The sequence below is a fragment of the Rhodoferax sp. GW821-FHT09E07 genome, from assembly GCF_059416145.1.
Genome location: NZ_JBWKOP010000009.1, coordinates 111,043 through 165,403, shown reverse-complemented (window position 1 = coordinate 165,403; position 54,361 = coordinate 111,043). Strand labels below are relative to the sequence as shown.

58 protein-coding genes (2 of these 58 running past the window's edge) are annotated in these 54,361 nt (G+C 64.5%); 31 read left to right on the top strand and 27 right to left on the bottom strand.

The window, feature by feature from the left end; translation table 11 throughout:
- The 8 genes in view from AC07OE_RS18635 to trpE are tightly spaced (at most 10 nt apart) and all read right to left on the bottom strand, a layout consistent with a single transcriptional unit that may run on beyond the window.
- A protein-coding gene (locus tag AC07OE_RS18635) for a uracil-DNA glycosylase (RefSeq protein WP_495072073.1) crosses the window boundary here: on the bottom strand, positions 1–416 show its 5' portion. 283 nt of this gene lie to the left of the window's left edge; the window shows 416 of its 699 coding nt (coding positions 1–416); its start codon is at positions 414–416; the stop codon falls past the left edge of the window.
- Between the two features lie 3 nt (positions 417–419).
- Complete coding sequence (gene trpC / locus AC07OE_RS18630; RefSeq protein ID WP_495072072.1) at positions 420–1,211, bottom strand: indole-3-glycerol phosphate synthase TrpC; 792 nt, start codon at positions 1,209–1,211, stop codon at positions 420–422.
- 8 nt (positions 1,212–1,219) lie between these two features.
- Complete coding sequence (gene trpD, locus AC07OE_RS18625; RefSeq protein ID WP_495072071.1) at positions 1,220–2,263, bottom strand: anthranilate phosphoribosyltransferase; 1,044 nt, start codon at positions 2,261–2,263, stop codon at positions 1,220–1,222.
- A gap of 10 nt (positions 2,264–2,273) precedes the next feature.
- Entirely contained in the window at positions 2,274–2,933 is a 660-nt protein-coding gene (locus AC07OE_RS18620; protein WP_495072070.1) for a LysE family translocator, read from the bottom strand.
- Positions 2,934–2,943: 10 nt separating this feature from the next.
- Entirely contained in the window at positions 2,944–3,990 is a 1,047-nt protein-coding gene (gene ltaE, locus AC07OE_RS18615) for a low-specificity L-threonine aldolase (protein WP_495072069.1), read from the bottom strand.
- An 8-nt stretch (positions 3,991–3,998) separates the two neighbouring features.
- Positions 3,999–4,574 (bottom strand): anthranilate synthase component II, encoded by a 576-nt coding sequence (locus AC07OE_RS18610; RefSeq protein WP_495072068.1) that lies wholly within the window; start codon positions 4,572–4,574, stop codon positions 3,999–4,001.
- Entirely contained in the window at positions 4,571–4,891 is a 321-nt protein-coding gene (locus tag AC07OE_RS18605; protein WP_495072067.1) for a chorismate mutase, read from the bottom strand. The genes AC07OE_RS18610 and AC07OE_RS18605 overlap by 4 nt, the downstream gene beginning before the upstream one ends.
- Positions 4,888–6,405, bottom strand: coding sequence for an anthranilate synthase component I (trpE, locus tag AC07OE_RS18600; RefSeq protein WP_495072066.1), 1,518 nt, complete (start codon positions 6,403–6,405; stop codon positions 4,888–4,890). The genes AC07OE_RS18605 and trpE overlap by 4 nt, the downstream gene beginning before the upstream one ends.
- A 396-nt stretch (positions 6,406–6,801) precedes the next feature.
- On the opposite strand from trpE, the gene AC07OE_RS18595 reads away from it, so the two are divergent.
- The 3 genes from AC07OE_RS18595 (at position 6,802) to AC07OE_RS18585 (ending at position 10,673) form a co-directional block, all read left to right on the top strand.
- Positions 6,802–7,386: a chalcone isomerase family protein gene (locus AC07OE_RS18595; protein ID WP_495072065.1), complete on the top strand. Its 585-nt coding sequence runs from the start codon at positions 6,802–6,804 to the stop codon at positions 7,384–7,386.
- A gap of 174 nt (positions 7,387–7,560) precedes the next feature.
- Positions 7,561–9,117, top strand: coding sequence for a methyl-accepting chemotaxis protein (locus AC07OE_RS18590; RefSeq protein ID WP_495072064.1), 1,557 nt, complete (start codon positions 7,561–7,563; stop codon positions 9,115–9,117).
- Positions 9,118–9,140: 23 nt separating this feature from the next.
- Positions 9,141–10,673, top strand: coding sequence for a methyl-accepting chemotaxis protein (locus AC07OE_RS18585; protein WP_495072063.1), 1,533 nt, complete (start codon positions 9,141–9,143; stop codon positions 10,671–10,673).
- Between the two features lie 10 nt (positions 10,674–10,683).
- Here the strand turns inward: AC07OE_RS18585 and gph are convergent, their stop codons facing one another.
- Genes gph through rpe form a run of 3 tightly spaced genes read right to left on the bottom strand, consistent with a single transcriptional unit; the run spans position 10,684 to position 14,897 of the window.
- Positions 10,684–11,394, bottom strand: a complete 711-nt coding sequence (gene gph, locus AC07OE_RS18580) for a phosphoglycolate phosphatase (RefSeq protein WP_495072062.1) — start codon at positions 11,392–11,394, stop codon at positions 10,684–10,686.
- Positions 11,395–11,402: 8 nt separating this feature from the next.
- Positions 11,403–14,192 (bottom strand): putative bifunctional diguanylate cyclase/phosphodiesterase, encoded by a 2,790-nt coding sequence (locus tag AC07OE_RS18575; protein WP_495072061.1) that lies wholly within the window; start codon positions 14,190–14,192, stop codon positions 11,403–11,405.
- 27 nt (positions 14,193–14,219) lie between these two features.
- Positions 14,220–14,897: a ribulose-phosphate 3-epimerase gene (gene rpe, locus AC07OE_RS18570; RefSeq protein WP_495072060.1), complete on the bottom strand. Its 678-nt coding sequence runs from the start codon at positions 14,895–14,897 to the stop codon at positions 14,220–14,222.
- Positions 14,898–14,955: 58 nt separating this feature from the next.
- Between rpe and apaG the strand changes: the two genes are divergently transcribed.
- The 4 genes from apaG to AC07OE_RS18550 are packed head-to-tail and all read left to right on the top strand — an operon-like array spanning position 14,956 to position 19,169.
- Complete coding sequence (apaG, locus tag AC07OE_RS18565) at positions 14,956–15,348, top strand: Co2+/Mg2+ efflux facilitator ApaG/CorD (protein ID WP_477890412.1); 393 nt, start codon at positions 14,956–14,958, stop codon at positions 15,346–15,348.
- On the top strand, positions 15,348–17,345 hold the full coding sequence (gene tlpB, locus AC07OE_RS18560; protein WP_495072059.1) for a transporter-like protein TlpB: 1,998 nt from the start codon (positions 15,348–15,350) through the stop codon (positions 17,343–17,345). The genes apaG and tlpB overlap by 1 nt, the downstream gene beginning before the upstream one ends.
- Positions 17,346–17,372: 27 nt before the next feature.
- Positions 17,373–18,386 carry a thiamine-phosphate kinase gene (gene thiL, locus AC07OE_RS18555; RefSeq protein WP_495072078.1) on the top strand — a complete coding sequence of 338 codons (1,014 nt, stop codon included), beginning with the start codon at positions 17,373–17,375 and terminating at the stop codon, positions 18,384–18,386.
- Positions 18,387–18,389: 3 nt separating this feature from the next.
- Positions 18,390–19,169, top strand: coding sequence for a Crp/Fnr family transcriptional regulator (locus tag AC07OE_RS18550; protein ID WP_495072058.1), 780 nt, complete (start codon positions 18,390–18,392; stop codon positions 19,167–19,169).
- 15 nt (positions 19,170–19,184) lie between these two features.
- On the opposite strand, the gene AC07OE_RS18545 is transcribed toward AC07OE_RS18550, so the two are convergent.
- Positions 19,185–20,006 (bottom strand): EAL domain-containing protein, encoded by an 822-nt coding sequence (locus AC07OE_RS18545; RefSeq protein WP_495072057.1) that lies wholly within the window; start codon positions 20,004–20,006, stop codon positions 19,185–19,187.
- 110 nt (positions 20,007–20,116) lie between these two features.
- Here AC07OE_RS18545 and AC07OE_RS18540 point away from each other — a divergent pair, with 110 nt between their 5' ends.
- The 6 genes from AC07OE_RS18540 to AC07OE_RS18515 are packed head-to-tail and all read left to right on the top strand — an operon-like array spanning position 20,117 to position 22,888.
- Positions 20,117–20,362, top strand: coding sequence for an HNH endonuclease (locus tag AC07OE_RS18540; protein WP_495072056.1), 246 nt, complete (start codon positions 20,117–20,119; stop codon positions 20,360–20,362).
- A gap of 48 nt (positions 20,363–20,410) precedes the next feature.
- Complete coding sequence (locus tag AC07OE_RS18535; protein WP_495072055.1) at positions 20,411–20,752, top strand: ArsR/SmtB family transcription factor; 342 nt, start codon at positions 20,411–20,413, stop codon at positions 20,750–20,752.
- A complete protein-coding gene (locus AC07OE_RS18530) occupies positions 20,749–21,252 on the top strand; it encodes an SRPBCC family protein (protein ID WP_495072054.1) in 504 nt (167 codons plus the stop codon). The genes AC07OE_RS18535 and AC07OE_RS18530 overlap by 4 nt, the downstream gene beginning before the upstream one ends.
- 21 nt (positions 21,253–21,273) lie before the next feature.
- Complete coding sequence (locus tag AC07OE_RS18525) at positions 21,274–21,933, top strand: glutathione S-transferase family protein (RefSeq protein ID WP_495072053.1); 660 nt, start codon at positions 21,274–21,276, stop codon at positions 21,931–21,933.
- A gap of 48 nt (positions 21,934–21,981) precedes the next feature.
- A complete protein-coding gene (locus tag AC07OE_RS18520; RefSeq protein WP_495072052.1) occupies positions 21,982–22,419 on the top strand; it encodes a VOC family protein in 438 nt (145 codons plus the stop codon).
- A 4-nt stretch (positions 22,420–22,423) separates the two neighbouring features.
- Positions 22,424–22,888 (top strand): SRPBCC domain-containing protein, encoded by a 465-nt coding sequence (locus tag AC07OE_RS18515; RefSeq protein WP_495072051.1) that lies wholly within the window; start codon positions 22,424–22,426, stop codon positions 22,886–22,888.
- A gap of 3 nt (positions 22,889–22,891) precedes the next feature.
- On the opposite strand, the gene AC07OE_RS18510 is transcribed toward AC07OE_RS18515, so the two are convergent.
- From AC07OE_RS18510 to AC07OE_RS18485, 6 genes are all read right to left on the bottom strand, one after another.
- Positions 22,892–24,094, bottom strand: coding sequence for an ABC transporter permease (locus AC07OE_RS18510; protein ID WP_495072050.1), 1,203 nt, complete (start codon positions 24,092–24,094; stop codon positions 22,892–22,894).
- Positions 24,084–24,854: an ABC transporter ATP-binding protein gene (locus tag AC07OE_RS18505; protein ID WP_495072049.1), complete on the bottom strand. Its 771-nt coding sequence runs from the start codon at positions 24,852–24,854 to the stop codon at positions 24,084–24,086. The genes AC07OE_RS18510 and AC07OE_RS18505 overlap by 11 nt, the downstream gene beginning before the upstream one ends.
- Positions 24,851–26,188, bottom strand: a complete 1,338-nt coding sequence (locus AC07OE_RS18500; protein ID WP_495072048.1) for an efflux RND transporter periplasmic adaptor subunit — start codon at positions 26,186–26,188, stop codon at positions 24,851–24,853. Before AC07OE_RS18500 ends, AC07OE_RS18505 begins: the two co-directional genes overlap by 4 nt.
- Before the next feature lie 55 nt (positions 26,189–26,243).
- On the bottom strand, positions 26,244–27,644 hold the full coding sequence (locus tag AC07OE_RS18495) for an efflux transporter outer membrane subunit (RefSeq protein ID WP_495072047.1): 1,401 nt from the start codon (positions 27,642–27,644) through the stop codon (positions 26,244–26,246).
- Between the two features lie 109 nt (positions 27,645–27,753).
- The gene (locus AC07OE_RS18490; RefSeq protein WP_495072046.1) at positions 27,754–28,650 is read right to left on the bottom strand and encodes an EAL domain-containing protein; all 897 of its coding nucleotides are present in this window, start codon (positions 28,648–28,650) and stop codon (positions 27,754–27,756) included.
- A 103-nt stretch (positions 28,651–28,753) separates the two neighbouring features.
- Positions 28,754–29,476 (bottom strand): helix-turn-helix transcriptional regulator, encoded by a 723-nt coding sequence (locus AC07OE_RS18485; RefSeq protein WP_495072045.1) that lies wholly within the window; start codon positions 29,474–29,476, stop codon positions 28,754–28,756.
- A gap of 104 nt (positions 29,477–29,580) precedes the next feature.
- Between AC07OE_RS18485 and AC07OE_RS18480 the strand changes: the two genes are divergently transcribed.
- Positions 29,581–29,982 carry a DUF2177 family protein gene (locus AC07OE_RS18480; RefSeq protein WP_495072044.1) on the top strand — a complete coding sequence of 134 codons (402 nt, stop codon included), beginning with the start codon at positions 29,581–29,583 and terminating at the stop codon, positions 29,980–29,982.
- 40 nt (positions 29,983–30,022) lie between these two features.
- Here AC07OE_RS18480 and AC07OE_RS18475 read toward each other — a convergent pair whose 3' ends face one another.
- On the bottom strand, positions 30,023–30,475 hold the full coding sequence (locus tag AC07OE_RS18475) for an EVE domain-containing protein (protein WP_495072043.1): 453 nt from the start codon (positions 30,473–30,475) through the stop codon (positions 30,023–30,025).
- Positions 30,476–30,478: 3 nt separating this feature from the next.
- Complete coding sequence (locus AC07OE_RS18470) at positions 30,479–30,856, bottom strand: VOC family protein (RefSeq protein ID WP_495072042.1); 378 nt, start codon at positions 30,854–30,856, stop codon at positions 30,479–30,481.
- Positions 30,857–31,017: 161 nt separating this feature from the next.
- On the opposite strand from AC07OE_RS18470, the gene AC07OE_RS18465 reads away from it, so the two are divergent.
- Complete coding sequence (locus tag AC07OE_RS18465; protein WP_495072041.1) at positions 31,018–31,434, top strand: PilZ domain-containing protein; 417 nt, start codon at positions 31,018–31,020, stop codon at positions 31,432–31,434.
- A 7-nt stretch (positions 31,435–31,441) separates the two neighbouring features.
- Here AC07OE_RS18465 and AC07OE_RS18460 read toward each other — a convergent pair whose 3' ends face one another.
- A complete protein-coding gene (locus tag AC07OE_RS18460) occupies positions 31,442–32,332 on the bottom strand; it encodes a sterol desaturase family protein (RefSeq protein WP_495072040.1) in 891 nt (296 codons plus the stop codon).
- Between the two features lie 111 nt (positions 32,333–32,443).
- Here AC07OE_RS18460 and AC07OE_RS18455 point away from each other — a divergent pair, with 111 nt between their 5' ends.
- On the top strand, positions 32,444–33,346 hold the full coding sequence (locus tag AC07OE_RS18455; protein WP_495072039.1) for a LysR family transcriptional regulator: 903 nt from the start codon (positions 32,444–32,446) through the stop codon (positions 33,344–33,346).
- Here the strand turns inward: AC07OE_RS18455 and AC07OE_RS18450 are convergent.
- Both AC07OE_RS18450 and AC07OE_RS18445 read right to left on the bottom strand, forming a co-directional pair.
- Complete coding sequence (locus tag AC07OE_RS18450) at positions 33,309–33,743, bottom strand: tautomerase family protein (RefSeq protein ID WP_495072038.1); 435 nt, start codon at positions 33,741–33,743, stop codon at positions 33,309–33,311. The two genes, AC07OE_RS18455 and AC07OE_RS18450, sit on opposite strands and share 38 nt — an antisense overlap.
- Before the next feature lie 2 nt (positions 33,744–33,745).
- Positions 33,746–33,982 (bottom strand): hypothetical protein, encoded by a 237-nt coding sequence (locus AC07OE_RS18445; protein WP_495072037.1) that lies wholly within the window; start codon positions 33,980–33,982, stop codon positions 33,746–33,748.
- A 127-nt stretch (positions 33,983–34,109) separates the two neighbouring features.
- Here AC07OE_RS18445 and AC07OE_RS18440 point away from each other — a divergent pair, with 127 nt between their 5' ends.
- From AC07OE_RS18440 to AC07OE_RS18405, 8 genes are all read left to right on the top strand, one after another.
- Positions 34,110–35,021, top strand: coding sequence for a LysR family transcriptional regulator (locus AC07OE_RS18440; RefSeq protein ID WP_495072036.1), 912 nt, complete (start codon positions 34,110–34,112; stop codon positions 35,019–35,021).
- A 76-nt stretch (positions 35,022–35,097) separates the two neighbouring features.
- Positions 35,098–35,871 (top strand): GntR family transcriptional regulator, encoded by a 774-nt coding sequence (locus tag AC07OE_RS18435; protein ID WP_495072035.1) that lies wholly within the window; start codon positions 35,098–35,100, stop codon positions 35,869–35,871.
- Positions 35,868–36,665: a transporter substrate-binding domain-containing protein gene (locus AC07OE_RS18430; protein ID WP_495072034.1), complete on the top strand. Its 798-nt coding sequence runs from the start codon at positions 35,868–35,870 to the stop codon at positions 36,663–36,665. Before AC07OE_RS18435 ends, AC07OE_RS18430 begins: the two co-directional genes overlap by 4 nt.
- Positions 36,666–36,694: 29 nt before the next feature.
- Positions 36,695–37,378 carry an amino acid ABC transporter permease gene (locus tag AC07OE_RS18425; RefSeq protein WP_495072033.1) on the top strand — a complete coding sequence of 228 codons (684 nt, stop codon included), beginning with the start codon at positions 36,695–36,697 and terminating at the stop codon, positions 37,376–37,378.
- A 3-nt stretch (positions 37,379–37,381) separates the two neighbouring features.
- The gene (locus tag AC07OE_RS18420) at positions 37,382–38,032 is read left to right on the top strand and encodes an amino acid ABC transporter permease (protein ID WP_495072032.1); all 651 of its coding nucleotides are present in this window, start codon (positions 37,382–37,384) and stop codon (positions 38,030–38,032) included.
- Positions 38,019–38,753 (top strand): amino acid ABC transporter ATP-binding protein, encoded by a 735-nt coding sequence (locus tag AC07OE_RS18415; RefSeq protein ID WP_495072031.1) that lies wholly within the window; start codon positions 38,019–38,021, stop codon positions 38,751–38,753. The genes AC07OE_RS18420 and AC07OE_RS18415 overlap by 14 nt, the downstream gene beginning before the upstream one ends.
- Positions 38,754–38,800: 47 nt before the next feature.
- Positions 38,801–39,382 (top strand): phosphatidylglycerophosphatase A family protein, encoded by a 582-nt coding sequence (locus AC07OE_RS18410; RefSeq protein ID WP_495072030.1) that lies wholly within the window; start codon positions 38,801–38,803, stop codon positions 39,380–39,382.
- A gap of 32 nt (positions 39,383–39,414) precedes the next feature.
- Positions 39,415–39,885: a CinA family protein gene (locus AC07OE_RS18405; protein ID WP_495072029.1), complete on the top strand. Its 471-nt coding sequence runs from the start codon at positions 39,415–39,417 to the stop codon at positions 39,883–39,885.
- Between the two features lie 7 nt (positions 39,886–39,892).
- On the opposite strand, the gene AC07OE_RS18400 is transcribed toward AC07OE_RS18405, so the two are convergent.
- The gene (locus AC07OE_RS18400) at positions 39,893–40,900 is read right to left on the bottom strand and encodes a sugar nucleotide-binding protein (protein ID WP_495072028.1); all 1,008 of its coding nucleotides are present in this window, start codon (positions 40,898–40,900) and stop codon (positions 39,893–39,895) included.
- 107 nt (positions 40,901–41,007) lie between these two features.
- Here AC07OE_RS18400 and AC07OE_RS18395 point away from each other — a divergent pair, with 107 nt between their 5' ends.
- Positions 41,008–41,901, top strand: coding sequence for a LysR family transcriptional regulator (locus AC07OE_RS18395; RefSeq protein ID WP_495072027.1), 894 nt, complete (start codon positions 41,008–41,010; stop codon positions 41,899–41,901).
- On the opposite strand, the gene AC07OE_RS18390 is transcribed toward AC07OE_RS18395, so the two are convergent.
- Complete coding sequence (locus AC07OE_RS18390; protein ID WP_495072026.1) at positions 41,898–43,499, bottom strand: methyl-accepting chemotaxis protein; 1,602 nt, start codon at positions 43,497–43,499, stop codon at positions 41,898–41,900. The genes AC07OE_RS18395 and AC07OE_RS18390 overlap by 4 nt on opposite strands.
- Positions 43,500–43,716: 217 nt before the next feature.
- Between AC07OE_RS18390 and AC07OE_RS18385 the strand changes: the two genes are divergently transcribed.
- Positions 43,717–44,631 carry an alpha/beta fold hydrolase gene (locus AC07OE_RS18385; protein ID WP_495072025.1) on the top strand — a complete coding sequence of 305 codons (915 nt, stop codon included), beginning with the start codon at positions 43,717–43,719 and terminating at the stop codon, positions 44,629–44,631.
- A gap of 141 nt (positions 44,632–44,772) precedes the next feature.
- Positions 44,773–45,378: an outer membrane beta-barrel protein gene (locus AC07OE_RS18380; protein ID WP_495072024.1), complete on the top strand. Its 606-nt coding sequence runs from the start codon at positions 44,773–44,775 to the stop codon at positions 45,376–45,378.
- Positions 45,379–45,451: 73 nt separating this feature from the next.
- On the opposite strand, the gene AC07OE_RS18375 is transcribed toward AC07OE_RS18380, so the two are convergent.
- Positions 45,452–46,267 (bottom strand): UPF0149 family protein, encoded by an 816-nt coding sequence (locus AC07OE_RS18375; RefSeq protein WP_495072023.1) that lies wholly within the window; start codon positions 46,265–46,267, stop codon positions 45,452–45,454.
- 55 nt (positions 46,268–46,322) lie between these two features.
- Between AC07OE_RS18375 and AC07OE_RS18370 the strand changes: the two genes are divergently transcribed.
- From AC07OE_RS18370 to AC07OE_RS18360, 3 genes are all read left to right on the top strand, one after another.
- On the top strand, positions 46,323–47,951 hold the full coding sequence (locus AC07OE_RS18370; protein ID WP_495072022.1) for an FMN-binding glutamate synthase family protein: 1,629 nt from the start codon (positions 46,323–46,325) through the stop codon (positions 47,949–47,951).
- Between the two features lie 71 nt (positions 47,952–48,022).
- The gene (locus tag AC07OE_RS18365; RefSeq protein ID WP_495072021.1) at positions 48,023–49,603 is read left to right on the top strand and encodes a methyl-accepting chemotaxis protein; all 1,581 of its coding nucleotides are present in this window, start codon (positions 48,023–48,025) and stop codon (positions 49,601–49,603) included.
- 7 nt (positions 49,604–49,610) lie between these two features.
- The gene (locus AC07OE_RS18360; protein ID WP_495072020.1) at positions 49,611–52,424 is read left to right on the top strand and encodes a sensor histidine kinase; all 2,814 of its coding nucleotides are present in this window, start codon (positions 49,611–49,613) and stop codon (positions 52,422–52,424) included.
- Positions 52,425–52,485: 61 nt separating this feature from the next.
- Here AC07OE_RS18360 and AC07OE_RS18355 read toward each other — a convergent pair whose 3' ends face one another.
- Positions 52,486–53,409, bottom strand: a complete 924-nt coding sequence (locus tag AC07OE_RS18355) for a LysR family transcriptional regulator (protein WP_495072019.1) — start codon at positions 53,407–53,409, stop codon at positions 52,486–52,488.
- Positions 53,410–53,505: 96 nt separating this feature from the next.
- Here AC07OE_RS18355 and AC07OE_RS18350 point away from each other — a divergent pair, with 96 nt between their 5' ends.
- Positions 53,506–54,361, top strand: the 5' portion of a protein-coding gene (locus tag AC07OE_RS18350) for an MFS transporter (protein WP_495072018.1). It continues 371 nt past the right edge of the window; 856 of the gene's 1,227 nt are visible here — the first part of the coding sequence; its start codon is at positions 53,506–53,508; its stop codon lies beyond the right edge, outside the window.

Genomic DNA, 54,361 nt, shown 5'->3' with positions numbered 1-54,361 from the left:
AGGCAGGTGTTGAGCAGCAGCACGCCTTTTTGCGCCCACTTCACCAGGCTGCCGCCGGGTTGCGGGAAAGCGGGTGGTGGCGTGCCCAGATCGCGCTGCAGCTCCTTGAAGATATTGCGCAGTGACGGGGGGGACGCCACGCCCGGCGCCACGGAGAAGGCCAACCCTTCGGCCTGGCCGCGCCCATGGTACGGGTCTTGGCCCAGGATGACCACGCGCACGGATTCGGGCGGCGTGAGCTCTAGCGCACGCAACGGCTGGGGCGGAAACACCACCGCGCCAGCCTCCAGCCGCTGCTGCAGGAACTGCAGCAGGCCCTGCCCCGCCTCGGCGGCGAAAAAGCGGTCGGTCAGTGCCTGCCAGCCCGGCGCCACGGGCCACGCGGCGGGATCGGCACTCTGCAACTGGTCTGCCATGGCTCAACCGCCAAACAGGGCGTCCAGTGCCTCGCCCGGCTCAGGCGCGCGCATGAAGGCCTCGCCCACGAGGAAGGCATTGACGCCCGCCGCACCCATGCGCAAGACATCCTCACGGGTGTGGATTCCGCTTTCGGTCACCAGCAGGCGGTCTGCCGGCACCAGGGCTTTGAGGGCCAGCGTGGTGTCCAGCGAGACCTCGAAGGTCTTGAGGTTGCGGTTGTTGATGCCAATCAGCGGCGTCTTGAGCTTGAGAGCGCGCTCCAACTCGGGCTGGTCGTGCACTTCCACCAGAACCGCCATGTCCAGGCCGCGGGCGATGGCTTCAAACTCACGCATCTGGGAATCGTCCACGCAGGCGGCGATGAGCAGGATGGCATCGGCGCCCATGGCGCGCGATTCGTAGATTTGGTAGGCATCGACCATGAAATCCTTGCGCAGCACCGGCAGTTGGCAACTGGCCCGGGCCTGCTTCAGGTAGTCGATTTCGCCCTGGAAAAACTGCACATCAGTAAGCACTGACAAGCAGGCGGCACCATATTCGGCGTAGCTTTGCGCAATGTCGGCGGGAATGAAGTCGGCCCGCAACACGCCCTTGGACGGGCTGGCTTTCTTGACCTCGGCAATGACCGCTGGCTTGCCGGCCGCCACCTTGGCGCGCAGCGCGCCCACAAAATCACGCGTCAGCACGCGCGATTCGGCGTCGGCGCGCACCACTTCCAGCGATTTGCGCTTGCGGGCCGCCGCCACCTCCTGGTGTTTGACGGCTACGATTTTGTCCAGAATGTCGCTCATAAGGTTTCCTAGTGGGCCAGGCGGGCAGAGAGTGCCACCAAGGCATCGAGCTTGGCTTTCGCCGCTCCTGATTCGATAGCTGCTCGGGCAAGCGCGATGCCGACCTCCATGGTTTTGGCCACATTGGCCGCGTACAGCGCCACACCGGCATTGAGGATCACGATGTCCTTGGCCGGGCCGGCCTGGTTGTTCAACACTCCCAGCAGCATGGCGCGCGAGTCTTCGGCGGTTTCCACCTTGAGGGCACGGTTGCTGGCCATGACCATGCCAAAGTCCTCGGGGTGGATCTCGTACTCGCGAATCTCACCGTCCTTGAGCTCACCCACCATGGTGCCGGCGCCCAGGCTCACCTCGTCCATGCCATCGCGGCCATAAACCACGATGGCGTGCTCGGCGCCCAGGCGCTGCAGCGCGCGCACCTGGATGCCCACCAGATCGGCATGGAACACACCCATGAGGATGTTGGGCGCGCCGGCCGGGTTGGTCAGCGGACCCAGGATGTTGAAGATGGTGCGCACGCCCATCTCCTTGCGCACCGGTGCCACGTTTTTCATGGCGGGGTGGTGGTTGGGCGCGAACATGAAGCCAATGCCCTGCTCGGCAATGCACTGGGCGATCTGCTCGGGCTTGAGGTTGATGTTCAGGCCCAAAGCCTCCAGCACATCGGCGCTGCCGCTCTTGCTGCTGACGCTGCGCCCGCCGTGCTTGCTGACCTTGGCACCCGCGGCGGCGGCCACGAACATGCTGCAGGTGGAGATATTGAAGGTGTGCGAGCCATCACCGCCGGTCCCTACGATGTCCACCAAATGGGTTTTGTCGGCCACTTCCACCTTGGTGGAAAACTCGCGCATCACCTGCGCGGCGGCGGTGATCTCGCCGATGGTCTCTTTTTTGACGCGCAGCCCCGTGATCAGGGCGGCCATCATGACGGGCGACATCTCGCCGGACATGATCTGGCGCATCAGGTGCAGCATCTCGTCGTGAAAAATCTCGCGGTGCTCGATGGTGCGTTGCAGGGCTTCCTGCGGGGTGATTTTGGCAGTCTGGGTCATGTCCATGTCCTTAAGCCTTGGGCGCTGCGGTCAGCGCCAGTTTGATTCCGAATCCTACAAACATCGCGCCGGCCACACGGTCCAGCCAATGCATGCTCTTTTGCACCACACCGGCACGGCGGGCCAGCCAGGCGGCCGCCACGGCCCAGCCCAGGTTCACCCACAGGGCATTGAAGTTAAACAGCAGACCCAGCAGCAAAAAGGCCAGCGGCTTGTTCTCCACGCCCGGGGCGATGAACTGCGGCACAAAGGCCAGGAAGAACAGCGCCACCTTGGGGTTGAGCGCATTGGTCCAGAAACCGCGCAGGAAGATGGTTTTGAAGCCATTTTGATCTGTAGCCCCCGTGGAATCTGCGCCAGCAGCTCCCAATTGCATAGCAGATCCACCCGTGGCCAGCAGCAGGCGCAGCCCCACATAGACCAGGTAGGCGGCGCCCGCCCACTTGAGAATGGTGAACGCCGTGGCCGACGCAGCCATCAGCGCGCTCACGCCCACGGCGGCCGCAAAGATGTGCACAAAGCAGCCCGCCGTGATGCCCAGCGCGGCCACCATGCCGGCGCGCGCGCCGCGGCGCAGTGCGTGGGTGACGATGTAGAGCACGTCCGGCCCGGGTGTGAGGTTGAGCAGCACGCCGGCCGCCATGAAGAGCAAGAGTTGGTCGATTGCCATGCCCTGCCCCCTAGGCCGCGTTGGCGAAAAACTGGCGGATGCTGGCAATGGCGTGGTCCACACCGGCCGCATCCACATCCAGATGCGTCACAAAGCGCAGGCGGTACAGACCGTTGCCGCGCACGCCATGGGCAGCCAGGTGGGCCAGCAGGTCGTTGGCACGCGCACGCGCCGCGCCCTCCAGGTCCACAAACACGATGTTGGTCTGCGGTGCCTCTACCACCAGGCCGTCGATACCCGCCAGCCCATCGGCCAGGCGGCGCGCCAACGCGTGGTCATCCGCCAGGCGGCGCACATGGTGGTCCAGCGCGTAGCTGGCGGCCGCGGCTAGAAAACCGGCCTGGCGCATGCCGCCGCCGGCCATCTTGCGCAGGCGCACGGCGCGGGCGATCAGCGCCTTGCTGCCGCAAAGCGCCGAGCCCACAGGTGCGCCCAGCCCTTTGCTGAAGCAGACCGACACGCTGTCAAAGCACTGGGCAATCGCCTTGGCTTCGGCGTAGGCGTCGGTGCCACGCTCGGCGGCTTGCGCCACCGCGGCGTTGAACAGGCGCGCGCCGTCCAGGTGCCGGGCCAGGCCCTTGCTACGTGCCAAGTCGGTCGCGGCCTGCACATAGCTAAAGGGCAGCAGCTTGCCGCCCCAGGTGTTTTCCAGCGCCAACAATCGGGTACGGGCAAAGTGGACGTCGTCGGGCTTGATAGCTGCCTCGATATCGGCCAGCGCCAGCGAACCATCTGGCTGGTGGTTCAGCGGCTGCGGCTGCACGCTGCCCAGCACCGCGGCGCCGCCACCTTCCCAGCGGTAGGTGTGGGCCATCTGGCCCACGATGTACTCGTCTCCGCGCTGGCAGTGGGCCAGGATGGCGCACAGGTTGCTCTGCGTCCCCGTGGGCATAAACAGAGCGGCTTCAAAGCCCAGCAGCGCGGCAATCTTGTCTTGCAGCGCGTTGACGCTGGGGTCATCGCCATACACGTCGTCGCCCAGGGGCGCGGCGAACATGGCATCGCGCATGGCGGCGGTGGGCTGGGTAACGGTGTCACTGCGCAAATCAACGGTCATGGCAGGCCTCATTGCAGAAAGTTTTTCAGCATGGCGTGGCCGTGCTCGGTGAGGATGCTTTCCGGGTGAAACTGCACGCCCTCCATGCGCTGCGCAAACGGCAGGCCGGTGTGGCGCACGCCCATGATTTCCCCGTCGTCGGTCCACGCGGTCACGGCCAATTCCTTGGGGCAGTTCGCGCGCTCGATGGCCAGCGAGTGGTAGCGGTTCACGGTGAACTGCTGCGGCAGACCGGCAAACACGCCCTCTTGCGTGGTGGTGATCACGCTGGTCTTGCCATGCATGAGTTCCTGCGCACGGATGATCTTGCCGCCCAGCGCGGCACCAATGCTCTGGTGGCCCAGGCAGACGCCCAGGATGGGTAGCTTGCCCATGAAGTGCTGGATGGCCGCCACCGAAATGCCGGCCTCGGCCGGCGAGCAGGGGCCGGGGGAAATCACCAGGCGATCGGCTTGGCGCTCGGCGATGCCTTCGAGCGTGATTTCGTCGTTGCGGAACACCTCCACCTCGGCGCCCAGTTCGCCAAAGTACTGGACGATGTTGAAGGTGAACGAATCGTAGTTGTCGATCATCACGAGTTTCATGCTGTCTCTCCTTGGCGCAGGCGGGCAAACTCCCGGTGCTCAAATGCAATGGATGCGTCCATCAGGGCGCGGTAGGCGGCTTCCACCACCTCGGGCTGGCCGCCCAGCTCGGCGGCCATGCGGCGCACGCGGGCGGCGATGAATTCGATGCGTTCCTGGTCATGCACCTTGGCAGCATCCTGCTTGATGCGGGCGGCTTGGCTCATGTAGCCGGTGCGCTCCACCAGCAGCGCGGTGATGCGCTCGTCCAGCGCGTCGATGTGGCTGCGCACCTCGGCCATGGTTTCGCAGTGTCGGGCGTGGGGTTGGGTGCTCATTGCAGGCCCTCCTCCACCAGTTCGGCTGCGCGCAGCAGCGCACGCGCCTTGGCCTCGGTTTCCTTCCACTCCAGCTCGGGCACGCTGTCGGCCACCACGCCAGCGGCGGCCTGCACGTAGAGCACCTGGTCCTTGATGATGCCGGTGCGGATGGCAATAGCCACGTCCATGTCGCCCGCGTAGCTCAAGTAACCACAGGCGCCGCCGTAAATGCCGCGCTTGATGGGTTCGAGCTGGTCGATCACCTCCATGGCGTGCACCTTGGGTGCACCCGTCAGCGTGCCGGCCGGGAAGGTGGCCTTGAGCACGTCCATGCTGGTCATGCCCTCGTTCAACGTGCCTTCCACATTGCTCACGATGTGCATGACGTGGCTGTAACGCTCGACGATGAAGGCGTCGGTCACCTTGACCGAGCCGATCTGCGCGATGCGGCCGATGTCGTTGCGTGCCAGGTCGATCAGCATCACGTGCTCGGCGCGCTCCTTGGGATCTGCAATCAGTTCCACCTCGGCCGCCTTGTCCAGCTCGGGGGTGGCGCCGCGCGGGCGGGTGCCGGCCAGGGGGCGGATCGTCACCTTGGTGCCGGCCTTCCCGTCGACGCTGACCTGCTCCTGGCGCACCAGAATCTCCGGCGACGCGCCCACCACGTGGAAGTCGCCAAAGTTGTAGAAGTACATGTAGGGGCTGGGGTTCAGCGTGCGCAGGGCGCGGTACAGGCTGAGCGGCGACGCGGTAAAGCGTTTCTTGATGCGCTGACCCACCTGCACCTGCATGAAGTCGCCCCCAGCAATCATCTCTTTGGCGCGCACCACGGCGGCAATGTAGTCGGCCTTGGCAAAGTCGCGCTGGGCCTCAAAGCTTTGCGAGGGTTGTATGTCGGGCGCGCTCACCGCCTGCGCCAGCTTGGCCTTCAGTTCGGTCAGGCGCGCCTGGCCGGCGGCGTAGGCATTGGGCGCCGCAGGATCCACATAGACCATGAGGTGCAGCTTGCCCGAGAGGTTGTCGATCACGGCCAGCTCTTCGCACTGCAGCAGCAGGATGTCGGGAGTGCCCAGCTCGTCGGGCGGACAGGTGGCTTGCAGCTTTTTCTCGATATACCGCACGGCATCGTAGCCAAAGTATCCAGCCAGGCCACCGCAAAAACGCGGCATGCCGGGCTGCAGCGCCACCTTGAAACGCTGTTGGTACTGGGCGATGAAGTCCAGCGGGTTGGTGCTGGAGGTTTCCACCACCACGCCGTCGGTCACCACCTCGGTACGGGCGTCGGCGCCAAAGCCGCTGGCGCGCAGCAGGGTGCGGGCCGGCAGGCCGATGAAGCTGTAGCGGCCAAAACGCTCGCCGCCGACCACCGACTCCAGCAAAAAGCTGTGGGCAGCGGGCTCGGCGGCGCCCTCGGCACGGGCCAGCTTCAGGTACAGGGAGAGCGGGGTTTCCAGGTCGGCAAAGGCCTGGGTGGTCAGGGGGATGCGGTTGTAGCCTTGCGCGCGCAGCGCATGGAACTCGGATTCGGTCATGGGGGCGGGGCCTCTCAAATCACACTGTCATTTGGTTGCTGGCAGCCGGAGCTGCAGCCACAAAGGGTGCGCGCAATAGATCGGAGGGGAATCCGTGCCACTTGACCGCGCAAAGCTCAGGAACCGTGCGCGTTGGCCGCTAGAAACGCGGCCGGCAGGTGTTAGAGCCCAGGCACAACAGACGAGGTACGCCAGGGCCAGGCTCCCCGGTCGCTAAGACCCATTCTGCTGATGTGGTGGATAAACATGACGTGCAGTGTAGCAAACCCTCAGCCCCCCGTGCCGGGGCAAATTTTGCGTCACCCGCAAAAACCCTGATGTACAGTGGCCGAGAACCTAGGACAATGCGCCCATTGCAAAAACGAACGGTCGTTCCTTTTTAAGGATTCCTCTTTCATGACACTCCCCAAATTCCTGCTTGCCGGCCTGGTTTCCCTGGTGGTGGCGGGCTCCGCCCTCGCAGCCACACAAGATATCAGTGGCGTCAAAGTTGAAGATAGCGCCACGGTGGCAGGCACCAAGCTGCAGCTCAACGGGGCCGGCATCCGCTACAAGGCCGTGTTCAAAGTCTATGTCGGTGAGCTGTACACCACCCAAAAAGTCAGTTCGTTGGAGGAGTTGGTCGCAGCTCCCGGCCCCAAACGCCTGACCATGACCTTCCTGCGTGAAATCGAAGCGGGCCCGTTTGGCAAGCTCTTGACCCGTGGCGTGGAAGACAACGTACCCAAGAACGAAATGTCCAAGCTGGTACCCGGCCTGATCCGCATGGGCGACATCTTCACCGTGAACAAGGCACTAATGCCTGGCGACGTCATCCTGCTGGACTGGATTCCGGGCACCGGCATGGTGGTCACTGCCAAGGGCAAGGTGCAGGGTGAGCCGTTCAAGGAACCGGAATTCTTCAAGGCCATCATGTCCATCTGGTTCGGCACATCCCCCGCAGATTTCAAACTCAAGGACGCACTCCTGGGTGTGAAGTAACCCCGCTGCGCGGTGCCGCACCAGCGGCCACGCTTTGAAAAGCCTGCCTGGCGCACGCCATCGCAGGCTTTTTTGTGCCTATGCATTCCACATTAAGGGATGACAGGGGCACGCAATCCTTGTAGTCTGTGAGCGCTTGCTGTATCCGGTCGCCCTCACGCAAAGGATTTCGCTATGAAGCTCAGTCTCAAACTGCCCCTAGCATTCGCGGTAGCCCTGGCCCTGCTCTTTGTAGGAGGGTTGTTTGGCATCACCCAGCTCAACCACGCGGTGGACAGCTACAAGGTGGAAGTTCTGCGCCACGTAGCAGCCAACAAAAAGGCCGCCGACATCGCGGGCGACTTTGCCACCGCGGTGCAGGAATGGAAGAACGTGCTTCTGCGCGGCAAGGAGCCGAAGGATCTGGAGAAGTACTGGTCTGCCCATTTGAAGGAAATGAAGTCCGTCGGTGAGGGTCTGCAGACGTTGAACTCCATGCTGGAGGATGGTGAGAGCAAGGTCACCGCCCAGAAGCTGGCTGCCGCCATGCAGGTGGCCGCTGAGGGCTACCAAAAAGGCATAGAAGACTACAAGGCCAACGGCATGGACTTCCAGGCCGGTGACAAGGCAGCACGTGGCAAGGACCGCGATGCCGTGGCCCTGATGGGCGACCTGCGAGCCCAACTCTCACAAAAAGAGAAGGCGGCGTCAGAAGCCGCCAGCGCCGAGGCCGCGCGCGGCAGTCAAATGGCCTATGCCGTGATGGTGCTGGTCACGCTGGCCGGTCTGGCTGGCAGCATCTGGCTGAGTCGCCAGATTGTGCGACCGCTGAGCGAGGCCGTGACGGTGGCAGACAAGGTGGCCAACGGGGACCTGACTTCACAGCTGCATATCCAGGGACGCGACGAGGTGGCCGCGCTGATGACGTCGTTGCAAACCATGCAGGCCAGCCTGTCCCGGCTAGTCACCAAGGTGCGTGAGGGCTCGCAAGGCGTCGCCCACGCGAGCGCCGAAATTGCACAGGGCAACCATGACCTGTCTGCACGCACGGAGCAGCAGGCCAGTGCGCTGCAGCAAACGGCCGCCAGCATGGAGGAGTTGGGCGCCACCGTGAGCCGCAGCGCCGACAGCGCCCGCCAGGCCAACCAGATGGCGACCAACGCGTCCAGCGTGGCCCTGCAAGGCGGGGAAGTGGTGAGCCAGGTGGTGCAAACGATGAAAGGCATCAACGAGGCCTCCAACAAGATCGCCGACATCATCAGCGTTATCGACGGCATTGCCTTTCAGACCAACATCCTGGCGCTCAACGCCGCGGTGGAAGCCGCCCGCGCGGGCGAACAAGGTCGAGGGTTTGCCGTGGTGGCCTCCGAGGTGCGTGCCCTGGCGGGCCGCAGCGCCGAGGCTGCCAAGGAGATCAAGCAACTCATCAGCACCAGCGTGGAGCGCGTGGAGCAAGGCACGGCGCTGGTGGACCAGGCCGGCAGCACCATGAGCGAGGTGGTGGACTCCATCCGCCGTGTCACGGACATGATGGGCGAAATCAGTGCGGCCAGTTCAGAGCAGAACACCGGCGTGACCCAGGTGAGCGAGGCGGTATCACAGATCGATCAAGCGACGCAACAGAACGCCGCACTGGTGGAACAGATGGCCGCGGCTGCCTCCGGCCTCAAGAGCCAGGCGCAAGACCTGGTGGAGCTGGTCGCCGTGTTCAAGCTGGGCGGCCAGAACGCATCACCAGCCCTGGCCCACTAACTTCTCGCGTGTTGGGAGACACCATGAAACTGCGACACCAAATCATTGCACTGGGCCTGGTCGGCGCGCTGGCGGCCGCCCTGGTGGGTGGCATCGGCCTGATACAGACCAACCGATTGGCAAGCGCCATCGATGAATCGGAGGCCATGTCCAGCGCGCTGCAAAGCAGCCAGGAGGCCGACATGATGCATGACGCTGTGCGCGGCGACGTGCTGCTGGCCCTTCTGGGCGCCAGCACCCACAACGAGGAGCAAATGGCCGAGGCCAAAAAAGGGCTGGATGAGCATGCCAAGGTGTTTACCGAGGCCCTCAAGCGCCTGGAGGAACATCCCATCTCGGACGATGTGCGGGCCATGCTGAAAACCACGTTGCCCATGGTAGCCAGCTATGTGGAGGCCGGCCGGAAAGTGCAGGCCCTGGCCATCCAGGACCCTGCGGCGGCACAGGCCGCGGTGGCGGATTTTCAGAAGGCTTTCAGCGCGCTGGAGAAGCAGATGGCAGAACAGGCCGACGGCATTGAGGCCAGCGTGAAGGCCGCGCGTGCGGCCTCCAACGCCAGCGTGACGTCGTCCAAGATGCAGGTCAGCATCACCTGGGCCCTGGCCACCGTGCTGCTGATCTCAGGAGCGCTCTACCTGGCCAAGCAGCTGTCCCAGCCGCTATCCCATGCGGTGTCCATCGCCGACGCGCTGGCCGCGGGAGACCTGGCCACCGCGGTGCACCCCTCCGGCAGCGACGAGACAGTGCAGCTGCTGGGTGCCATGGCGCGCATGCAGGAGAGCTTCGGCACCACGGTGCGCAGTGTCAAGACCAATGCAGACCGTGTGGCGGTCACCAGCGCGGAAATAGCCCAGGGCAACAACGACCTGTCCGCTCGCACGGAGCAACAGGCCAGCGCATTGGAGGAAACCGCATCGTCCATGGCCGAGCTGGGCTCCACCGTCAAGCAAAACGCCGACTCGGCGCGCGAGGCCAACCAACTGGCCACGATCGCCAGCACCGTCGCCGTCAAGGGCGGAGAGGTAGTGGGCCAGGTCGTGGAGACCATGAAAGGCATTGTGGATGCCAGCCGCAAGATCGGCGACATCATCAGCGTCATCGATGGCATCGCCTTTCAGACCAACATCCTGGCCCTGAATGCGGCGGTGGAGGCGGCCCGTGCCGGCGAGCAAGGCCGGGGATTTGCCGTGGTGGCCAGCGAAGTACGGTCACTGGCCGGACGCAGTGCGGAGGCAGCCAAGGAAATCAAGAGCCTGATTGGCGCAAGTGTGGAGCGTGTGGAACAAGGCACCGCATTGGTCGACCAAGCTGGCACCACCATGACCGAAGTGGTCAGCTCCATCCAACGTGTGACCCAGATCATGGGTGAAATCTCGGCCGCCAGCTCCGAGCAAAGTGCCGGAGTTGCCCAGGTAGGCCAAGCCGTGACCCAGATGGACCACGCCACCCAGCAGAATGCGGCCTTGGTGGAGCAGATGGCTGCCGCTGCCAGCAGCCTGAAATCCCAGGCGCAAGACCTGGTGCAAGGGGTTGCCGTGTTCAAGCTGGGGGCTTAGCCCCTTCGCGTCAGGCCCGCCAAGGCAGATCAGCAAGGGTGTCCACGACCGCATCCGCGTCCACCGCGGCGACGGGCTCACCATGGTTGTAGCCATAGCTGACGAGCAACACCGGGCAGCCTGCGGCACGCGCGGCCTGGGCATCGTTGCTGGAGTCTCCCACCATCAGGGTGCGCGCAGGCGCACTGCCCAGCAGTTCACAGGCATGCAGCAAGGGCATGGGATCGGGTTTTTTACGCGCCACCGCGTCCCCCCCCACGGTGTGCAGAAAGAACCCTGCCAACCCCTTGTCTGCCAGCAATGCGCGGGCAAACGCGGTGGGCTTGTTGGTCACACAGGCCAGCCGCAAGCCTGCGGCCTGGCACTGTGCCAACCCCTGCAGCGCACCGGGGTAGACGCTGGAGTAGCAGCCGTTCACATCGGGGTAATGGCGCTGGTAGCTGGACCAGGCCGCATCAAAAATTGCTCCTGAATTTATAGCTACTTGTTCAGCATCCACGAGGGATAATAGGCTTTTTATCAAGTTCTCCGAACCTTTTCCGACCAGCCGCTCCACCAGCACACGGTCTACCGCAAAGTCCCGGTAAGGTGCGGGCAAGTCGCCCAGCATGCGCTGCAGGGCTTCCACAAAGTCACCCAGGGTGTCGACCAGCGTTCCATCCAGGTCCACGATGGCGGCATCAAATGCGGGCAGCGCCCAAGGCAAGGTTTTCAAGGTCATTCCGAGAATCAGAGAGGGTGGGGGCCGGACTGGATCCACATCACCAACGGTGCGACATCCATGGGTTTGGCAAACAAGTAACCCTGGCCTTCGGCGCAGCCCAGCTCGGCCATCAGACGGGCCTGCTCAGGGGTTTCGATGCCCTCGGCCACGGTGCCCAGCCCCAGGGTGTGCGCCATGCGCAGCGTGGCCTCTATCAGCACCCGGTGGTACTCACTGTCACTGGCCTGGCTGACAAAAGAGCGGTCAATCTTCACAGTGTTCACCGGCAGCTGGTGCAGGCAGGACAGCGACGAGTAGCCCGTGCCAAAGTCGTCCAGCGCCAGCCCCACGCCCAGTGCGCGGATCTCGCACAGGGTTTGCTGCACCGACGCGTCCTGCGCGGCCAGGCTTTCCGTCACTTCAAGGACCAGTTGGTGGGGCGACATGCTGGTGTCGCGCAGCGCCTCCTGGATATCCACCACCAGCCGCGGCTGGCGCAGCTGGGCGCGCGAGAGATTCACGGCCACCAGGGGCGGCGCCATGGCGCCCAGCTGTTGCTGCAGGCGCTCGAAGGTGCGGCATGCCTGCTGCAGCACGAACTGCCCCACGGCGTCGATCAACCCACAGGCCTCGGCCAGCGGAATGAAGTCGGCCGGCGAGACCAGACCACGCTGCGGGTGGCGCCAACGGGCCAGGGCCTCAATGCCCGCCACGGTGTTGCCGGGCAGGTGCACCACGGGCTGGTACTGCACAAAAATCTCGCCATTGGGCAGCGCCTGGCGCAGGTCGTTTTCCAGTGCTACCGAGGCACTGACGTCCGATCGCATGGAGGGTTCGAACAGCACGTAGCGGGCGCGCCCGGCGCGCTTGGCCTCGTACATGGCGATGTCGGCGTCGCGCAGCACGCTGTCGGCATCCAGCTCGGCATGGGTGCTGGTGACGATGCCGATGCTCACGGTCGAGGTGATGCGGTGCGACCCCACGGTGTAGGGCACGGCCAGCACGTCCAGCAAACGGCTGGCGACGATCTCGGCGTCCAGATCACCACGCATGTCGTCCAGCAGCACCACAAATTCGTCACCCCCAATGCGGGCAGCAATCTGCTGAAAGTCACTGGTGTGCACAAAACTGTCGCCGGGCCGCAAGCTCTCTTGCAGGCGGCGCGCGATCTGGCGCAGCAGCTCGTCGCCCACGCTGTGGCCCAGCGTGTCGTTGACCTGCTTGAAGCGGTCAAAGTCCATGAACAGCACGGCGAAGTGGTAGCCGGGCTGCGCCTTGTGGCGCTCAATGGCAGCGCGGATCAGGTCCACCACCACCGCGCGGTTGGGCAACTGGGTCAGCCCATCGGTACGCGCGGCCACGCGGAGCTGTTGCTCCATGGCCTTTTGGGCGTTCACATCCATGGCCACGCCGGCCATGCGCACCGCACGCCCCTGCGGATTGCGGTCGGCCACGGTACCCGCAAACATGATCCAGACCCAGCGCCCACTGAGGTGGCGCGCCCGTACCGCCAGGCGGTGTGGCAGCGAGGGATCCTGCAGGTGCTGGCGCATGGACTGCTGCCAATGCCCCCGATCCTCCGGATGGATCAGGGCGTTCCAGAAGGTCGCTGTCATGTCCATCTCTCCCAGCGCGTAGCCCAGGATGGTGTGCATGCGCAGGTTGCAGTGGATGGTGTCTGCCACCATGTCCCAGTGCCAGATACCCAGGCCAGCGCCGTCCACCGCCAAAGACAGCAACTGCTGCTGCTGGCGCATCGCGGTCAGGTCCGTCGCCACCAGCACCCATCCGCTCAACGTGCCCTGCTCATCGTTGATAGGTTGCATGTCCACCAGCACCCAGCCCACCTCTGTGCCCTTGACGCTGATGCGCATCTCGCGCTTGATGCCCTGGCCTGCCCGCAACGCTTTGCTGAATTCAGCAAACCGCGCCGGGTCCGCACTGCGTGCCTTCAGCAGGGTGCCAAGGCGCCGGCCTTGCGCCCGTGCCGGTGCATAGGCGGTAAGTTCGGAAAACGCCTCGTTGACCCACACCACGCGGTGGTTTTCATCGGTCACGGCCATGGCATTGGAGCTGAGCTCAGCCACCATCGCCAGGCGTTTGAGCCGGTCGGTCTGGCCGGCCAAAGTGCGGTACTGGCGGCGTACCGCGCGTGCCGTGGGCTCTACGAGAAACAGCCCCAGCAGCACAAACAGGAACAGTGCACCGCCGGTCAGCCACCGCATCGTGAGCACCGCATCCTGGCTGCGCTCAACCGCCGTGTTCTGCACCTGCACCACCAGGTCGCCGCTGGCCAGCAAAGACTGGTCCAACTCGGCCTGCAGCACGTCCTGCGCCCGGATCAGGGCTTGCGTATCGTGCAGGGAGGCCTGCAGCAGCACCGCCTTGACGTCATTCCACAAACTGTTGCGGCTGCGCTCCCAACGCATCTGCGCCTGCTGCAGTGCCACGCCAGCCAGAGATTCCGAACGCGTTTGCTGGGCCAACAGCGCTTCCAGGTGCTGCGCCTGAATCTGTGACAAGGCCAGGGTGTCTGACAAGGGGTTGGCCTCGGAGGAGCCCTGGGGGTGCAAGGCCAGTCGGGCCGCTTGCACGCCCAAGCGCTGCGTGATGGCACTTTGTTCCGCCGCCACCCGGATGATTTCCATATCGAGCTGGCGTACCTGCTCGGAATGCCCCAGGCGCACCGCGCGCACGGTGGCCAGCATGGCCAGGATCAGCAGCGTGGCATACATGGCCACGCGTACCCGGCGGTGGGCGCCGCCCTCCCCCATGACGGCACTAAACCAGTGCACGGGTGGGCGGCTGGGATCCACGGGTGGCGTGGGCGTGGTCAATGCAGGTCAGCCCCGCAGCGCAGCGCGCATGGCGTCAACGACGCTCTTGTAATCCGGCTTGCCGAAGATGGCGCTGCCGGCCACAAAGGTGTCAGCCCCCGCATCAGCCACGCGGCGGATGTTGTCCGTCTTGATGCCGCCGTCCACCTCCAGGCGGATGTCCTTGCCGGAGGCATCGATGCGTTTGCGCACGTCTTCGATCTTGCGCAGTGCGGAGTCAATGAAGCTCTGCCCGCCAAAGCCGGGGTTCACGCTCATGATCAGGATGAGGTCGATGTCCTCGATCACCCAGTCCAGCACATCCAGCGGCTCGGCCGGGTTGAATACCAAACCGGCTTTGACGCCCTTGCTTTTGATGGCCTGGATGCTGCGGTGCACATGGCCCGAGGCATCGGGGTGGAAACTGATGTAATCGGCTCCGGCTTCGGCGAAGCTGGCGGCCAGCGCATCCACGGGCGAGATCATCAGGTGCACATCAATCGGCACGGCCACACCGGCCGCCGTCTTGGCGTGCGGCTTCAAGGCGCTGCAGATCATGGGGCCGAAGGTCAGGTTGGGCACGTAATGGTTGTCCATGACGTCAAAGTGGATCCAATCGGAGCCCGCGGCGATCACGTTTTTGACCTCCTCCCCCAGGCGGGCGAAGTCGGCAGACAGGATGGAGGGGGCAATGCGGTACGTCATGGCAGGGGCTTGGAAGGGGTGTTGACAAGGCTATCATTTTCGCAGGTAGCATTGGCCCATGGCCAAATACGAATTTCTGGTGGAAGTTGCCCCCCAATACCTCCCCGACCAGTCTGCACCCGCCGATGACCTGTACGTGTTTGCGTACACCATCACCATCACCAACACCGGTGATGTGACCGCGCAGCTGATTTCGCGTACCTGGAACGTCAACGACGCCAACGGCCACACCGAAAAGGTCAAGGGCCTGGGCGTGGTGGGCCAGCAGCCCCTGCTGAAGCCCGGCCAGGCCTTTGAATACACCAGTGGCACCCGCCTGCGCACGCCCACCGGCACCATGCACGGCAGCTTTTTCTGCGTGGCCGAGGATGGCGAGAAGTTTGATGTGACCATCCCCATGTTTGTGCTGGACGCCCTGAGTGACGCGGGTGGCTCCCGCACTCTGCACTGATGGCCGCGCGCAGCGCCAGCGGCGACATTGCCACCCTGCTCGATACGCTGGACCCGGCTGCCGGGCTGGTGGAACGCCACGTCTGGCTGATCGCCCTGCTGGACTGGATACGCGGCCGCAACGACGGCGCCGATGCCGCAGTGGGCCGCGTGGAGCTGCTGCTGGACGTGCTGGACGCGCGCCCCGCGACCACAGAAAAGCTGCAAGTGTGGTGGCGTGCCCTGCTGCACACCGTGGATGGCAGTACCCTGCTGTCCGACTACGGCTTTGCCTCGCGCAACGCCTTTGTCAGCGAGCTGGTGGAGCGCCTGCACCACAAGCTGCTGCCGGCCACCCCCGAGACCGCGGACGCCTCCGAGCTGTTCGGCCTGGTGCTCGATGACGAACACGACGCCCAATGGCTGGCCGCCCTGCCCGTACCCACCTTGCGGCGCCTGGCCAGTTTGCTGGGTACCCCTGCCGTAGGCCACAACGCAGCCCTGCGCCCCCAACTCACCCACTGGCAAAGCACCCTGCTGGACGCGATGACGTTTTGCACCAGCCAGATCCGAGCGGCCGGGTTTTCCCCCGAGATTCGCCTGCGCATGAGCGTGCCTGCGCGCGATGCCAGCCCCTTCCACCAGCTGGACGCTGACCTGGATGCCGTGCGCCATGCCTGGCTGGCTGGCGAAGACACCCACGACGCTGTGCAGCAGTTCCGCACCCGGTTGGAAGCCTGCCGCCACGCCGCGGCTTCGGTCTACACCCACCTGGACGCGCATGGGATTTCGGTGGACCTGGTGTTCCGCCTGCGCCAGCTGCGCGAGCGTGTGCTGCGCGTGCGTGCCCTGCTGGACTGCCTGCTGGACGACGACACCCAACACGCCAGCGCGCGCCTGGTCTCGCACCTGGCCAGCGTGAGCCAGGAGCAGCGCAGCATCGGTGCGCTGGTGGCGTCCAACTCCTCGCTGCTGGCGGCCAAGGTGGCCGAGCGCAGCAGCGAGACCGGCGAGCACTACATCACCCGCACCCGCGCCGAGTACCGCGAGATGCTGGCCAACGCCGCGGGCGGCGGTGCGCTCACTGCCATCACCACCGCCATGAAGTTCGGCATCCTGGCGCTGGGGCTGTCAGCCTTCTGGGGTGGCTTCTGGGCGGGGGTGTCGTATGCGCTGAGTTTTGTGCTGATCCAGCTGCTGCACTTCACCCTCGCCACCAAACAACCGGCCATGACGGCCCCCGCCATGGCGGCCAAGCTCAAGGATATTGCGGACGACACCGCGCTGGGCGCCTTTGTGGATGAGGTCACCCACCTGGTGCGCTCGCAGGTGGCCGCGGTGCTGGGCAACGTGATCGTGGTGTTTCCGGTCGCCGTCGGCCTGTCGGTGGCGATGCAGTACACGCTGGGCCAGCCCATGATCAGCGAGGAAAAAGCGCACTATGTGCTGCACTCGCTCTCGCTGCTGGGGCCGTGCCTGCTGTTTGCGGCCTTCACCGGCGTGCTGCTGTTTTCCTGCAGCATCATTGCCGGCTGGGTAGAAAACTGGTTTGTGCTGCACCGGCTGGACTCGGCCATCCGCTACAACCCGCGCATCACCGCGTGGCTGGGCACGGCACGGGCCGACCGCTGGGCGCACTTCATGCGCAACAACATCTCGGGCCTGGCGGCCAATATCTCGTTGGGCTTCATGCTCGGGTTGGTGCCCGCCATCCTGGGGTTCCTGGGCCTGGCGCTGGACGTGCGCCACGTCACCCTGTCCACCGGGCAACTGGGCGCGGCCTGTGCCAGCCTGGGCTGGGACGTGGTCAAGCTGCCCGCACTGTGGTGGGCCGTGGCCAGCATTCCGCTGATCGGCGTGCTCAATGTGGGGGTGAGTTTTTACCTCGCCTTTCGGGTAGCGCTGCGTGCGCACAACGTGTCCGGCGTGGGCCGTAGCCGTATCCAGCGCGCTGTGTTTGCCCGCCTGCGCCAGGCTCCGCTGAGCTTCTTTTGGCCCGCGCGCGACACCGCGGCCTGATGACACCGGGTACCTGGCATGGCTGGCCTGGGCGAGTTTGAACTGATTGCACGCTACTTCCAGCGCCCCGAGCGGGCGCTGGGCGCTGGTGTGGCACTGGGGGTGGGCGACGACTGTGCGCTGCTGCAACCCACCCCGGGCATGCAATGGGCCGTAAGCAGCGACATGCTGGTCAGTGGCCGTCACTTCTTTGCCGATGTAGACCCGCGCACCCTGGGCCACAAGGCGCTGGCAGTCAACCTCAGCGACCTGGCTGCCTGCGGCGCCAAGCCCTTGGGTTTCACGCTCGCACTGGCGCTGCCGGACGCTCGGGCGGAGTGGCTGCAGCCATTCTCCGAAGGCCTGTTCGCCCTGGCTGACGCCCATGGCTGTGCACTGGTGGGTGGCGACACCACGCGCGGTCCGCTCAATATTTGCGTGACGGTGTTTGGCGAAGTGCCGCCCGGCCAGGCCCTGCTGCGCAGCGGTGCCCAGGCCGGAGACGATGTGTATGTGAGCGGCACGCTAGGTGACGCCGCACTGGCGCTGCAATGCCTGCAAGGCAAGATCCACCTACCGCCTGGCCTGCTGGCGCAAACACGCCAGCGGCTGGAGCAACCCACCCCGCGTGTGGCACTCGGCCTGGCTTTGCGCGGCGTGGCCACTGCGGCCGCCGATGTCAGCGACGGCCTGCTCGGTGACCTGGGCCACATCCTGGCGCAAAGCGGTGTGGGCGCGAGTGTGCATGCCGATGTTGCTATGCATTTGCTAGCTTCTAGCGCTTATTCCACGGGGGCCAGCGGCCTATTTTCTTCTCAAGCACCGGCTGCGCAGCTGCTGCAGTGTGTGCTGGCAGGTGGTGACGACTACGAGCTGGTGTTTACGGCGCCCCCTGCGAAAGCGGCCGTCGTACAGGCCGCGGCAGTGGCCAGCGGCACGCCTGTGACCCGCATCGGCCACATCCAGGCAGCGCCGGGACTGCGCGTGGTGGACGGTTCAGGCGCCTCGCTGCAGGGGCCCTGGGCCAGCTTTGACCACTTTGCCCCACCACCCGGCGTCTGAGCCATGCCCACCAACAGTTACATCCTGCAGCGCCTGCGCAAGCTCGGGCTGAGCGACGCCGTGGCCGCGCAGACCGCTACCGTGGTGAAGGTGCAGTCCTTCGACGCAGGGCGCAAGATCTGGGTAAAGGGTGGCGAGGTGAGCCACTGGCACTACCTCATCAGCGGCCTGGTGTCCGCATCCATCTCCACCACCAACTCGGAGTCCACCCCCTTGTCCATCTATGGCAAGGGAGCCTGGTTTGGCGAGCAGTCCATCATCAACCGCAAGCCCAGCTTTGCCGACTACGTGTGCCTCACCGCTACCGAGGTGCTGACCCTGCCGGCCGCCACTTTTGACGCGCTGTTTGTGCAGGAGCCGCACTTTGCGCGCTATGTCGCCAAGCTCATGGCGTGGCGGGTGCAGAAGACTTCGGAAACGCTCACCCTCATGAAGCTGGGCAACCCCTGCCTGCGCGTGGTGATGGGCCTGGCCCAGTTTGCCGAAGCGCTGGCCTACAAGTCGGACCGGCCGCCTACCATCGGCTTGGGGGAAGGGGTGGAAATTCCCATCGCACAGACCACGCTGGCCTCGCTCTGTGGCGTGTCGCGCACGTTGTTTTCGGAATATGTGCAACAGCTCGCCCAGCAGGGATGGCTCAAGATTTCCTACGGCAAACTGGAGATCCTGAACATCGATACTTGGCACGCCTTTGCCCGCAGCCAACGCGAGAACAGCGTGAGCCACCTCAACGCCAGTATTGGCGAGCTGCTGCAGGTGCTGCGCGGGCTGGACGCCGCCTGACGCAGCGCAGCCCCTTCAGGCCACGCTGCGCAGCACCTGGCGCGCGCGCAGGTTGAGCTGGCTGCAGGGCGTGCTGTCGGGGCTGCCCAAAAAATAGCCTTGCGCCCAGTTCACGCCCAAGCGGGTGACAGCGCGCAGTGTGTCTTCCGACTCCACCGCTTTGGCCACCAACACACTGTCATGCTTGTGCACCAGACGCACCAGACTCTCTACAGTCTTGGCCTGTTCGGGTTCGGTGGCCAGGTTGTGTGTCCAGCGCGGGGCCAGCTTCACCACATTGGGCAAAATCTTGGCCCAGGCTTGCATGCCACGGTCCGAGGGTTTGAAGTCGTCCAGCGCCACCGACACCCCGGCGGCACGCAGCGGCTTGAGGGCAGCAACCAGCACGTCCAGGTCAGGCACCAAGCCATAGTCAATCACCTCGATGCCGACGCGGCGGGGCGACAGGCCGTATTTGCGCATGCGCTCCAGGATCAAACCACTCAGGTCCGAACTGTGCAGCAGTGCCAGCGTCACCGCACTGAGATTCACAAAAAGCTGCCCTTCCGCACGACTGTCTACCCAGTGCTCAAAGGCCAGTTCTACACACGCCAACTCGAAGTTCTTCAGGCAGCGTTCTTCGTTCGATGCCTTCAGCATGTGTTCCACCGTCAGGTCTGGCAGCGTGAAGGGCGCGCGCGCCAACGCTTCGTGCCCCACGATCTTGCTGCTTTGCACGTCCACCAGTGGCTGGAATACCGCGCGTAGCGAGCGCCCCATCAGCAAGGGCATGACACGGGCGGGCGGCGCGGCGCGGCGGTGGCGCCACCAGGTGCGGAGGGTGTGATGCAAGGACATGCCCGCATTGCAACCGGCCTCGCCCCACGCCGCAAACTGAACCGTCCACCGCTGAACAATTACGATACGGAATCTGCACGACGCCCCGTTCGACCTTCTTTTTTAAGTCCATGACCGCCCTGTCACTCACCCGCGAGAAGATCTACCGCACCGTGGCGCGCCAGTTGCATGGCCAGGTGCCCTGCTGGATCTGCGGCAAGCATGTGGCCCATGCCGATGCCACGCTGGAGCACATCATTCCGCGCAGCGAGGGTGGCAGCAGCCACGTGGAGAACCTTGCCATCAGCCACGATTTTTGCAACAACCAGCGCCATATCCGTGGCACCACGCCAGACAGCAAACGCCCGGCGACTTGACATCGCCCTTTTTTTCTTCTTTAATTTACCAACTGGTTAAATAAAGACATGCAAGACGCCCTCAGCACCACCTTCGCCGCCCTGGCCGATCCGACGCGCCGGGCCATCCTGGCGCGCCTGTCGCAAGGGGAAAGCTCGGTGAGTGACCTGGCCAAGCCCTTTGCCATGAGTGCCCCGGCCGTGACCAAGCACCTCAAAGTGCTGCAGCGCGCCGGCCTCATCAGCCAGGGCCGCCAGGCCCAGTGGCGTCCCTGCAAGCTCGAAGCCCAGCCCCTGCGCGAAGCGGCCGACTGGGTCGCCCAGTACCGCCAGCACTGGGAAGACCGACTGGACCGTCTCGAAGACTATCTGGCCACCCTGCAACCCCCATCCACCGAGGAGAAACAATGACCACCCACGCCCCTTTCACCATTTCCCGATTGCTCAAGGCGCCCCGCGCACTGGTGTGGGAGGTGTACTCCTCGCCCGAGCACCTGCAGCACTGGCTGGGCCCCAAGGGCAGCACCATCACGCACAGCCAGCTGGACTTCCGTGAGGGCGGCACCTACCACTACGCGATGAAGGTGGAAGGCGGCATGGAGCTATGGGGCAAATGGCTGTTCCGCGAACTTCGGGCGCCCGAGAAAATGGTGTTGATCCAGTGCTTCTCCGACCCGCAAGGCGGCGTCACGCGCAACCCGTGGGCAGCCGGCTGGCCCATGTACACCCACTCCACCACCACACTGACCGAGCAGGACGGTGGCACGCTGATGACGCTGGTGTGGGCGCCGCATGAGGCTACCCCCGAAGAAGAAGCACTGTTCGCCGCCAGCCACGACAGCATGAACCAGGGCTGGAGCGGCAACATCGATGTGCTGGAAGACTACCTGTCGCTCTTGCAGACGGCTTGATCCCTTCGCTTCGGAGTCCCCATGTCGCTGACGCTGTACTACCACCCCCTGGCCTCCTATTGCCACAAGGTCCTTGTGGCGCTCTACGAGCAAGACATTGCGTTTGAAGCGCGTGTGATCGACCTCGGTGCAGAAGCCGACCGTGCCGCGCTGGGCGCGCTGTGGCCCTTTCGCAAGTTCCCGGTGCTGCGCGACCACGAGCGCCAACGCACGGTGCCGGAGTCGTCCATCATCATCGAGTACCTGGACCCCTTCGCGGCACTGCCTCCGCTGATTCCCAAAGACATGAACGACGCCCTGCAGGTGCGCCTGTGGGACCGCATTTTTGACAGCTATGTGCACGAACCGATGCAGGACATCGTGCTGGACCACCTGCATGGTTCCCAGGGCGACATGAGCGGGCGGCGGGCCACGATACAGACGGCCTACGGCTTGATCGACACCCAGGTGGCCACACGGTCCTGGGCGGCGGGTGATGCCTTCAGCATGGCCGACTGCGCGGCAGCGCCCGCGCTCTTCTATGCCCACACGCTGGAAGCCATCCCTGAGCCGCTGGTGCATCTGCGGGCCTATTTCGAGCGCCTTATGGACCGCCCGTCCGTGCGGCGCGTGCTGGAAGAGGCCAAGCCCTACTTTCCCATGTACCCGTTTCACAGCGCCATCCCCGCGCGATTTCTGTAACACCCTGCGCCCTATTCCCCTATTCCCATTGCACGAAAGGAGCACCCCATGGCACGCGTCAGCACCTACCTCAACTTCGCCGGCAACACCGAGCAGGCCTTCGAGTTCTACCGCTCGGTGTTCGGCGGTGAGTTCAATGGCCCCATCCACCGCTTCAAGGATGTGCCAGCCTCGCCGGACCAGCCACCCATGCCGGCGGACACCGCCAACATGGTCATGCACATCGAGCTAACGCTGCTGGGCGGCCATGTGATCATGGGCACCGACGCGCCCGAGTCCATGGGCTTCAAGCTCGTGCAGGGCAGCAATGTGCACATCAACTTGGAACCCGACACGCGCACCGAGGCAGAACGCCTGTTCAACGGCTTGTCGGCAGGTGGCAAGGTGGAAATGCCGCTGCAGGACATGTTCTGGGGCGCCTATTTCGGCAGCTTCAAGGACAAGTTCGGCACGAACTGGATGGTCAACTGCAACGCGAAAGCCTGAAACCATGCGTGTCGAAGCCCCGAACGAAATCCTGATCCAACGCACCGTGAAGGCGCCGCGCGTGCTGGCTTGGGCGGCCATGACCGACCCGGCGCAAGTGGTGAAGTGGTGGGGCCCCACGGGGTTTTCCACCACCATCGAAGAAATGGATGTGCGCGTGGGTGGCCACTGGAAGCACACCATGGTGGGGCCTGACGGCACGCGCTACCCAAACAAAAGCATCTTCGAGGAAGTCGTTCCGCCCGTGCGCATCGTCTTCCGGCATGGTGGTGGCAAGGAGCATGGCAAGGGTGCCAACTTTGTCGCCACCTGGACCTTTGACGAGGTGCCCGGTGGTACGCTGGTCACCATCAGCATGCTGTTTCCCACACCCGAGGATCGCAACTTTGTGGTGGCCGAGTACGGCGCCATTGAGGGCGGCAAACAGACCCTGGGCCGGCTGGACGCGCACCTCGCCTCGCTGCAATAGCCGCTATTCGTGCCGCAGCGCGTCGATGGGGTCCATGCGCGCGGCACGCCGCGCCGGAAAGTAGCCAAACACCACGCCAATGCCCGATGAAAACACCAGCGACAGCAGGTTGATCGACGGGTTGAACAGGTAGGGAACCTGCATCACCTGTGCCAGGCCCATGGAGGCCCCGGTAGCCAGCACAATGCCCACCAGCCCGCCCAAGGCGGCCAGCGCCACGGCCTCCATGAGGAATTGCAGCAGCACCTCGCGCTCCAGCGCACCAATGGCCAGGCGCAGGCCAATCTCGCGGGTGCGCTCGGTCACGCTCACCAGCATGATGTTCATGATGCCAATGCCCCCGACCAGCAGGCTCACGGCGGCCACCGCCCCCAGCAGCGTGGTCATCACCTGCGTGGTGCCTGACAGGGTGTCGGCCAGTTGCTGGGTGTCCAGCACGTTGAAGTTGTCATCGTCGCCGTCGGCCAGCTTGCGGCGCTCGCGCAGCAGCTGGGTCAAGCCGGCCTTGACGCGGCTGGGGTCGCTGCCCTCCTGCATGGACACCAGCAAGGTGCCCACATTCAGCGAGCCTGTGACGCGGCGCTGCAGCGTATGCAGGGGCACCATGACCACATCGTCCTGGTCGTTGCCCATGGCCGCTTGGCCTTTGGAGGCCAGAATGCCGACCACCTCGCACGAGAACTGCTTCACCCGCACTTGGGCCCCCAGCGCAGGCTGGCTGCCAAACAGCTCGCGCCGCACGGTCTCGCCAATCACGCAGACGGCCGAACCGGCCTGCTGCTCCTCGTCGGTATAGCGGCGGCCCTGGGCCAACTTCCAGTTACTCACGTCAAACCAGGCATTGGTACTGCCGGTCACACTGGTCGACCAGTTGCGACCATTGGCCACCACGGTGACACCCGCACGCGCCTCAGGCGCCACCCCCTGCACACCACCCATCTGCGTGGCAATGGCCTGCGCATCGGCTTCCTTGAACGACGGTCCGCCACCTCCCCCGGGGCCCTGGCGCTGGCCGGGGCGCACCATGAGCAGGTTGCTGCCCAGGCTGGCGATCTGGTTGTGCACGGCCTGTGTAGCGCCCTGCCCCAGCGTCACCATGGTGATCACGGCGCTCACGCCGATCACGATGCCCAGGATGGTGAGGAAGGAGCGCAACAGGTTGCGCCGGATAGAGCGCAACGCGAGCAGCAGCGTGTTAAGCAGCATGGGCCACCTCCACCTTCCCGGCCTTGTCCACCATCGTGGCTTGGGGGTGGGGGTTGCGCGCGTCATCGGCCACCACGCCGTCCACAAAGCGCACCACGCGCTTGGCGTAGGCGGCCATGTCGGGTTCGTGCGTGACCATGAGCACGGTGATGCCCCGGTCCACATTCAGGCGCCACAGCAGCTCCATGATCTCGTGGCTGCGCTGGGTGTCCAGGTTGCCGGTGGGCTCGTCGGCCAACAGCACGGCGGGCTCGGTGACGATGGCGCGGGCAATGGCGACGCGCTGCTGCTGCCCGCCCGACAGTTCAGCCGGCGTGTGGTGCTCCCAACCCGCCAGCCCCACCGAGGCCAGCGCGCGGCTGGCAGCAGCGCGCCGGTCGGCCACCGACTCACCACGGTAGAGCAGCGGCAGTTCCACGTTTTCTTGCGCCGAGGTGCGCGCCAGCAGGTTAAAGCCCTGGAACACAAACCCGAGGTAGCGGCGGCGCAGACGGGCGCGCTGGTCGCGGCCCAGACTTTGCACGGGCACGCCCTGGAACAGGTACTCGCCCGACGTGGGAGTGTCCAGACAGCCCAGGGTGTTCATGGCGGTGGACTTGCCCGAGCCACTGGGGCCCATGATCGCGACAAAGTCACCAGCTTCGATGTCCAGGTCCACGCCCTTAAGGGCCCGAAACTTGGTGGCGCCCTCGCCGTAGTCGCGCGTGATGCCGCGCAGGCGAATCAGCGGCGTCGAGTCCGGTGTAGTGGCCTCGCTCATGAGCGGGCCCCGGCGGTGCGCTGGTCGGTGATCACCTTGTCGCCCACCTGCAACTCGCCCGCAGTGATCTCGGTCATCCGGCCGTCTGAAATGCCGGGGGTGACTGCCACCGCACCCGCGGCGCCATCCCGCAACACCCACACCTGGCGCGCCGCAACGGCACTACTACCAGCGGTTTTGCGCGTGCCACCGGGCATGCGCGGTATCAGGCTGGAGACAATGCCGCCCTTGCTTTGCGTGGCCGCTGCCGTGGAGGCCAGCGGCGAGAAGCGCAGCGCGGTGTTGGGCACCAGCAGCGCATCCTCGCGTTCGGTGGCCGCAATGGTGGCCGAGGCTGTCATGCCGGGCCGCAGGGTCTGGTCGCTGTTGTCCACCTCCAGGTAGGTGATGTAGGTCACCACGTTGTCGGTCGTGGTGGAACCAAAGGCCACGCGTGTGACCTTGGCCGGGAACTTGCGCATGGGGTAGGCGCTGACCGTGAAACTGGCCTTTTGTCCCACCTGCACCGAGCCCACATCAGCCTCATCCACATTCACCTGCAGGCGCAGCTTGGTCAGGTCTTCGGCCACAGTGAACAGCGTCACGGCTTGCAACGAGGCGGCCACGGCATTGCCAGGGTCCACCGTGCGCGTCAGCACCACGCCATCAATGGGCGAGCGAATCGAGGCCTTGGAAAGGTTGGTCTCGTCGGTGGCCGCAGCGGCCTTGGCATCGGCCACTGCGGCCTGGGCGCTGAGCTCCGAGGCCTGGGCGGTTTCCAGCGTTGCGCGGCTCGTGTCCAGTTCCGTCTTGGACGGCACCTTGCCACCCGACAGGCGCGCTACCTCTTCCAGGCGGGCCAGGCTGGTGCGGGCCTCGCGCGTGGCCACCACAGCTTGGGCCAGCTTGGCCTGGGCAGAGGCCAGCGTGGCACGCGAGCGCTTCACCTGGTCACCCAGTTTGGAAGTGTCCAGCTCCACCAGCACCTGGCCTTTTTTGACTTGGTCATTCACATCCACGAGCACCTGCAGCACGGTGCCCGAGAGCTCGCTGCCGATGCTGACCGAACGCGTGGGCTGCAGCGTGCCATTGGCCGTGACCGACAGCGACAGGTGGCCACGCGCCACCGTCTCGGTCACATAGCTTGGGGCCTGGCTGGCCTGTTGCCGGCCTTTCCAGACCATTCCGCCGGCCACGGCGGCCAGCAGCAGCACCACCGCCCCCACCCACACCATGGGCCTGCGCCACCAGACACGGGCGGCAGGCTCGTCCAGAAGGAGGATGACGTCTTCGGTACGCAGGGGCGCACGTGCGGCAGCAGGGGTGGGCTGGGATTCAGGGGTGGAGGCAGTCATGGCGGGCATTCAAAAAATAAGAGGATTCGGTGCGGCGGTGTTCTCGGACTGGCACCTAGTTCCAGCCACCACCCAGCGCCTTGTAGAGGCGCACGTGGTCAGCGCTGACATCGGCCACCGTGCTGGCCACGCTGTCCTGCGCGCCCAAGAGCGTGCGCTGCGTCGTCAGCACGGTTTGAAAATCGATGAGGCCGCTCTGGTAGCGCTGGCTGGCCAGCAGGGCCGCGTTGCTGGCTGCATCGGCTGCGGTTTGCAGCTCCACCAGCCGGTTGCGGTCGCCCTGCAGGGCTGCCAATGCGTCTTCCACATCCTTGAGGGCGGTGAGCACCGTAGCCTGGTAGGCCACATGGGCCTGGGCCAGTGCGGCTTCCTGCGCACGCACCTGGGCCTTGGCCGCACCGCCGTCAAATATGGGCGCCGACACGCTGGCGAGCAAGGAACCGACCAGGGACGCGCCATCGGTCAGTGCACCCAAGGTCAGGGCCTTGAAACCCAGCGTCGAGCTCAATGAAAAACTGGGGTAACGCGCCGCCTCGGCTTCGGACACGCGGGCCATGGCGGCCGTGACCTTGAGCTCTGCCGAGCGCACATCCGGGCGCTGGCGCAGCGTATCCACGGGCAGGCTCAGCGCCAAATCTGGCGGGGCCTGGGGCACGGGCTGTGCGGCCGCCAGAGTTTCGTAGAGCGCTGCCGGGGCCTGGCCGGTCAGCACGGCCAAGCTGTGCAGGGTCTTGCTGACGCTGGCTTGCAGCGCGGGCACCTGGGCAGCCGTCTGGGCCACGGCGGTGCGGGCCTGCTCGACTTCCAGCGAGGTGGTCAGCCCTGCCTGGGCACGCCACTGCGTGATTTGCAGGGTCTCGGTCTGGCTCTGCAGATTGCTCTGCGCAATGGCGACCTGGGCCTGCAGGCCGCGCAGTTGGATGTAGGCCACGGCCACTTCGGCCGCCACGGACACGCGCACGTTGGCCAGGCTGGTTTGCGCGGCATCGGCGTCGGCCTGGGTGGCATCGGCGGCGCTGTGTTTGCCACCAAAGATGTCGGGCTCCCAGCTGGCATCAAAGCCGGCCGAGAAGCTGTTGCCCGCCGTGGCACTGCTGCCGCTGCCCGAGAAGCTGCGCTGCGCCGAGGCGCTGGCGCCGACGGACGGCCCCAAGCCTGCCACCTTGGCATCGCGTAACGCACGTGACTGCTGCAGGGCGGCCTGTGCGGTTTGCACATCGGTGTTGGCCAGCAGCGCCTGATTCACCAAACGCGTGAGCTGCGGATCGTTGAAGCGCGACCACCAGTCTGCCAACGCGGTCGGCGTGGTGCCGGCTGTCCAGGCGGCGGGCACCGACACGGCTGACGCGGGCGCCACAGGTTGGGCTGGCAGCAAGGTGGAACAGGCCGACAGGGACAGTACCGCCAGAACCAGGGCGGTCAGGGGGAAGGAATGGGGAAATGCAGGCAGTTTCAATTCACGCTCAGTGCACACGGGGTGCTATTGCAGTGAAGTGATGGTGCCTGCCTCGCTTGACACGTCTGTGCGGTTGGCGTGAAGCTATGTAAAGTTCAAAGCCACAGCGTCAGTCGAACCACTGCAGGCCCTGCGGGCCCGTATCCACCGCCACCAGCTCTGCGGGCTGGGAGGCTGGCTCATGCGGAACCCACTTCTCGCTCAGCACCTGGCGTGCACGCAGGTTGAGCATGTCCACGGCCGAAGGGGAAGGGAAACCCAAAAAGCGACCCTGGGCAAGCTGGATGCCGGAGTCGCGCACGATGCGCAGGTCTTCCGCGTCTTCCACCGCCTTGGCCACTATGACGGCGCCAGTCTTGAACCCAAAGGCGGCCAGCGAGCGCAACACCTTGGCCTTGGTAGGGTCTTGCTGGAGGTCCGTGCTCATACGGGCATCCAGCTTCACGATGGCGGGCTTGAGCTGCATCCACAGATTGAGGCTGCGCTGCGAGGCCTTGACGTCGTCCAGCGCAATGGCGCACCCCAGGGTCTGCAGCGTCATGGCCGCACGGCCCAGCGCAGCCAAGTCATCGAGCTTGCGGTGGTGCGTCACCTCCACCACCACACGCTTGCAGGGCACGCCACTGCTGAGGCACAGCTCCTGCACCCGCGTGAGCCCCTGGGCTGCGCCCAGCGCCACCAGCGTGGCCGCGCTGAAGCTGAGGTAAATGCGGCCCTGGGCATGGGGATAGCCCCAAGCTTGCAGGGCGCGGCCGGCGCAGGCCAGCTCTACTTCGGTCTGCAGCGCGATGGCTTGTTCGGAGTCCAGCAGCACCGGGGGCAACTCGGTACCGCTGTGGCCGCGCACCAGCGCCTCGTGACCGTCAATCTCGCCGGTTTGCAGTGCAATGACGGGCTGGTACAGGGTTTCAAGCTTGCCCTGGTCCAGCAGCACCTGCAGGGGATGCGGCGGATTTTTGGCAGGCCAACGCTGCAGCAGACGGTGGAACAGGGGCGTAGCGGACATGGGAAAAACCTCGGAGCAAGGGACCCACCCAATCTACGGCCAAAGCCACGCCTTTCCTGTGTCCAAATTGTTCCGGTTTGCAAAGTACCGCGGCCGTGCGGCCCTAGGTGCCACCCTCTTGCAAGCGCGAAATTGCCTCTGGTGGGGCCGCGGTACGCAGGTAATCGGCCAGGGTTTTGCCGGGCTCTTCGGCAAAGCGACCTGCTGCACTTTGTAACAATTCCAGCTGTTCCATGCGGTCCAGGCGGAAGCTGCGAAAGCCCTGGCGCGTCTCGCACCAGGCGGCCAGCGTCCAAACCCGGCCCCAGTAAAAGCAGCCCAGCGGGCGCAATGTGCGTTCGCTGGTCTTGTCGGCCGCATCGCGGTACTGAAGGCGCACCTTGGTGCGGGCCTGGGCGGCTTCGCGCAAGGTTTGCAGCGTGGCCTGCACCGCAGGCTCCAGGCCCACGGGCGGTGCGTAGATGGCCATGCTTTGCGCCGCCGTGCGCGCCGCGGCCGGCAGCACCGAGAGGATCTTGCCCAGCGCGACCTGGGAGTTTTGCGCCAGCACCGGGTCTTGCCAGACCTGGGCCATGCGCACCGAGGCCACCAGCGCGCGCGCCTCGTCCACACTGAACATTAAGGGTGGCAAATCAAACCCCTGGCCCAGGCGGTAGCCCATGCCGGCTTCGCCTTCAATGGGAACGCCCTGGTGCTGCAGATCGGCCACATCGCGATAGACGGTGCGCTCGGACACCTCCAGCCGCCGCGCCAGAAAGGCGGCCGTGGTGAGGCGGCGGCCCCGGATGAGCTGAACAATCTGGAACAGGCGGTCGGCGCGGCGCATGGAAGTTGAATATGTTTTGAGCCTCTAGCCCCCATGATACTTGCGCTAGCAGCTAGCAATTTCATAGCATTACGGACAAGCCGAACATTGGCTAAGCTTGCACCATGAACAAATACGTGGCGACGTACGCAGCCACCGCCCTGCTCATGCTGGCGCTGGACCTGCTGTGGATTGGCGTGGTGGCCAAGGCGCAGTACCAAGACGGCATCGGCCACCTCATGGCAACCGAGCCGCGCCTGGGCGTGGCTGCGCTGTTTTATGCCCTGTACCCAGTAGGTCTGGTGCTGTTTGCGGTGGCGCCGCAAGGCAGCAGTGGCAGCTGGGCCAGCACCCTGGTGCACGGTGCGCTATTTGGCCTGTTTGCCTACGCCACCTACGACCTGACCAACCTGGCCACGCTGAAAGGCTGGCCCGTGGGCCTGGCGCTGCTGGACCTGGCCTGGGGCACCGTGGTGAGTACCGCCGCGGCGGCCGCAGGCAAGCTGGCCTGGGACACATTTGCATGAAAAAGGCCTCCAGCCCTCGTCGAATTTGCGCCAGTAGCTCCTAAAGGTATAGCAACTCGGGCGCCGCCCGCATGGCGTGGGCAATGTGCAGCATGTCCGCATCGCTGACCTGGAACAGGCCAAACCGGAACTTGTAGCCCCAGCGGCTTCGGTCTTCCACAAATTCAAACTCGTCCAGCAGCGGCAGGATGGGCGCCTCCAGCGCTGGCACATAGGCCACGTCTCGCCGGTAGGGCACAAAGCCGCCGCCCATGTCGAACGCATACGGCACGCCCGGCTGCACGATGCCAATCGACACGAATGACTGCAACTTGTCCTTGCCGCCCATGCTGACCGTGGGGCTGTAATAGGCCACGCGGTCGCCCGGCGCCATGCGCTTGAGCGGCGCGGCCTTGCCGTGGCAGACCTGCATATAGCCCTGCTCCGGCACCGCGCAGCCACGGCGGGCGTGCGCGGCGCAGGCCACGGCAATCCAGTTGTTGCGCGTGGTCATGGATCAAGCCAATGCGTGTAGGCCGACGCGGTTGCCGTCCAGGTCGGTGATGTGGGCGAAGAAGCCCATGCCTGGTGGCAGCGCAGTGCGCGGCTGCGCAATCTGTCCGCCCTGGGCCACGGCGCGCTCCAGTGCGGCGTCCAGTGACGGCGATGCGTCCAGGTAGACCAGCGTGCCGCCGGTGGACACCTTGGGCGCTGTGGGGCCCATCATCAGTGCGCCGCCGGTACCGTCGGCCTCCGGGTCGTAGGGGAACACGGCACCTTCGCTGGGGCCCATGTTCTCCCGGCGCATGCTGCTGCCCAGCACGGCTTCGTAAAAGGCCTGGGCGGTGTCCAGTTGGGTGGTGGGGATTTCAAACCAGCTGATGGCGTTTTTCATGGTGCATTTCCTTGTTGCGTTGAAGAAGCCCAGATGGTGCGGGGGGGCTACTGACAGCGGTATGTCAGGAGGGTGCAACGCAGGCGTCACTGCTTTGTCACAGCGCTGCAACGCAAGGCCCGCACCATGGTGGTCGTCTTCATCGCTTTGGGGTTTATTGCATGCCATCTTCTGAACAACGGGTACACACCCGCGCGCCGTTCTTCCTGCTGGGCACCGGCGCCAATGCCACGTCACTGTTTGCATTCCGCGACGCCAACGACCCGCAGTCCATTGCGGCCCTGGTCATGGACATCAGCGAGGGCGGCGTGCAAATCCTCTCCCAAGCCGGCCTGCAACTGACGGGCAAGTCCTTTCACCTGGAGCTGGTCGTCAGCCCTACCGATGTCTCGGAAAAACTCGATGGTGGCGAGGTGCAGTGGGTGTGGTCACGCCCCGAGGGCATGTACACCCGCAGTGGCTTTGTCGCGCGGGCCGACACCCAGGTGCTGTCCCTGCTGCTGGCCACGCTGCAGGCGGCCGACCACAAGGTGCTGCGCTGCGTGCTGCACCCCGTGGGCGAGCAGGCGCTGGCCTGAATCCGGGCTACTGCGCAGCCGGCGGCGGGGCAGCGATGCCGTCCGCCTCCTCCATCGCGTTGGCGCGGCCGCCCGGTGCCAGCACCGAATGCGCACGGCGTGACTGCAGCAGTGGGTAAAACATCTCCACGAACCAGCGCTCTTTGCCGTGCAGCAGGTCGTCCTGCAGGCCCACCTGGGGCGGGTAGCGGCGGGTGATCTTGGCCGAGCCAAACAGCAAGTCCCACACAAACAGCAGGTTGCCGAAGTTGCCCTTGTAGTGGCCCACGCCATCGGCATTGCTCAGCGCGTGGTGCGCCCAGTGGGTGGCGGGGGTGGAGAACACCCGCTCCACCACCCAGGCCACAGGATGCAGCCAGCGGTGGCGGTACAGCGGTGCGTCCCACGCCACGCTGCAGTGCGCCCCCATGATGACGGTGAGCTTGACCACCACATAGACCAGGTAGACGTTGGCAAAGCCCAGGTAGATGAGCACGCCCGACACCCACAGGCCCGGCATCATGGCGTAGTAGAAAAAGTTGTTGCGGTAGGTGATGCGGATGCTCATATAGTGCGCCGTGTGGTGCGCGCGGTGCAGCGGCCACAAGAGCGGGGTGTGCGAGAGCCGGTGCCACCAGTACTGTGTCATGTCGTCACCCACGAGCAGGATGGCCACCATGGCCCAGACCGGCAAATCCGCCCAGGCCATGTGGTACTCGGGCGCCAGCCAGGTGCCCAGCTTGCCGGTGATGAAAAAGATCAGCGGTTGCAGCAGTGCCACAAGCGCCAGGAACATGGCAGCTTCCAGCTTGGTGTCGTCGGGTGTGGCGCGGTGCTCGCGGTGGCGGCCCGAACGCCATTCCAGCAGAGCAAAGCCCAGGATGATGCCGATCAGCACCAGGTTTTGAATTGCGTTCATCGCGTGTGTCTCCAGCGGGTTGTGGTTTTCTGTCCATTGTTGGGGGCCACACGGATTGAGTCCAATGCAATTACACGGTAATTTCAATGCATTCACTGCATTGAAGCCTGCATGGACATCAAGCGACTGACCCACCTGGTGGTATTGGCCGACAAGCGCAACTTTGCGCGCGCCGCCGAGGCCTTGGCCTTGAGCCAGCCTGCGCTCACACGCAGCGTCCAGTCGGCCGAGGCCGAGCTGGACATGCGCCTGTTCGACCGCGGCCCGCTGGCTGTGACGCCCACGCCGGCCGGTGAATTTGTGCTGGAGCGCGCACGCCGCCTGGTGTTTGAGAGCCGCTGCCTCAAACGCGATGTGGCGCTGTACCGCGAGCGCAAGCTGGGTGACACCGCGTTTGGCGTGGGGCCCTACCCAGGAGCAACCTTCATTCCGCCGCTGCTGGGTGCCATCCGCCACGAATTCCCCGACATCCATGTGCGCGTGCGCACCGGCAACTGGGAGTTGCTGGCCCACGACCTGCGGGCCGAGGAGCTGGAATTTTTTGTGGCAGACACGCGCGACCTGCCGGCCGATCCCGATCTGGTGGTGCGCCCGCTGACGCGGCTGCATGCGGGCTTTTTTGTGCGGACCGGGCACCCGTTGGCTCGCGCAGCCGCGCCAACGCTGGATGCCCTGTGGGGCTACGGCGTGCTCAGTGTGCGGGTGCCTGCAGCCGTTCAGCAGATGCTGGCGCGCAAACTGGCCCTGCCCGAGGGGGCGGTGCCCGCGCTGGCCCTGGAGTGCGACGACATCCACACCCTGCTGCAGGTGGCACTGGCCAGCGACAGCGTACTGGCCGCACCGCGCGAGGCCGTGGCCGCCGCCCTGCAGGCGGGCACGCTGGTGCCACTGGAGGTAGCCGACCTGCCACCCCTGTTCAGCGAGATGGGCGTGGTGACGCTGCGCGGGCGTAGCCCCTCCCCCATGGCCGATCTGCTTATGCGGCGCTTGCCAGGGCTGAGCGCGCAGGCGTAGTACCGGCCAGGCCGCGTGCGCGTGCTGCCTGCGTGTGGCCGCCATAGCCCCAGTCGCTGGCGGGCACCTCCCGCACGATCACATAGCTGGCGGGCTCCAGCCCATCCCCCTCACCCAGTTGGTCTTCCAGCTCGGCAAATGCGGTGGCAATGAAGGCAGCCTTTTGCTCCGCGGTGTTGGTGCCCTGGGTGATGCTGATCTCCAGCAGTGCCGTGGGGCGCTGGACATCGCTGCCCCCTACGTGCCAGCGCGCGGCGGGCACGTCGTCAATAACAACCGCCGTCACTTCGGCGCGCTTGCCCAGTTGTTCGTGGGTGATGCGCGTGAGCGCCTCGGCCAAGGCGCGGTAGCGCGAGGGGTTTTGCAGCGGCGAGATTTTGAGTTGCAGCGTGGGCATGGTCAGGCTTTCGTGGTGGTGGTGTTAGATGTAGTGGATGGGGAACGACGGTTGCGACGGGCCAGGCGGGCCTTCAGCCGTTCGGCACTGCGCAGCGCGAGGTCCTGGCTGCGGTGCCACACGGCATCGGCACCGCGCCAGAAGTCATCCACCGCTTCGCGGCGCAGCCGCAGCGCCTCGCATTTGGCTTGTTCGTGCAGTTGGGCAATTGCGGTGGCTTCGGGAGCAGAGGGGAACATGGTGGACTCCGGTAATCAAGTGATGGTCTGAACTTTATTGACACAACCAACATTCGGAAACCGCGCAAAATCCATATTGGTTTTGCACTATTTGCAAAACCAACCCATACAGCCGCACAATGGCGCCATGCAACTCCAACTCGATGACGTCGCCCTGTTTACCCGCATTGCCCAGCTGGGCACCCTGTCGGCCGCGGCGCGTGAGCGAAATGTGTCGGTCAGTCAGGTGACGCGCGCACTGACCCGGCTGGAGGCAGCCTGCGGCGTACGCCTGCTGCACCGCACCACCCACGGCCTGAGCCTGACCGACGAGGGCGACACACTCCTGGCCTATGGCCAGCGCCTGCTGGACACCACGGCCGAGCTGGACAGTGAGCTCAGTGGCAAGCTCAGCGGACCCAGCGGCTGGGTGCGCATCAGCGTGAGCCCACTGATGGCCGAGTGCGTGATTGCGCCCAGCCTGGAGGGCCTCTACCAGCGCTGGCCGCTGCTGCACCTGGACATCAATGCCGACGACCGCATTGCCGACATGGCGCGTGACGGTATCGACGTGGCCATCCGCACCGGCGCGTCCGTCAGCGACACGCTGGTGGCGCGACAGATTGGCGAATACGGCCGCACGCTGTATGCATCGCCGCGCTACCTGGCGCGCTGCGGCACACCCCAGCACCCCGACGACCTGGCCCGCCACCACCTGATTGCCAACAGCGCCAGCCCCAACCTGAACCGCTGGAGCCGCATCGACCAGCCCGACCTGGTGGTACCGGGCCAAACGCGCACCGACAACACCGCCCTGCTGCTGAACCTGGTGGTGCAGGGCGTGGGCATTTCACGCCTGCATGATCTGATGGCCGCGCCGTGGGTACGCAGCGGCGCGCTGGTGCCGCTGCTGCAGAACCACTTTGCCAGCCCGCGCATTCCCATCTATGCCGTGATGCTGCAGGAGCGCCACCGACTGCCCAAGATCCGGGCCTGCATCGACTACTGGGCGGAATGCCTAGCCAAATTGGCGCAGCCCGTGCCCCAGCAGGGGGCGTAGACCGGCCTTTGGCTCACCACCCTGGTGCGCATATCTTGTATACCAGTGGCATGGGTTTTGCAGTGTTGCAGGCCCTATGGCCAACGCATCCGACATCAGCACCCGCATCATTGAAGCCGTGATGGCGCAAAAACTGGCGCCCGGTGCACGCCTGGGCGAGCAGCAAGTCGCCATGCTGTTCGACTGCAGCCGCACCATCGTGCGCGAGGCGCTGACCCGGCTGGCGGCGCGTGGCATTGTCACGGTCAGCAGTCGGCGTGGCTGGTATGTGATCGAGCCTTCGCTGAGCGAAGCACGCGAGGCCTTTGAGGCACGCCGCGTGATCGAGATGGGGCTGATCCGCTGCACCACCGAGGTGAGCAAGACCGCCATCAAGAAACTCAAAGCCCACATCAAGACCGAGAAAGCGGCCGTGAAGGGCACGGATGTGGGGCTGCGCAGCTACCTGCTGGGCGATTTTCATGTGTGCCTGGCCGAGTGCCTGGGCAACAGCCTGCTGGCCGACACCCTGCGTGACTTCACCGCACGCACCACGCTCATTGCCATGCTCTACCAATCCACCCACGATGCCGCCCACTCGTGCGAAGAACATGGCCGCATCGTCGAGGCCCTGGAGGCCTCCGACTGGGTGCTGGCCGAGCAACTCATGCAGGCCCATATTGGCCATGTGCAGGACGCCCTGCGCCTGCAAGCCCCCAGCGGCGATCCGCTGGCCGAGTTGCGCAGCGCCTTGAGTCCGTTGACCGAACCACCGGCTGCGCCGCCCCGACGTTTGGCACACAGCTTGCATACAAGTTCTGCCGACAAACCTCCCAAAGACACCTCAACCTACCTTGGAGCCTTGCTATGACCTCCCCCCTGAAAAAACGCACCTTCACTCTGGCCCTGGCCGCCAGCGCCCTGCTGGCGGCAGCTGGCGTGCACGCGCAAACCGCGTTGGATGACATTCTCAAAAACAAGGTCCTGAAGGTGGCCGTACAGACCGACTCTGCGCCCTACGGCTTTGTCGGCACCGACCTCAAGCCCATCGGTCTGGACGTGGACATGGCCAACTACATCGGCAAGAAGCTGGGCGTGCCTGTGGAACTGGTGGTGGTGGTGAGCGCCAGCCGCATTCCCGCACTGCAGACCAAGAAGGCCGACCTGGTGATTGCCACCCTGGGCAAGAACCCCGACCGCGAAAAAGTGATCGACTTCTCCTCTGCCTACTCCCCTTTCTTCCAGGCCGTGTTTGGTCCCAAGAACGTCAGCGTGAAAGCCTTCACGGACCTGGGCGGCAAGTCCGTGGGTGTGACGCGCGGCGCCATGGAAGACCAGGAGCTGGGCAAGGTGGCACCCAGCAACACCGACATCAAACGCTTTGAAGACAACAACGCCACCATCGCCGCGTTTACGGCCGGCCAGGTGCAATTCGTCGCGTTGGGTGCCTCGGTGGCCGGCAACATGATGACCAAGAACCCACAGCTCTCCAGCGAGTACAAGCTGCTGCTGAAAGACAGCCCCAACTTCATCGGCATCGCCAAGGGTGAGGACAAGCTCAAGGCCAAGGTGAACGAAATCATTGCGGAAGCCAAGAAGAGCGGTGAGCTCGAAGCCATGGCCAAAAAATGGCTGGGCCGTGGCGCAGGCGACCTGCCCCTGTAACGCCTGATACCGCCTGATCGAGCATCTCCATGCGCATTCAGCTGGACTTTGGCGCCGTGCTGGCGGAGTGGCCCCTGCTGCTCACCGGCATCGGCTGGACCCTGGCGCTCACGGCCGCTGCCGTATTGGTGGGCACGGCCCTGGGCATTGCCTGCGCCTGGGTGCGCGCGCGCGGCTTTGGCGCCACGCTGGCACCGCGCTGGCTGCAGGCCGTGGTGGGCGGCTATGTGGAACTGATCCGCAACACGCCCTTCATCGTGCAACTGTTCTTCATCTTTTTTGGCCTGCCGGCCGCGGGTTTCAAGCTGTCGGCCGAGACCGCGTCCTTCATCGCCATGGTGATCAACCTCGGAGCCTATGCCACCGAGATCCTGCGCGCCGGGCTGGAGGCCACGCCCAAGGGGCAAATCGAGGCCGCCGTGAGCCTGGCGCTGACCCGGCTGCAGACCTTCACCCGGGTGGTGCTGCCGCCCGCCTTCAAGAAAATCTGGCCCAGCCTGGTGAGCCAGATCATCATCGTAATGCTGGGCTCCTCGGTGTGCGGGCAGATATCCACCCAGGAGCTGAGCTACGCGGCCGACCTGATCCAGAGCCGCAACTTCCGCTCCTTCGAAGCCTTCATCGTGGTCGGCACGCTGTACCTGCTGCTGTCCTTCGCGGTGCGCCACCTGCTGAACTGGGCGGGTGCCACCTTTGTTTTCGGGAGGCGCTAGGCCATGGTGGACTTTTCCTTGTGGGACATCCTGCGCAACCTGCTGCTGGCCGGGCGCTGGACGATTGGCCTCTCTGTCATTGCCTTCGTCGGCGGCGGCCTGGTCGGGCTGGCGCTGCTGATGCTGCGCCTGAGCAAGCTACCGGGTGCAGGCGCGTTTGTGTCGGGCTATGTGCAGCTGTTCCAGGGCGTACCGCTGCTAGTGCAACTGTTCCTCGCCTATTACGGCCTGGGCCTGTTCGGCATCAACACCTCGCCCTGGGTGGCCGCCGGCATGGGGCTGACTTTCTACGCCAGCGCCTTCCTCACCGAAATCTGGCGCGGCTGTGTGGAGGCGATCCCGCGCGGCCAGTGGGAGGCCTCGCAAAGCCTGGCACTCAACTTTACCGAGCAGCTGCGCTACGTCATCCTGCCGCAGGCCTTCAAGATTGCCGTGGCGCCCACCGTGGGCTTTCTGGTGCAGGTCATCAAAGGCACGGCGCTGGCCTCGGTGATCGGCTTCATGGAGCTGACCAAGGTGAGCAAGACCATTGCCAACGCCACTTTCAGCCCATTTCTCGTGTTCAGCTGCGTTGCGCTGATGTATTTCGTGCTGTGCTACCCGGTGAGCCTGTACGCCAAATCCCTGGAGAGGAAGTTGCATGCCCATCGTTGACATCCGCGCGCTGCGCAAATCCTATGGCGCCAATGAGGTGCTCAAAGGCATCGACCTGCAGGTCGAGCCCGGCGAGGTCATCGCCATCATCGGCAAGAGCGGCTCGGGCAAGAGCACGCTGCTGCGCTGCATCAACGGACTCGAAGAGTTCCAGAGCGGCACGCTGGCCGTGGACGGCAAGCCCCTGCTCTACAAAGACGCCACCGCCATGCGCGCACTGCGCCAGCGCGTGGGCATGATCTTCCAGGGCTTCAACCTCTTCCCCCACCTCACCGTGGGCAAGAACATCATGCTGGCGCCCAGCCTGGTCAAGGCCAAGGAAGCGCAGACCGGTGAAGCCCATGCGCGCGCCCTGCTCGCGCGCGTGGGCTTGGCCGAAAAGTTTGATGCCTACGCCGACCAGCTCTCCGGCGGTCAGCAGCAACGTGTGGCCATCGCCCGCGCCCTGGCCATGGAGCCTGCCGTGTTGCTGTGTGACGAAATCACCAGCGCGCTGGACCCCGAACTGGTGGGCGAAGTGCTGCGCGTGGTCGAAGGCCTGGCACAGGAGGGTATGACCCTGCTGATGGTGACGCACGAGATGAACTTCGCGCGCCGTGTCTCCAACCGCGTGATCTTCATGCACCAGGGCCGCGTGCACGAGATGGGGCCACCCGACCAGCTGTTTGGCAGCCCGCAGACGCCCGAGCTGCAGCAGTTCCTGTCGTCCCTGCACGGCTGATCGGAGAGGCGCGACACACCCACGCCCAGCTCTTCGATAATGGGGGCATGAGCGACCCCGTGACCCTGATTCCTCTGGACACCCTCAGCGGTGCCCCCTTGACCCCGCCCTCCACCCGGCCTACCGCCAAATTCATGTTCGCCCACCCCGCGCACCTGCTGGCGCTGGGCTTGGGTTCAGGCCTGTCGCGCATTGCGCCTGGCACCTCGGGCTCACTGTGGGCCTGGGTTGCCTTTGCGGCGCTGCAGCCCTGGATGGGCGACACCAGCTGGGCCTGGCTGATTGGCGGCGGTACCCTGCTGGGCTGGTGGGCCAGCACCGTCACCGCGCGCGACCTGGGCGTGCTGGACCCCAGCAACGTGGTCATCGACGAAATCATTGCCTTCTGGCTGGTGTTGTGGCTGGTGACCCCCACCAGCCTGGTCGGCCAGGTGATGGCGTTTGGTCTGTTCCGCTTTTTCGATGCGGTCAAACCCGGCCCTGTAGGCTGGGCCGACGCGCTGTTCCACCACGTGGACCCATTGACCGACCGTCACGCCTGGACCAAGGCCGGCTGGGGCATCATGCTCGACGACTTCGTGGCTGCAGGCTGCACTGTGCTGGCGGTGGCAATTTGGAGGTTCATCTGATCTCCCAATTGCTATCAAATCAGGAGCTACTTGTGGACGATCCACGGGGGCTAGTGGCCGACTTGATGCTCAAACGCCAATGGATGCTGGCCACCGCCGAGAGCTGTACGGGCGGCCTGATTGCCGGCGCCTGTACCGACCTGGCCGGGTCCAGCGCCTGGTTTGAGCGCGGCTTTGTCACCTACTCCAACGCTGCCAAGACCGAGCAGTTGGGTGTGGACGCCGCGCTGATTGCCACACACGGCGCCGTGAGCGAACCCGTAGTGCGTGCCATGGCACAGGGTGCGGTGCAACACTCGCACGCCCAAGTGGCCGTAGCCGTGACCGGCGTGGCCGGCCCTACCGGCGGTAGCCCTGACAAGCCGGTGGGCACCGTCTGGTTTGGCTGGGCCACACCCGCGGGTGTGCATAGCGAGTTGCAGCATTTCACCGGTGACCGCGCCGCCATCCGTGCGGCCACCGTGCAGCACGCGCTGGTGCAGCTGGCTGATTTGCTGAGCTAGCTGCGAATCACCCCGCCGCCACGGGGGTAGCCGCGGGCGTCGTCTCGGCAGACAGCAATTGCAGGTCGGCAAAGGACTGCGCCACGGCGGTTTCCAGCCGGGTGTGGGGTTCTTGGCCTATCAGTGCTACCAGCCGGTCATTGGCCAAGGCATGGGGCTTGTCCCACAGGTAGCGCATCTCCAGCAGTGCGGCCCAGGTAGGCACGAACAGTGCGCCCACCGTAATCACGGGCCATGGCAGGCGGCCAAACTTCACGTCGGCCTGCGGCTTGATCCAGCCCTGCGCAAGGGCCACGGGCTTGATCGCGTCCAGCCATTGCTGCGCCGTGACCTGGTAGCCCGCAAAGTGCAAGACCTCAAAGCGTGGCAACGCTGCGCGTTTTTGCGCCACCGCCACAAAGGTGCGGGCCAGGTCGGGCAGGTAGGCCCAGGCGGTCGCAACATCGCGGTGGCCGGGGTAGGTGAACACGCCTTTGCGGATGTCCTTCACGATGACCTGGTCAAACCAGGTGCCTTGGCCACTGCCAAAGAAGTCGCCCGCACGGATGACCACGGCGCGCACGCTGGAATGCTCGATCAGCGATTCAATGGCGATGCGGACCTGGCCCTTCACGGTCTGCGCACGCTGGGGCGTGTCTTCGCGCAGCACTGCTGGCATGTCTTTGCCAAAGTTGTAGATGTTGCCCATGAACATCAGCGTGGCGCCCAGCGCTCGGGTCACATTCACCGCTGCCTCAGCCATGGGCAAGGCTTCGGCCCTCCATGCCTTGTGGGTGTAGAGCGGGTTCAGCGCATGCACCACGACGTCGGCCGTGCCTGCCGCGCGGGCCAGGGCCACTGTGTCGTACAGGTCGCTGGCCAACCATTGGATGCGGGCGTCTCCCGCCACTTCGGCTGGCACCTGCGCGTCGGGGCGCATATGGCCCAGTACCTGCCAGCCAGCATCGGCAAATGCGCGGGCCGCTGCCAGTCCAAACCGTCCGCGTGCGCCCAAAATCAAGACCCGTTGTTGCATGGTGTTTCTCCGTGAGGTGTTGCGATGGGTTGGATTGTGGAAACAAAGGCCATACTCCACAATTGCATAAATATCCATAACTGAATTTCATTTTTGAATACCTCGCCATGACCGCTTCCTCTGCGTTTGACTGGAGCCTGGTGCGTTCCTTCCTGGCGGCGCTAGACCACGGCAGCCTGCTGGGCGCCGCGCGCGTGCTCAAAACCAGCCAGCCCACCGTGGGGCGGCACATTGCCGAGCTGGAGAACCAATGGGGTGTGGTGCTGTTCGAGCGCACGGGACGCGGCCTGGTGCCCACCGCCAGCGCGTTGCAGTTGGCCGAATCAGCGCGCAGCATGGAGGCCGGTGCGCTGCAGCTGGCGCGCACCCTGTCGGGCAGCGAGGGACGAACGCAGGGCACCGTTCGTATCACGGCCAGCATGCCAGTGGCGGTGCAACTGCTGCCGCCCGTTCTGGCCCGCATGCGGCTGGCGCTACCCGAGGTGCAGGTGGAGCTGGTCTCCAGCAACCAGGTCAGCAACCTGCTACGCCGCGAGGCCGACATTGCCGTGCGCATGGTGCGGCCCGAACAAGCTACCTTGATTGCCAAGAAGATTGGTGCCGTAGGTGTGGATGCCTATGCCCACCAGAGCTACCTGGCACGCCGCGGCGTGCTGCGCACACCGCCCGACCTAGTCCAACACGACCTGATTGGCAGCGACACCGACACCGCCATCCTGCAGGGTTTTCAGGCCATGGGGTTTCCGGTCACGCGCGAAGCGTTTTCGTTCCGCAGCGATGACTTCATTGTGCAGTGGCGCGCCGTGCAGGCGGGCCTGGGCATCGGCTTTATTGCGGACTACATGGCGCGCACAGACCCTCAGGTGGTGCGAGTGCTACCCGGCCTGCTCGCCATTCCACCGCTGCCCATGTGGCTGGCGGTGCACCGCGAGATCCGCACCAGCCAACGTATCCGTGCGGTCTACGACTTCCTGGCCGACGCGCTGCCCGAACTAATTTAGCGCAGCAATGCGACAGGTTGGCCCTGGGTAGCGTGCCGGTCCTGCTCAGCAGACAGCTTGAACACCGCCACCACCTGCACCAGGTCCTGGGCCTGGCTCTTCAGGCTCGATGCGGCCGCCGCCATTTCTTCGACCAATGCTGCGTTCTGCTGCGTGGCCTGGTCCATCTGGGTCACTGCTTCTCCTACTTGCGATACGCCTGCACTTTGCTCGCTGCTGGCCGCTGAGATTTCTCCCATGATGTCGGTGACACGGCGAATGCTGGTCACGACTTCTGTCATCGTGGTTCCGGCCTTGTCGACCAGGGCTGTGCCCTGCTCCACGCGCTCCACACTCGCACCGATAAGAGATTTGATTTCCTTGGCCGCCTCGGCACTGCGGCCGGCCAGGCTGCGCACCTCGCTAGCCACCACGGCAAAGCCGCGGCCCTGTTCTCCGGCTCTGGCGGCTTCCACCGCCGCATTGAGGGCCAGGATGTTGGTCTGGAAGGCGATACCGTCAATCACGCTAATGATGTCTGCAATCTTTCGGCTGCTCTCGTTGATGCCTTTCATGGTTTCAACGACCTGGCCCACCACTTCACCACCTTGAATCGCTACCGTAGAAGCATTCATAGCCAATTGGTTCGCCTGGCGGGCAGAGTCGGCGTTTTGTTTGACGGTGGAGCCCAGTTCTTCCATGGAGGCTGCGGTTTCTTCCAGGGCGCTGGCTTGTTGTTCGGTGCGGGCAGACAGGTCATGGTTGCCCTGGGCGATCTCGGCGCTGGCGGTGGCGACCGATTCAGAGCCTTGGCGCACGCTGGCGACGACGCGCGCGAGGCTGGTGCGCATGGTCTCCATGGCGCGCAGCAGCTGGGCGGGCTCATCGTTGCCCTCCACGCGCAAAGGTTGGACCAAGTCTCCCGCGGCAAAACCCTCAGCCGCCTGCACCGCGAACGCCAAGGGGCCCGTGATCTGGCGGGTGATCCATAGCCCCAGCGCGATCGCGAGAACCACGGCAACACCCACCACCAGGCTAACGGCCAGGCGTGCAGATCCGTAAGTGCTGTAAGCCGCCTCACGTGCAACGCGAGCGCCATTCACATTGAGAGTGGCCATCTCCGCCATCGAGGCTTGCAGCGCCTGGAAAGCGGCCCGGGACTCTCCCCGTACATAGACAGAGGTGGCATCCATTTCTGCCGGGCCAATGTCCGACAACTGCAGCAGTTTGGTATCGGTCGCGTAGTAGGCTTTGAGCCGCTGGCTGTAATCATCCCAGGCTTTGCGCTCAGGAGGCGTATCCGCCAGGGCAAGAAACTTCTGCCCTACCGCCTCAAGCTTGCGCTTGTTGTTGGCAATGCGTTCCGCCTCTGGCTTTTTGTCTTCCGGTGCCACCGCCAGCGCATGCAACAGCTCGGCACTGCGCGCCTCGTTCAGGTAGGTTTGCATTTCTCCAAGGTACTGGACACTGGGCAACCAGTTGTCCGCAATGTCCTCGGTGTTGTCGTTGATATGGGACATCTGCAGCAGTGCAAAACCGCCAGCGATTGCGGTCATCACCACCAACACCGCAAAAATGATTCCCAGCTTGACGCTGATCTTGAAATTGGTAAAAGCCATGTCCGTCAGACCCCACGCTGTTGTTGGCGCTCGAAGCGCGTTCTCCCTGGGGGTTGGTCATCCACATGCATGCGCATGCCAACTTTTGCGGCCATGATGCCACTTTTTCGCAGCTGAAAAACAGGAAAAACCGTCGCTTGACGCACGGGTGACAGGAAATTGAACTACCCTGAATCCCCTTCCTGCAGAACGCCCACAGAAACAAGGGAAAACCACTATGCCTGCACCCTGGTTTGAGCAATTTGAGGCGCGTGACTTCGCCGTCAACGGCGTGCACATCCACGCTCGCGTGCCCCGTACTGCACGCGCCAACCGGCCCGCCTTGCTTTTGCTGCACGGCTTTCCGCAGACCCACGTGCTGTGGCACCGTGTGGCGCTGCAATTGCACGAGCGTTTTTATCTGGTGATGCCGGACCTGCGCGGCTACGGCGACTCTGCCAAACCCGAAGGACTGCAGGACCACAGCAACTACAGCAAACGCATGCTCGCCCAGGACATGGTCGCCGTGATGGATGCCTTGGGCATCGACCAGTTTTACCTCTGTGGCCATGACCGCGGTGGCCGGGTTGCGCACCGTCTGGCCGTAGACCACCCAGCACGGGTGGCAGGGCTTTGCGTGATCGACATTGCGCCCACGCTGGACATGTACACGGCGACCGACTTCGCCTATGCGCGGGCCTACTACCACTGGTTCCACCTGATCCAGCCCAAGCCCTTGCCCGAGACCATGATTGGCGGTGCGCCGCTGGCCTACCTGCACGCCAAGCTGGGCGGCTGGGGCGCAGGTGGACTCGGCTACATCGAGCCCCAGGCACTGGCGGAGTACGAACGCTGCTTCAGCTTGCCCGGCACCATCCACGCCATGTGCGAGGATTACCGCGCCAGCGCAGACATTGACCTGGAACACGATCGCGCCAGCCGTGCCTTGCCTGGCGATCAGGGAAAGATCGCCTGCAACACACTGGTCCTCTGGGGCGAGCGCGGCGTGGTCCAGCGCCTGTTCCAGCCCCTGCCGCTTTGGCAGGCGCAATGCGCCGGAAGCGTGCGCGGTGTCAGCCTGCCAGCGGGGCACTTTATTCCGGAAGAGTTGCCAGAAGAAACCGCACACTGCCTGGCCGATTTCTTTCCTTAAACAGGTGCGTGCGTGACGGGAGTTTCCCAGTTCTGACACAGGGCATTGGATGGATGGGGTACGGCTTGTAACAGCTCCTGTAAACTGCAGGTCGGCTATTCGGAGGGATAGCTTTTCTCCCATCAAATCTCAATAAATCACATGAAAAAACTTTTGATCGCTGCGGCTGTTGCCGCCACTTTTGTCACACCCCAGGTCTTTGCACAAGCCAAGAACTTTGAAGGCTTCAGCTTGGCAACCAACCTAAACTTGGCGAACTCCACGACCGATGTGACCTCCACTATCTTCAACGGTGGATCCACTGAATCTGGTCAGAACCTGGGCCTGCAGGGCCAGTACAACATCGCGCTGAGCCCCTCCTTCGTTTTGGGCCTGGGCGTTGGCCTCAATCTGGGTGACCTGAACGCAGGTACTTTGGTCGTCAACGGCGTCACAGTGACTGTGAAGCAAAAATCCGGCGCGTCCGTCTATGTGGCACCTGGCTTCGCTGTTAGCGACAGCACCTTGGTTTATGGCAAGTTGGCTGGCATTTCCGGCAACTTTGAGGCGTCCGGCACATCAACCTCTACGTCCAGCGCCAGCGGTGTAGGCATCGGTTTCGGCTTTCAGTCTTTCCTGAACAAGAACACATTCTTGCAAGCAGAAGTGATCCAGAACAACTACGCGGACCGTTCTTTTGCATCGTTCAATGAGACCGACAAAAACAAATCCACCGTGCTGTCGATCGGCTTGGGCTACAAGTTCTAACTTCACCCCACAAAAGAAAAAGCCCACCTACCGGTGGGCTTTTTCTTTTGTGCCTTGCAGGGCCTCCGGGCGCTTACGCCCCGTGGCACTTCTTGTATTTTTTTCCACTCCCGCAATGGCAAGGGTCGTTGCGGCCGGGTTCGGCTTCCTTGCGAACGGTTTCGACGCGGGGGCCGAAGTTGCGCCATAGCTCGCGCAGGTCGTAGGTGGCCCATACGGCGTCGGCAAACGCGTTGATGCGCTGCTGGCTCACGCTGGGCGGACCGTCATCGTCAAACACGGAGAGCGTGGGTTCGTCGGTGTCGTCCTCGGTCAGGGCCACGATGGACTGTAGCGAGGCATCCAGCCACTTCTCGGCCTCCTTGTCGCGCGGCGCGGCCCATTCCTCGGGCCAGCTTTCCACGGCAAACATGAAGCCCAGTGCCCACACCTGGGCAAACGACGGCAAGGCCTGGTCGGCCATCGCCGCGCGTTCCTCCTCGGGCAACGCGGCCACGGCACCGCGTACGTCCATCACCTCGGGATGGTAGGCGTTGTCTTCGTCCAGGCTTTGCACCTCGGTGTTGAGCCCGCGCACCACATCGTTCCAGCGCCGCGTCCACAGCGCCTGGAACTGCTGCGCCTGTTCCACACTGGAAAAGCTGCCCGCTTCACCGTCTGCAGGCATCTCCATGTCCAGCAGCACGGGAAAGTACTCGGCGGGTTCGATGGGGCGGCGGCAGCACACGAGGGCCGCCATGAAACCCTCGCAAAACTCCCACTGCGGGATCTCATCATGGCGAGCGCGCAAATCGTCCAGGATGGCATCGATTGCGTCGAACTCGTCGGGGGTTAGCGCGTCCACAGGCGCGCCGGCGGCCGCATCTGCGGGGGAGATTAGGGTAGACATAGGCTGTGCAAAGAGAGAGCAGGCTGGTATTGTCACCCCGAACAAAAGGGTTTTCATGCTGCACACGCTCAATTCCATCTTCCCCATCCGTTACACCGCCATGGGGCTCTGCGCCTTTGCGTTTTTGCTCAGTGGTTTCAGTGTGGTGGTTTTTGGGGTCGGGTGGGGTGTGCTACTGCTATCGGCTCTGCTGGTGGGCGTGGGCGTGTATGACCTGCGGCAGACCCGGCGCTCCATCCTGCGCAACTACCCCATCATTGGCCACATCCGCTTCATGCTGGAATTTGTGCGACCCGAGATGCGCCAGTATTTCATCGAGAGCGACAACGAGGCGACGCCGTTCTCGCGCTCGCAACGCTCGCTGGTCTACCAGCGCGCCAAGACGGAGCCAGACAAGCGCCCGTTTGGCACGCAGCTCGATGTGCACGCCGAGGGCTACGAATGGATGAACCATTCGGTGGCGCCCACCAAGCTGGCCTCGCACGATTTCCGCATCACCATTGGCGCTGACACCGCCCAACCGTACAGCGCCAGCGTCTTCAACATCTCGGCCATGAGCTTTGGCGCGCTCAGTGCCAATGCCATCCTGGCACTGAACGCGGGCGCCAAGCGCGGTGGCTTTGCGCATGACACGGGCGAGGGCTCCATATCGGTGCACCACCGGGTGCACGGCGGCGACCTGGTGTGGGAGGTGGCCTCCGGCTACTTTGGCTGCCGCAACGACGATGGCAGCTTCAACCCCGACAAGTTCGCCACCAACGCGCGAGACCCGCAGGTCAAATTGATCGAACTCAAGCTCAGCCAGGGCGCCAAGCCCGGCCACGGTGGCATGCTGCCGGGCCCCAAAGTCACCGCTGAGATTGCAGCTGCCCGCGGTGTGCCCGTGGGCGTGGACTGCATCTCGCCCGCCGCCCACAGCGCCTTTTCCACGCCTGTGGAAATGATGCAGTTCATCGCCCGCCTGCGCGAGCTCTCGGGCGGCAAACCGACAGGCTTCAAGCTCTGCATTGGCCACCCCTGGGAGTGGTTTGCCATGGTCAAGGCCATGCTGGAGACCGGTATCACGCCCGACTTCATCGTGGTGGACGGTGCCGAGGGTGGCACGGGTGCCGCGCCGCTGGAGTTCACGGACCATGTGGGCTCACCTCTGCAGGAAGGCCTGCTGCTAGTGCACAACACGCTGCGTGGCGCAGGATTGCGCGAACGCATCAAGATCGGCTGCGCCGGCAAGGTGGTCAGCGCCTTTGACATTGCGCGCCTCATGGCGCTGGGTGCGGACTGGTGCAACAGCGCACGTGGCTTCATGTTTGCGCTGGGCTGCATCCAGGCGCAGCACTGCCATACGGGCCACTGTCCCACTGGCGTAACCACGCAAGACCCGCTGCGCCAGCAGTCCCTGGTGGTACCCGACAAGGCAGAGCGCGTCTACAACTTCCACCAGCAAACGCTGTACGCCCTCAAGGAGTTGGTGCAGGCCGCAGGGGTGCTGCACCCCAGCGAAATCACGGCCCACCACATCGTGCGCCGCTCTACCGACCACAAGGTCAAGTCGCTGGCGCAGCTCATCCTTACACAACTGCCCAGCGGTGCGTTGCTGCACGACAGTGTGGCCGCGCTGCCGCTGATCTACCGCCACAGCTGGCCCCGGGCCAGTGCGCACAGCTTTGCGCTGCAACAAGCTTAGATCTTTTCAGCCTTTTGCTTTGCCGGGCTTCGGAGTACAGTCATTCGAAGACAACAACGAGAGGAGCAACCATGGTAGGTACCAACTTGCGCATAGGCGCCCGGCTGGGCTTGGCATTTGGGGTCGTGCTGATCATCACTGCCGTGATGGCGTTGACCGGTGTTTGGCAGCTTGGTGCGTTGAAGGACCAAGCCCATGCCTTGGCTTACGACGAAGTCCAGCGCTCCGACCTGGCCCAGAAATGGGTGGAAAACATTCGTATCAACTGGGTGCGCACGTCTGCCGCACTGCACTCTGGCGATGCAACCCACGTTGCAACCCTGCAAAAGGAGATGGATGCCACCTCCAAGGTCATCAACGACCTGCAGAAGCAGCTGGAACCCCTGATCACCGAAGACAAGGGCAAGGCGCTATTCGCCGACATCGGCAAACAGCGTGAACTGTACCGCGGGCCGCGCAGCGATCTGCTGAAGAAGAAATTGGCAGGTGAAGATGTCGCCGCCGCGGTAGACGGCACGCTGTTGCCGTTGGCCACCAGCTACCTCCAGTCCCTGGACACATTGCTGGATTACATGGACCAACAGCTGCATGACAGTGTGACCAAAACCGAGACCGTGGCCAAGACCGGCCAATGGATCTTGAGCGTGGGAGCCATACTGTCCACCGTCATCGGACTCACGCTGGCGGCGCTGGCCACCCGCTCCATCACCCATCCCATCCAGCACGCACTGCACTCTGCCCAGGCCATCAGCGAGGGAGACCTGACCATCCACATCCAGCCCAAGGGTTCTGACGAAGCCGCCGAGATGATGCATGCCCTGCTGGGCATGCGCGACAACCTGGCCCGCATGGTGGGCGGCGTACGCACCAATGCCGAGGGCGTCTCCAGCGCCAGCTCGGAAATTGCGCATGGCAACAACGACCTGTCAGCCCGCACCGAGCAACAGGCCAGCGCGCTGCAACAAACCGCAGCGTCGATGGAAGAACTCAGCGCGACCGTACGGCAAAACGCTGACAGCGCCGCCCAGGCCAACCAGCTGGCCATGACCGCCTCCAATGTCGCCATGCGGGGCGGCGAAGTGGTCAGCCAGGTGGTGCAAACGATGAAAGGCATCAACGAGGCCTCCAACAAGATCGCCGACATCATCAGCGTTATCGACGGCATTGCCTTTCAGACCAACATCCTGGCGCTCAACGCCGCCGTGGAGGCCGCCCGCGCGGGCGAGCAAGGTCGCGGGTTTGCGGTGGTGGCCTCCGAGGTGCGTGCCCTGGCGGGCCGCAGCGCCGAGGCTGCCAAGGAGATCAAGCAACTCATCAACACCAGCGTGGAACGCGTGGAACAAGGCACGGCGCTGGTGGACCAGGCCGGCAGCACCATGAGCGAGGTGGTGGATGCCATCCGCCGGGTGACTGACATCGTGGGAGAGATCAGCGCGGCCAGCAGCGAACAGGCGTCGGGCGTGAGCCAGGTGGGCGACGCCGTGACCCAGATGGACCAGACCACCCAGCAAAACGCCGCACTGGTGGAAGAAATGGCGGCCGCCGCCAGCAGCCTGCGTTCGCAAGCCCACGCGCTGGTGGAGGTCATGGCGGTCTTCAAACTCACGGCGCCGTCCCGCGCCAGTAACGACAGGCTGACACTCACGGCCTGAGCGCCCCTTGACCCTGCAACGCCCGACATCTGCCCCATCTGCCCGCAAGTGGCTGTGGCAGGGTGTCTTGGTATGCGGGATGCTGCTGTGGGCGATGCCCGCCCTGGCTACAGCCGACCTTTCACGGGTGCTGATGCTGGTGTCGTACCACGCGGGCATGCCCTGGAGCGATGCCCAAATTGCGGGCGTACGGGCCCAATTGAGCACGGTGGACCCCGAGCTGGACCTGCAACTGGATTTTTTGGACACCAAACATGTCCAGCCCAGCGAGCGCTACTACCAGCAATTTGAAGACCTGCTGGTCACCAAATACGGTAAAGCACCGCCCACGGTGATCTTGGCGGCCGACGACGACGCCCTGGACCTGGCGCTGCGGGTGCGAAAAAAGCATTTTCCCGGTGTCTCCATCCTGTTCTCCGGTGTATCCAGCAGCCGGCGCGTAGCCTTGCTACAGGAGCCCAATGTGGGCGGCGTATTTGACGACCTGAACGTGGGTGACAGCCTGGAGCAGTTGCTGGACCTGCTGCCGCAGACCCGGCGCGTGGTCGTCATTCACGACCAGAGCCGCACCAGCCTGGCCCAGGTCGAGACCCTGCAGAACCGCCGCAGCCGACATGCCGAGGTCCGCATGGAATACCTGACCAACACCACGGTAGAGGCCATTGACCAACGCCTGCGCCAGCTGGGCTCCACCGATCTGGTGTTCGCCCTGCCCTTCAACCGTGACGCCAATGACCGCGTGCTGACCCACGAAGAGGCCGCTCGGCTGTGGGCCGCAGCGGCGCATGCGCCGCTGGCAGTGACGCGCGATGTCGCCATGCAGCCAGGGGTCCTGGGCGGCTTTCTGGTGTCGGGGTTTGAGCAGGGGCAAGCCGTGGGCCGGCTGGCGCTGGACCTGTTGCACGGCCTGGCCCCCTCTCCCCTGCCCTTGGTTGAAGGGGCATCGCACGCCACCTTTGATTACGCCCAGATGCGGCGCTGGAACGTGGACATGTCGCGCCTGCCGGGCAACGCCACGGTACTGAACCGGCCCGCCAACACCTGGGACGATCTGCGTCCCCACTTACCTTGGCTTTCCGTGTTGTTTGGCAGCCTGCTCATCATCATTGGCCTGCTGTTGTACGTACTGCGACTCAAGCACAGCTCCGAGGCCGCGCTGCGCATCAGCGCCAAGAACTACCGGGAGCTGTTTGACAACTGCCCGGACGCCATCATGGTGCGTGACCTGGGCAACGGGCAGGTGGTGGAAATCAACCCACGCTTTCAGCAGCTGTTTGGCTACAACCGTGATGAGGTGCGGCACCTGACTCCCGGGGAACTGAGCGCCAACGAGACACCTTATAGCGCAGCAGAGGCTGCACAGTGGTACGAAAAAACACGCAACGAAGGTCCACAGTTCCTGGAGTGGCGTTCGCGCCGCAAGGACGGCAGCCTCTTCTGGTCCGAGATCTCGATGACACGCTTTGACATGGCCCAGGGCCAGCGCACGGTCTCCACCATTCGCGATATTTCGGACCGCAAGCAGGCCGAAGCCATGGGCAAGGACTTTGAACACAGCCTGCAGCAGGTCTACCAGAACCTTCCCGTGGCCGTGTTTGCCATCGATGCGCAGCACAAGATCACGTTCTGGAACCCGCACATGACGCGCCTGACCGGCGTGCATGCTGACGAGGTGGTGGGCACCACCGACACCTGGCGTGGCATCTACCCCAGCCCTCGGCCCTGCCTGGTGGACGTGATGGTGGACGGCGCCAAACCCGACGAGGTGGAGCGCTTTTATCCCGGCAAGCTGCGCAAGAGCCCGGTGATTCCCGGCGCCATTGAGGGCGAGGACTATTTTGAAAGCCTGGACGGCAAGCGCGGCATGTGGGCCCGCTACTGCGCAGCACCACTGCGCGACGCGCAAGGCAATATCACCGGGGCCATTGAAACCCTGATCGATGTCACCCAGCTCAAACGCACCCAGACCACCCTGGAGGAACTCAACCACGACCTCGAAGACCGGGTGGAGGCGCGCAATGCCGAACTCAAGCGCGCCATGGGCCAGTTGGTGCAGTCGGAAAAACTCGCCGCACTGGGCAGTCTGGTGGCTGGCATTGCACATGAGCTCAACACGCCCATCGGCAACGTGATGGCCGTGGCCTCCACCCTCAAGGACGAGGTGGCCGACTTCAGCCAGCGCCTGCTCTCGGGCACCGCACGCCGCTCCGATGTGGACAAGGGCGCTACCCGCCTGCAAGAGGCCAGCACCCTGATCGAGCGCAACGCCGTGAAGGCCGCCAAACTGATCAACGACTTCAAGGAAGTGGCTGTCGACCAGAGCAGCACGCGCCGGCGCACGTTTGCACTGCACAGTGTGGTAGGCGAGGTGCTCACCACCACGCGGCCGGTGTTCAAACACGCGCAGCACCAGGTGGACGTGGACATTGCAGCCGACCTGGTGCTGGACAGCTACCCGGGCCCGCTGGAGCAGGTGCTGACGAACTTTCTGACCAACACCTTGAGCCACGGCTTCGAAGGCCTGTCACATGGCCGCATCACCATCCACGCGCACCAGGATGGCGACGAAGTGGTGCTGGAATATGCCGACAACGGCTGCGGCATCGCTGCCAGCAACCTGCAACACATCTTCGAGCCCTTTTACACCACCAAGCTGGGCCGCGGTGGCAGCGGCCTGGGGCTGTACATCGTCTACAACCTGGTGACCAACGTGCTCAGCGGCAGCATCAGCGCGCACAGCACGCCGGGCGCCGGCACCCGCTTTGTGCTGCGCCTGCCGGCCAATGCCCCGGACCACAGTGCACCTGCACCACTCCAATAGTCGCTATCTAATCAGTAGCAAATAGTTCAATAAATACGGGGTCTATCGCACTATTTTCCACTTAGGCAACCACCGCGGGTGTTCCCCAACCGGCAATCAGTGCGGGCCGCAGAATGTCCACGAAGCGGCGCAGCTTGGCGGGGTAGAAGTGGGCATAGGGGTAGAGCAGGTAAATCGGCAGCGGCTCGGCCCGCCATGCGGGGAGCAGATGCAGCAGCAGCCCCTCCGCGACGTCGTCGGCCACCGCCCAGCTAGACGCTACGCACACCCCCAGCCCCAAGAGTGCCGCGCTACGCAATGCGTACAGGCTGTCAGTGGCCATACGGGGTTTCAGCGCCAGGCGCTGCTGCGTGCCGTCGCTGTGGCGCAGCGTGATGTCATTGCGGTAGAAGGTGCGCAACGCCAGCCAGGGCAGCGTGGCCAGTTCCGCGGCGTGGGTGGGCGGTGGTGCATCCCCCAGCACGCTGGGTGCCGCGACCACAATGCGCGGAATCTCGGCCAGCTTCACGGCCACCACCGCGGGGTCATCCACTGCGCCCACGTGGATGGCACAGTCAATGCCGTCCGCAATGAAATCCGGCGTGCGGTCGTGTAGCAGCCACTCCACGGCCACGCGCGGGTGGCGCTGCAGGTAGTCGGCCAGCGGGCCCACCAACTGCTGCTGGCCAATGGCATGGGGCACCACCACACGCAGCGTGCCCTCGGGCACATCGGTGCTGCCGCGCAGGTCGGCCTCAAAGGCATCCCAGTTGTGCAGCAGCTCCTTGGCATGGGCAAAGCAGCGCTGGCCTTCTTCGGTCAGCTGCATGGCATGGGTGGAACGCTGCAGCAGCTTGGCGCCCAGCATGCGTTCCAGCGTCTGCAGGCGCCGGCTGATGGTGGGCTGCGTCGTGTTCAGCTGCGCCGCAGCGGCCGACAGGCTGCCGGCTTCCACAATGCGCACCAGGGTCTGCATGAGTTCAATGCGGTCGGGGGCTGTTTTCATACGTTAAGCGTATAACAATTGTGCGGTTGACGGGCGTTCCCAAGGGTATTGCGGCGGTGACACACTCGCCCCACTGCCAAACCAAGGGTTAACACCATGACATTCACCACTTCTACGCATAAGCCCGCCAATGCCTTGCCCCCGGCCTTGGTGCTGCTGCTGGCCACCGGTGCCGGCCTAGCCGCCGCCGCGCTGTACTACGCCCAACCTATGCTGGGCGTGCTGGGCGCCGAGTTCGGCGCCACACCGGGTGCCATCGGTCTGGTCCCCACCCTCACCCAATTGGGCTACGCCGTGGGTCTGGTGCTGCTGGCCCCGCTGGGCGACCGGTTTGACCGGCGCCGCATCATTCTCGGCAAGGCCGCGGTGCTGTGCCTGGCACTGCTGGCTGCGGCGGCTGCGCCCTCGCTGGGAGTGATGCTGGCCGCCAGCCTGGTGATTGGCGTGTCGGCCACGCTGGCGCAGGACATCGTGCCCGCCGCCGCCACGCTGGCGCCCGAAGCCAGCCGCGGCAAGATTGTGGGCACAGTGATGACCGGGCTGTTGCTGGGCATTTTGCTGTCGCGCGTGGTGTCGGGCTTGGTAGCTGAGCAAGCGGGCTGGCGTGCCATGTTTGTGGCAGCCGCGCTCAGCATTGCGCTCCTGGGCGTGGCCGTGTGGCGCGGTCTGCCGCGCTTTGCGCCCACCACCCAACTACCTTACCTGGCCCTCATGCGCACACTGGCCACGCTGTGGCAGCGCCACCGCGGCCTGCGTCGGGCAGCCCTCGCGCAGGGCTTGCTCAGCGTGGCCTTCAGCGCCTTCTGGTCCACATTGGCAGTCATGCTGCATGCCGCGCCGGCCCACCTGGGCAGTGCCGCCGCCGGGGCCTTTGGCCTGGCCGGCGCCGCGGGTGCCCTGGCCGCACCGCTGGCAGGCCGCATGGCAGACCGGCGCGGACCCGAGGTGGTGA

Excerpts from the sequence above, each read along its gene's own strand:
- trpC (WP_495072072.1), bottom strand. The coding sequence starts at position 1,211 with ATGAGCGACATTCTGGACAAAATCGTAGCCGTCAAACACCAGGAGGTG.
- trpD (WP_495072071.1), bottom strand. The coding sequence starts at position 2,263 with ATGACCCAGACTGCCAAAATCACCCCGCAGGAAGCCCTGCAACGCACC.
- AC07OE_RS18620 (WP_495072070.1), bottom strand. The coding sequence starts at position 2,933 with ATGGCAATCGACCAACTCTTGCTCTTCATGGCGGCCGGCGTGCTGCTC.
- ltaE (WP_495072069.1), bottom strand. The coding sequence starts at position 3,990 with ATGACCGTTGATTTGCGCAGTGACACCGTTACCCAGCCCACCGCCGCC.
- AC07OE_RS18610 (WP_495072068.1), bottom strand. The coding sequence starts at position 4,574 with ATGAAACTCGTGATGATCGACAACTACGATTCGTTCACCTTCAACATC.
- AC07OE_RS18605 (WP_495072067.1), bottom strand. The coding sequence starts at position 4,891 with ATGAGCACCCAACCCCACGCCCGACACTGCGAAACCATGGCCGAGGTG.
- trpE (WP_495072066.1), bottom strand. The coding sequence starts at position 6,405 with ATGACCGAATCCGAGTTCCATGCGCTGCGCGCGCAAGGCTACAACCGC.
- AC07OE_RS18595 (WP_495072065.1), top strand. The coding sequence starts at position 6,802 with ATGACACTCCCCAAATTCCTGCTTGCCGGCCTGGTTTCCCTGGTGGTG.
- AC07OE_RS18590 (WP_495072064.1), top strand. The coding sequence starts at position 7,561 with ATGAAGCTCAGTCTCAAACTGCCCCTAGCATTCGCGGTAGCCCTGGCC.
- AC07OE_RS18585 (WP_495072063.1), top strand. The coding sequence starts at position 9,141 with ATGAAACTGCGACACCAAATCATTGCACTGGGCCTGGTCGGCGCGCTG.
- gph (WP_495072062.1), bottom strand. The coding sequence starts at position 11,394 with ATGACCTTGAAAACCTTGCCTTGGGCGCTGCCCGCATTTGATGCCGCC.
- rpe (WP_495072060.1), bottom strand. The coding sequence starts at position 14,897 with ATGACGTACCGCATTGCCCCCTCCATCCTGTCTGCCGACTTCGCCCGC.
- apaG (WP_477890412.1), top strand. The coding sequence starts at position 14,956 with ATGGCCAAATACGAATTTCTGGTGGAAGTTGCCCCCCAATACCTCCCC.
- tlpB (WP_495072059.1), top strand. The coding sequence starts at position 15,348 with ATGGCCGCGCGCAGCGCCAGCGGCGACATTGCCACCCTGCTCGATACG.
- AC07OE_RS18550 (WP_495072058.1), top strand. The coding sequence starts at position 18,390 with ATGCCCACCAACAGTTACATCCTGCAGCGCCTGCGCAAGCTCGGGCTG.
- AC07OE_RS18545 (WP_495072057.1), bottom strand. The coding sequence starts at position 20,006 with ATGTCCTTGCATCACACCCTCCGCACCTGGTGGCGCCACCGCCGCGCC.
- AC07OE_RS18540 (WP_495072056.1), top strand. The coding sequence starts at position 20,117 with ATGACCGCCCTGTCACTCACCCGCGAGAAGATCTACCGCACCGTGGCG.
- AC07OE_RS18535 (WP_495072055.1), top strand. The coding sequence starts at position 20,411 with ATGCAAGACGCCCTCAGCACCACCTTCGCCGCCCTGGCCGATCCGACG.
- AC07OE_RS18530 (WP_495072054.1), top strand. The coding sequence starts at position 20,749 with ATGACCACCCACGCCCCTTTCACCATTTCCCGATTGCTCAAGGCGCCC.
- AC07OE_RS18525 (WP_495072053.1), top strand. The coding sequence starts at position 21,274 with ATGTCGCTGACGCTGTACTACCACCCCCTGGCCTCCTATTGCCACAAG.
- AC07OE_RS18520 (WP_495072052.1), top strand. The coding sequence starts at position 21,982 with ATGGCACGCGTCAGCACCTACCTCAACTTCGCCGGCAACACCGAGCAG.
- AC07OE_RS18515 (WP_495072051.1), top strand. The coding sequence starts at position 22,424 with ATGCGTGTCGAAGCCCCGAACGAAATCCTGATCCAACGCACCGTGAAG.
- AC07OE_RS18510 (WP_495072050.1), bottom strand. The coding sequence starts at position 24,094 with ATGCTGCTTAACACGCTGCTGCTCGCGTTGCGCTCTATCCGGCGCAAC.
- AC07OE_RS18505 (WP_495072049.1), bottom strand. The coding sequence starts at position 24,854 with ATGAGCGAGGCCACTACACCGGACTCGACGCCGCTGATTCGCCTGCGC.
- AC07OE_RS18500 (WP_495072048.1), bottom strand. The coding sequence starts at position 26,188 with ATGACTGCCTCCACCCCTGAATCCCAGCCCACCCCTGCTGCCGCACGT.
- AC07OE_RS18490 (WP_495072046.1), bottom strand. The coding sequence starts at position 28,650 with ATGTCCGCTACGCCCCTGTTCCACCGTCTGCTGCAGCGTTGGCCTGCC.
- AC07OE_RS18485 (WP_495072045.1), bottom strand. The coding sequence starts at position 29,476 with ATGCGCCGCGCCGACCGCCTGTTCCAGATTGTTCAGCTCATCCGGGGC.
- AC07OE_RS18480 (WP_495072044.1), top strand. The coding sequence starts at position 29,581 with ATGAACAAATACGTGGCGACGTACGCAGCCACCGCCCTGCTCATGCTG.
- AC07OE_RS18475 (WP_495072043.1), bottom strand. The coding sequence starts at position 30,475 with ATGACCACGCGCAACAACTGGATTGCCGTGGCCTGCGCCGCGCACGCC.
- AC07OE_RS18470 (WP_495072042.1), bottom strand. The coding sequence starts at position 30,856 with ATGAAAAACGCCATCAGCTGGTTTGAAATCCCCACCACCCAACTGGAC.
- AC07OE_RS18465 (WP_495072041.1), top strand. The coding sequence starts at position 31,018 with ATGCCATCTTCTGAACAACGGGTACACACCCGCGCGCCGTTCTTCCTG.
- AC07OE_RS18460 (WP_495072040.1), bottom strand. The coding sequence starts at position 32,332 with ATGAACGCAATTCAAAACCTGGTGCTGATCGGCATCATCCTGGGCTTT.
- AC07OE_RS18455 (WP_495072039.1), top strand. The coding sequence starts at position 32,444 with ATGGACATCAAGCGACTGACCCACCTGGTGGTATTGGCCGACAAGCGC.
- AC07OE_RS18450 (WP_495072038.1), bottom strand. The coding sequence starts at position 33,743 with ATGCCCACGCTGCAACTCAAAATCTCGCCGCTGCAAAACCCCTCGCGC.
- AC07OE_RS18445 (WP_495072037.1), bottom strand. The coding sequence starts at position 33,982 with ATGTTCCCCTCTGCTCCCGAAGCCACCGCAATTGCCCAACTGCACGAA.
- AC07OE_RS18440 (WP_495072036.1), top strand. The coding sequence starts at position 34,110 with ATGCAACTCCAACTCGATGACGTCGCCCTGTTTACCCGCATTGCCCAG.
- AC07OE_RS18435 (WP_495072035.1), top strand. The coding sequence starts at position 35,098 with ATGGCCAACGCATCCGACATCAGCACCCGCATCATTGAAGCCGTGATG.
- AC07OE_RS18430 (WP_495072034.1), top strand. The coding sequence starts at position 35,868 with ATGACCTCCCCCCTGAAAAAACGCACCTTCACTCTGGCCCTGGCCGCC.
- AC07OE_RS18425 (WP_495072033.1), top strand. The coding sequence starts at position 36,695 with ATGCGCATTCAGCTGGACTTTGGCGCCGTGCTGGCGGAGTGGCCCCTG.
- AC07OE_RS18420 (WP_495072032.1), top strand. The coding sequence starts at position 37,382 with ATGGTGGACTTTTCCTTGTGGGACATCCTGCGCAACCTGCTGCTGGCC.
- AC07OE_RS18415 (WP_495072031.1), top strand. The coding sequence starts at position 38,019 with ATGCCCATCGTTGACATCCGCGCGCTGCGCAAATCCTATGGCGCCAAT.
- AC07OE_RS18410 (WP_495072030.1), top strand. The coding sequence starts at position 38,801 with ATGAGCGACCCCGTGACCCTGATTCCTCTGGACACCCTCAGCGGTGCC.
- AC07OE_RS18400 (WP_495072028.1), bottom strand. The coding sequence starts at position 40,900 with ATGCAACAACGGGTCTTGATTTTGGGCGCACGCGGACGGTTTGGACTG.
- AC07OE_RS18395 (WP_495072027.1), top strand. The coding sequence starts at position 41,008 with ATGACCGCTTCCTCTGCGTTTGACTGGAGCCTGGTGCGTTCCTTCCTG.
- AC07OE_RS18390 (WP_495072026.1), bottom strand. The coding sequence starts at position 43,499 with ATGGCTTTTACCAATTTCAAGATCAGCGTCAAGCTGGGAATCATTTTT.
- AC07OE_RS18385 (WP_495072025.1), top strand. The coding sequence starts at position 43,717 with ATGCCTGCACCCTGGTTTGAGCAATTTGAGGCGCGTGACTTCGCCGTC.
- AC07OE_RS18380 (WP_495072024.1), top strand. The coding sequence starts at position 44,773 with ATGAAAAAACTTTTGATCGCTGCGGCTGTTGCCGCCACTTTTGTCACA.
- AC07OE_RS18375 (WP_495072023.1), bottom strand. The coding sequence starts at position 46,267 with ATGTCTACCCTAATCTCCCCCGCAGATGCGGCCGCCGGCGCGCCTGTG.
- AC07OE_RS18370 (WP_495072022.1), top strand. The coding sequence starts at position 46,323 with ATGCTGCACACGCTCAATTCCATCTTCCCCATCCGTTACACCGCCATG.
- AC07OE_RS18365 (WP_495072021.1), top strand. The coding sequence starts at position 48,023 with ATGGTAGGTACCAACTTGCGCATAGGCGCCCGGCTGGGCTTGGCATTT.
- AC07OE_RS18355 (WP_495072019.1), bottom strand. The coding sequence starts at position 53,409 with ATGAAAACAGCCCCCGACCGCATTGAACTCATGCAGACCCTGGTGCGC.